The sequence below is a fragment of the Polyangium fumosum genome, from assembly GCF_005144585.1.
Taxonomy (GTDB): Bacteria; Myxococcota_A; Polyangia; order Polyangiales; family Polyangiaceae; genus Polyangium; species Polyangium fumosum.
This window is the reverse complement of sequence record NZ_SSMQ01000044.1, coordinates 1-57671: the sequence shown is the minus strand read 5'-3', so window position 1 is coordinate 57671 and position 57671 is coordinate 1. Positions and strand designations below refer to the sequence as shown.

Here is a 57671-nt window from a genome sequence, read left to right as displayed (position 1 = left end):
CTGATGCGGCACGCGTGGCACGGCAACGTGCGCGAGCTCGAAAACGCGCTGCGCGCCGCGTCGCTCTTCGCGGAGGGCGACGTCATCGAGCTCGAGGATTTCACGACGAACGTCGAGTACATGCGCGGCGTGGCTGCCGAGATCACGAAGGGCTCGTCGCCGCCCTCGTCATCGGAGCAGCAGGACGCGCATGGGGGGAGCGGGGGCGCCACTCAGCTCGCCGAGCGAAGATCGCAAGGGGAGGGCGATTCGACGCCGGTCGAGGTGACGTACGCGCACGTCCGCTCGGGCGTCAGCCTGAGCGACATGAAGCGGAAGATCGAGCGTGAGTGCATCGCGCGCGCGCTCGAAGAGAGCGGCGGGAACATCACCCGCGCTGCGGTGCTTCTGGGGATGAAGCGGCCGCGGCTCTCGCAGCTCGTGAAGCAGTACGGACTTGGCAGTGCGTCGGAGGACGGATCATGAACGTTGGGAGACAATCGCTCGGGCTCGGAGGACTCTTCGCACTCGTCGCGATGGTGCTCACGGGGTGTCTGGCTGCGCCTGACGAGAGCGCCGCGCTCGACGAGGCCATCGAGGAGCTCGCGGCGAGCTCTTCCGACGCGGAGGAGCAGACCGATCGCGGGGCCCCCAGCGTGCCTGACGAGCCGCCTCCGCAGACCGACGACATGCCGGATCCGCTGCCGTGGAAAGAGCTCGTCCCGGTGACGCCCGGCGGCTGTGATCCCGAGGCGCGCAGCGGCCCGGATCCGCTGCCGTGGGTCCCCGGCGCCGGCACGCAGAGCTCGCCGGGCAGCGGGACGAAGCAAGACTAGTCGCGCCCGTCCGCGGGCGGACGATCGATCGGGGACGTCTCCGAGGCGGCGCGTTACGCTCTCGTCGTGCCGATAGGGATCGATCTCCGGACCCGGACCACGCTCGTCTGCGGCGCGCTCGCGCTCGTCATTGCCGTCTCGATCCTGCTCCGCGGCCGTGTCCGCACCGTGCACCTGCTCTTCGCGGCGTTCGCGGGCGACATCGGCCTTTGGTACCTGTCGCAATCGCTCTTCGGCTTCTTCCAGCAGACGATATGGGAGCGCTTCACCGCGATCCTCGCGGTGCTCCTGCCGCAGTTCGCGCTCCACCTCTTCGAGGCGATGATCCCGCACGAGGGGGATCGACCGAGCCGCTTGCCGCGCCTCGCGGGCGTGCTCGCGGTGCCCATGGTGCTGCTCGTTTTGAGCCCCAAGCAGGGCTTTTGGCTCGTGCGCGGCGCGGTGTTCTTCTACGTCTTCGCGTTCCTCACGGCGGGGCTCTGGGAGCTCGGGCAACGCGGCGCGCGCAGCGGTTCACGCGCGACGCAGCGGCGCGTGCGTTTCCTCGTGGTGATCGGCGCGCTCGCCGGCCTCGCGAGCGTCGCTGATTTTGCGTGGTTCCTCGGCGTGAACCCCGCGCCCGTCGGCGCGGCCCTCAGCGTGGTGTTCCTGTTCATCTTGGCGCAAGCGCTCCGCCACGAGCGGCTGCTCGACGTCTACGAGATGCTCGCGCGTCTGCTCGTCGCCACGGCCGTCGCCTTCCTGATCGCGGGGATCTTCTACGTCCTCATCACGTTCATCGGCGGCTTCAACACGATGTACCTGAACGCCGTGCTCGCGGCGATCGTGATCCTGGTCCTCTTCGATCCCCTGCGCGAGCGCGTGGCAGAGCAGATCCAGAAGCTCTTTTTTCGTGATCGTTTTGACCTCGAACGGTCCGTCGCCGACGCGCGCCGGCGGCTCGTGCACGTGCTCGAGCTCGACGAGCTCGGCTCGATCGTGATGACGGCGCTCGAGCAGTCGCGCCGCGTGACGAAGGCCGCACTTTACCTGCGTGACGCGGACGGCACGGGGTTCGACAAGCTCGCGGCGCTCGGGCCGGGCGCGCCGCCGCGGATCGAGGTGGCGACGGCGCGCGCGCTGCTCGATCGGCTCGAAGGGGGGCCGCTCTCGCTCGAAGAGCTCAAGCGCGAGGTACGCGAGCGCAAGGCGCGCGGCGCGAGGACGGACGCGTCCGAGGCGGTGCTCAGCGCGGCCGCGGTGCTCGGGAGCTTGCGGGACGGCGCGGTGCTCCTGCAGATCCGGGCCGAGGGCGACGAGATCGTGGGGCTGCTTGTCGTGGTCGACGAGCGCGTACGGGACGCCTTCTCGCCCGAGGAGATCACGCTGCTCGACGCGATCGCCACGCAGGTCGGCGTGGTCATCGAGAACTCGCGCGTCTACCAGCAGATGAAGGAGCGCGACCGGCTCGCCGTGCTCGGGCAGATGGCGGCGGGGCTCGCGCACGAGATCCGGAACCCGCTCGGCGCGATCAAGGGTTCGGCGCAGCTCCTCGCCGAGCCCGGGCCCGACGGGCGCGAGCCGGATCCGCAGTCACGCGAGTTCATTGGCATCATCCTCGAAGAGGTTGAGCGGCTCGATCGGGTCGTCGGATCGGTGCTCGATCTCGCGCGCGCGAACCAGGGCGCCGTGGTGCCGACGGACGTGAACGCCGTCGTGCGTCGGACGTTGCAGGTGCTCTCGACGGAGCGCGCGAGCCAGGATCTGACGGTGGAGGTGAACCTCGATGCGAGCTTGCCGCGGGTCGCGATCGATCCGGAGAAGCTCCGGCAGGTGCTCATGAACCTCTACCGGAACGCGTCGCAGGCCATGAAGGGGCGGGGGAAGATCACGGTGTCGACGCGCGTGCGGCTTGGCCGTGGGACCACGCGGTCGGGGACGGGGATGGCCGACGAGCCCTTCGTCGAGCTCACGGTCGCGGACAACGGGCCGGGCATCTCGCAGAAGGTCCTGGAGAACATCTTCCTGCCGTTCTTTTCCACGAAGGAGAAGGGCACGGGGCTCGGGCTCGCGATCAGCCAGCGCATCGCGCAGGGCGCGGGCGGGCGCATCGAGGTGCGATCGTACGAGGGCAAAGGGTCGACGTTCGCGGTGATCCTGCCGGCGGCGATGGACGCGCTCGGGGCGCCGTCGTCGACGCCCACGCCGCTCAGTCGTTCTGCATGAGGCCGCGGATCTTGCCCGTGGGCAGGAGCTTGACCCGCAGGGCGGAGGGTTCGCGGGGCAGGCCCGGCATGGTCATCATGTCGCCCGTGAGCGCGACGGCGAAGCCTGCGCCGGCGCTCAGGCGGATCTCGCGCACCGTGACCTGGAAGTTCGTTGGACGTCCAACGAGCGCAGGATCGTCGGAGAGCGAGAGCTGGGTCTTGGCCATGCAGATGGGGACGCCGCCGTGGCCGAGCTCCTCGATGCGGCGGGCGTCGCGCTCGGCGGCGGCGGTGAACGTGAGGCCATCGGCGCCGTAGATGGTGCGGGCGATCTTCGTGATCTTGTCGCGAAGCGGCTCGCCGAGGTCGTAGACGAAGCGGGGCGCAGGTGGGGCGTCGTCGGTCGCGTCGGCTGCGCTCGCGACAGCCTCGGCGAGATCGAGGGCGCCTTCGCCGCCTCGCAAGAAGCCTTCGCAGCGGACGGCGCGCACGCCGCGGCGCTGCATGGCTGCCTCGACCAAAGCGAGCTCCTCTTGCGTGTCGTTCGGGAAGACGTTGATCGATACGACGACGGGAAGGCCGAAGAACGCGGCCGAATCGAGGTGTTTGTCGAGGTGCGTGAGGCCGAGTTCGAGCGCCCGCGGGTCGGGCTCCGCCGCGCGCTTGACCGGAGCGCCGCCGTGCATCTTGAGGGCGCGCAGCGTGGCCACGAGGACGAGCACGCGTGGGAAGACGCCCATCGTCCGGCACTTGATGTCGAGGAACTTCTCGCCGCCGAGATCGAAGCCGAAACCCGCCTCCGTGATCACGTAGTCACCGGAGAGCAAGCCGAGGCGCGTCGCGAGGACCGAGGAGCAGCCGTGCGCGATGTTTGCGAAGGGGCCGGCGTGCACGAGGGCCGGGCCGCCCTCGTCGGTCTGCACGAGGTTCGGCTTGATCGCGTCGCGCAGGAGCGCGGTCATCGCGGCGGCGGCGCCGACGTCGGCGGCCGTGATCGGCGCGCCGCTCGTGCTCTGACCGATCACGATGCGGCCGAGGCGGTTCTCGAGATCTTCGGGCCCTTCGGCGAGCGCCACGATCGCCATGACCTCGCTCGCGGCCGTGATGTCGAAGCGATCCTGCCGCGGCACGCCGTCGACCTTGCGGCCGAGGCCGACGAGCACGTTGCGCAGCGCGCGGTCGTTCATGTCGAGCGCACGGCCCCACGTCACCTGGCGCGGGTCGATCGCGCCCTTGTCGCCGAACGTGGTGTTGAAGTGGCACGCGTTGTCGACCATCGCGGACAGGAGGTTGTGCGCAGTGGAGATCGCGTGGATGTCGCCCGTGAAGTGCAGGTTGATGTCGTCGGCGGGCATGAGCGTCGCGCGTCCGCCGCCGGTCCCGCCTCCCTTCACGCCGAAGACCGGGCCGAGAGATGGCTCGCGCAGGCAAAGCACGGCGCGCTTTGCGAGGCGACGCATGCCCATCGCGAGCGCGATCGACGACGTCGTCTTGCCTTCGCCCGCAGGCGTCGGGTTGATCGCGGAGACGAGCACGAGGCGGCCCGCGCCCGCGGCGGGGCGCGTGAGGGCGGCGAGATCGATCTTCGCCTTGTTGCGGCCGTACGGCTCGACGTGATCCTCGGAGATGCCGAGCTCGCGCGCGACGTCGAGGATCCCTTGGGGTCCGATGGGCAAAGCGCTCTGCGTAAGGGTCACGGGCCTCCTCGGTGCCTGCAAAGCAGGCGTCACGTGTAACGTCGTTGCATGAGCTCGTGGAGCGGGCGGCTCGCGCGCACGAGCGAGAGCGTGTGCTCGGCGTGGTCGTGGGCGTAGCCGTTGCCGATGAAGAGATCCACGTCGCGGCCGATCCCCTCGGCGCCGAGGGCGGCGGCCGTGAAGCTCGTGCTCATCGCGAAATAGTAGACCTTGCCGCGATCCCGGGCCGCGAGGATCGCCGCGAGCTCGACGCCGGGGACGTTCACGCACGAGAGCACGAGGTCCGCGCCGCGGCCCTCGGTCAAGGGCGCGACCGCGTCACGCACGGCGAGCGGATCACGCGCGTCGAGCGTCGCGACGTGGTCGCAGATCCCGAGCGCGCGCAAGTCGTCGGCGTACGTGGGGAAGGACTCGACGCCGATCACCTTGCCCTTCTCGCCCACGCGGCGGCGCGCCTCGGCCGTGCAGAGCAGGCCCGATTTGCCGCCCGCGCCGAGCACGACGACGGTGTCGCCGGGGCCGCAGAGGCGCGCGACCTGCGGGGCCGCGCCGGCCACGTCGAGCAAGGCGAGGACGAGCCGCTCGGGCATGTCCGTCGGGATGCGCGCGATCGGCGCCGTGAGGAAGACGGCGGCAGTGCCGACGACGTCGAGCTGCGCGGAGGCGGGGCGCACAGCGAGCACGCGATCGAGCCAGAGGGGTGTGAGCGAGAGCGAGACGAGCGTGGCGACGCGGTCGCCCGGGACGAAGCCGCGCGCCTTTGCGAGGTCACCGACGCGCTCGACGACGCCGAGCAGCATGCCGCCGGAGCCGGTGACCGGATTGTGCTGCTTGCCGCGACGCTTTACGGTCTCGAGGACGAGCGCCGCGACGCCGTCGGGATCTCCGCCGGAGGCTTCTTCCATCTGGCGGAAGCTCGCGGCGTCGACGTTGAGCGTCTGGACGTCGACGACGATTTCGGTCGCGTAGACCTTGGAAAAATCGTTGTCGAGCCGCTCGGCGGGCTGGGGAAGCGCACCTTTCGGCGCGATCACACGGTGGGTCCCGAGGGGGTCTCCGGCAGGCATCGTCACGAGCGCTCCCTTATCACGCCTTTCGCCGGGCGGAAGGCGGCGGGGGGATCCCGCGAGGAACGCTTGACCCTCACAGGTCGGAAACCCTAAAGTTTCAAGGACGAAGCGGGCGTATCCTGCGCCCTCCGCGAATCTTTCGGCCGAGCATGGAAAGCCAACTGCCCAAGGTGTCGCCGCCGCGGAGACTCGCGCTGCGCTTCATCTCCGGCAAATACCAGGGTGGAGAGTTCCTCCTGGAGGACAAGAAGGAGATCATCGTCGGGCGCTCGAGCGAGCTCGACATGGTCCTCGTGGAGGACATGGTCTCCCGCAAGCACGCGCGCATCGCGTGCGGCGATCCCATCACGATCGAGGACCTCGGCTCGACGAACGGCACCTTCGTCAACGGCGAGCGCATCAAGCGCGCGACGCTCAAGGAAGGGGATCGTGTCCTCATCGGCACGAACATCCTGAAGGTCGTCGTCGCCGAGGGGTCGTCGCCCGGGATCCGCCTTCCCAAGCGCAGCGAGCAGCCGCCCTCGGGCCGCTCGCCGACGCGCAGCATGTCCGGCGCGATCGACGAGATCCCGCTGCCCGATCTCTTGCAGCTCCTCGGTACGTCGAAGAAGACCGGGCTTCTCGTGATCCGCACCGACGACGAGGTCGGCAAGATCCACCTGCAGAAGGGCACGATCATCCACGCGTCGCTCGACGACAGCGCCGATCTGCCGCCGCTCAAGGCCGCGTACCGCATCCTCGCGTGGGGCAGCGGCACGTTCGACTTCGAGCCGCCCGACGAGGTCCTGCCGAAGGATCCGGTCGACGTGTCCGTGCAGGAGATCTTGATGGAAGGGCTCCGTCAGCTCGACGAGCTCAACGCGATCAAGCACAAGCTGCCCGGGAAAAACGCGCAGCTCTCGGTCGCGCTCCCGCTGAAGCCGCTCATCCGCGATCTCTCGCCGGTGGAACTCGACGTGCTGCAGGCCGTGTGGAACCACGCCGAGATGCACGTGGTCATGGACAAGAGCACCACGAGCGACCTCGACACGGGCCGCACGCTCCTCAAGCTGATCTCGTCGGGTTACGTGCGCGTCGAGTAACGCGGGGGATTCGCGAGCGCGGCGCGCACCGCGTCGGCCAGCGAGGAGACGTGATCGTCCTCGAAGCCGAGCGTTACGAGCGTCTCCGAAAGGCGCAGGACGTACTCCACGTTCGTCCCGCTCGGCCCGCGCGCTTCGAGCACGTCGGCCACCATCGTCTCGAACGGCGCAGGCCCGAGGTGCCACGGATTTCCGGGGCGTGCGATCCAGGTGATTGCCTCGATCGATGCGATCCCGTCGTTCGCCGCGGCGCCGTGAAGCTCCGCGCGGACCGTGACGCGGTCGTATCCGCCCTGCTCGCGTTCATCGAGCGCGGCGAGGATCGCGTCCGCCTCCGCAGGCGCGAGCGCGTACACGAGGCCGCCCACGTGCGCGCTGGGCGCGGGGACGAGTGTCGCCACGCGGCCGAGCCTCTCCGGCGTGCCGCGATGATCGGGCGAGCCTTGTTCGAGTCGTCGCGACAAACCCGCGACGCGCGCGGCCTTCGCCTCGACGTAAGGGAAGCCGGGCCGCCAGAGCAGCGAGCCGTAGCCGAAGATCCACACGCTCACGGCGATGGTTGTTTCCGAGCGAGCCCGACGAGGAAGACCTCGGAGCTCACGCTGCGCGTGCCTTCGGGCCGGATCACGCGCACCTCGTCGTAGAGCGAGCGCAGCCTCTCGCGCGCCTTCTGGAACTCTTCGCTCATGAACAGCTTGCCGACGAAGGCGCTCCCCGGCGCGCCGAGCGCCTCGGCCACGGAGAGCGCGCGATCGAAGAGCTCGTAGCTCCGCCACTGATCCGCGGCCTTGCTGCCCGTCGTCGCGGGCGCCATGTCGCTCAGCACCACGTCGTAGGGCGCAAAGAGCGCGAGGGCGTCGTTGGCGAGGGAGAGCGCGTCGCCTCGCACGACCGTGACGTTGGGGCCGAAGGCTTGCCGGATCTCCGAGAGATCCACGGCGAGCAGGTGCCCTTTGGATCCGATCTTCTGCGCGGCGTACATGGACCACGACCCGGGAGCGGCGCCCAAATCGAGCACCCGCTGCCCGGGTCGTAGGAGACGTACCCGGCGATCGATCTCCTCGAGCTTGAAGACACTCCGCGCCGGAAACCCTTGCGCCTTCGCCGCTTTGGTGAAGGTGTCGGGCTTCCGGTACGGGTTCTTGCCCTTCGCGCTCACGAGGAGAGGGCCGCTCAGGCCTTCTTGCCGCCGTTCTTCTTCTTCACGGCGCCACGAATGAGGACGATGCCCTCCTTCGAGCCCGGGACCGCGCCCTCGATGAGGACGAGGTCCTCCTCGGGGATGAGCTTCGCGATGCGCAGGTTGAGCGCGCTCACGGTCTCGGCGCCGTAGTGACCGGGCATCTTGAGGCCGGGCAGGGTGCGGCCGGGGGTCATGTTCGTACCGATCGAGCCGCCGTGACGGCGATACTCGTGCGTACCGTGCGTCTGGACGGCGCCGGCGAAGTTCCAGCGGCGGACGACGCCGGTGAAGCCGCGGCCGCGCGACGTGCCCTGCGCGTCGACCTTCTGGCCGACCTCGAACACCTGATCGACGCCGATCTTCTGACCGACCTCGAACTTCGCCGCGTCCTCGGCCGACACGCGCAGCTCGCGCACGATGCGCTTCGGCGTCTGCTGCGTCTTGCGGTACGTGCCGAGCAAGGGCTTCTTCGTGTGCTTCTCTTTGCGCTCGCCGAGGCCGACGATGAGGGCGCTGTAGCCGTCCTTCTCGATCGTCCGCTTGCCGATCACGATGCCGCCCGCCTGCACCACGGTGCAGCGGAGGACCTCGCCCTTTTCGTCGAAGATCTGGGTCATCCCGACCTTCTTGCCGAGGATGCCAAGGTTCTTGTTCATTTCGATGGCCTCTATCGCGCTTCTTCTGGGGTTCGTTTGGCTGTGTTCGCGGCTGCCCGCGAGCCCCTCGTCGCATCTTTTGCCTGCTTGGCGAAGGCCGGTTCGAAGCGCAGAAACCGGGGTGAACGAGCACCAGGCGAGTCGGGGGGCGGGGAGTTTACCCAGGAAGATCCAAAGGGAAAGGTTTTTTGTTTGCAAACCCCGCCGGGGAGAACATGGAGCACCGGGTGAGCGAGCAAGCACCGGCCAAGGTGAAGGATCCGGTGTGCGGAATGATGGTGACGCCCGGGGCGGCCAAGGGCGGCCAGCACGAGCACGCAGGCACGACGTACTGGTTTTGTAACCCGCGGTGCCGGGAGAGGTTCGCGGCGGACCCGGAGAAATACCTCGCGCCGAAGGTCGAGGCGCCTCCGGCGCCCGCGGCGAAGGTCGCGGAAGCGGCCCCGGCGCCGGTCGCCGGGCTCCCCGTGGCCACGATCTACACCTGCCCGATGGATCCCGAGGTCCGGCAGGACAAACCAGGATCCTGCCCGATTTGCGGCATGGCGCTCGAACCGATGGCGATCCTGACCGCCGAGGAGCCGCCGAACCCCGAGCTCGAGAGCATGACGCGGCGTCTCTGGATCTCGGCCGCGCTCTCGCTACCGCTGCTCTTGCTCGTGATGGCGCCGATGCTGATGCCGGGGTGGCGGTGGGCACACGTGCTGCCGCAGCAACGGTGGATCGAGCTCGCGCTCGCGACGCCCGTGGTCCTGTGGGGAGGGTGGCCGTTCTTTGAGCGCGGCTTTACGTCGCTCGTGACCCGGCGCTTCAACATGTTCACGCTGATCGCGATCGGGACGGGGACAGCCTACGTCTACAGCGTCGCGGCCACGATCGCGCCTTCGATGTTCCCCGCGTCGTTCCGCGTGCATGGCGGCGAGGTGCCCGTTTACTTCGAGGCCGCGGCGGTGATCGTGACGCTCGTCCTCGTCGGTCAGGTGCTCGAGCTCCGCGCGCGGAGCCGCACCTCGGGCGCGATCCGCGCGCTGCTCGGGCTCGCGCCGAAGACCGCGCGGCGGCTGCGGGACGGCGTCGAGGAAGACGTGCCGATCGAGAGCGTCGCCGTGGGGGATCGGCTCCGCGTGCGGCCGGGTGAGCGTGTTCCTGTCGACGGCGCCGTGCTCGAAGGCCGGAGCTCCGTGGATGAGTCGATGGTCACGGGCGAGCCGATCCCGGTGGAGAAAGACGTCGGTGATCGCGTGACGGGCGGGACCGTGAACGGCGCAGGCGGCTTCGTGATGCGCGCCGAGCGCGTGGGGCAGGGGACGCTGCTCGCGCAGATCGTGCGGATGGTCGGCGAGGCGCAGCGCACGCGCGCGCCGATCCAGCGTCTCGCCGACGTCGTGAGCGCGTGGTTCGTCCCGGCCGTCGTGCTCACGGCCGTGCTCACGTTCGTGGTATGGGCGCTCGTCGGCCCGGAGCCGCGCCTCGCGTACGCGCTGCTCAACGCGGTCGCGGTGCTCATCATCGCTTGCCCCTGCGCGCTCGGCCTCGCGACGCCAATGTCGATCATGGTGGGCACGGGGCGCGGCGCGTCGGCGGGCGTGCTCGTCAAGAACGCAGAGGCGCTCGAAGCGCTGGAGCGCGTGGACACGCTCGTCGTGGACAAGACGGGCACGCTCACCGAGGGCAAACCCGCCGTGGCCTCGATCGGGCCGCTCGACGGCGCGGACGAAAGGGCCGTGCTCCGCGTCGCGGCGAGCCTCGAGCGCGGCAGCGAGCACCCGCTCGCCTCGGCGATCCTCGCGGCCGCGAAGGAACGAGGCGTCGCGCTCGCCGCCGTCACGAGCTTCCGATCCCTCACGGGTCGCGGCGTGACGGGCGTCGTCGAGGGCGAGCCGGCCGCGCTCGGAAATGCCCGCCTGCTCGAAGAGCTCTCGATCGAGAGCGCCGAGGCCCTCTCGCGCGCCGAGGCGCTCCGCGCACGTGGACAAACCGTGGTGTTCGTCACGCGCGGCGGGCGAGTCCTTGGCCTCGTGGGCGTGGCCGATCCGATTAAGAGCTCGGCCAAAGAGGCGCTCTCTGCGCTGCGTGAAGAGGGCCTCTCGATCGTCATGCTCACGGGCGACAGCCGCACGACGGCCGAGGCCGTCGCGCGTGAGCTCGGCATCCCCGAGATCGAAGCCGAGGTCCTGCCCGATCAAAAGAGCGCCGTCGTCGAGCGCCTCACGAAGAGCGGCAAGGTCGTGGCCATGGCCGGCGACGGCGTCAACGACGCGCCGGCCCTCGCGCGCGCCGCCGTGGGCATCGCGATGGGCACGGGCACCGACGTCGCGATGGAGAGCGCAGGCATCACACTCGTGCGCGGCGATCTGCGCGGCATCGTGCGGGCGCGGCGCCTCTCGCGGGCGACGATGCGGAACATCCGCCAGAACCTCTTCTTCGCCTTCGTCTACAACGGCCTCGGCGTCCCGCTCGCGGCCGGTGTGCTCTATCCGTTCTTCGGCCTCCTCTTGAGCCCGATGATCGCGAGTGCCGCCATGAGCCTGAGCAGCGTCTCCGTCATCACGAACGCGCTCCGTTTGCGCGCTGCGCGACTCTGACGCAAAGCGTCGGTCGCTCGGTTTCCACGGTGGAAGGCCTGGGGCGGGCCGAGCCGGGAAAGCTCCCTCCGTCCTGGAAAGAGTGCGAGCTTGCATCGAGGGTTGCGCTGCGCGAACCCCCTCCCGTACGGCAACCGGGGTGCTACGCTCTGCGAGGGGCGACGCGCCTGCCGCCGGGAGGTTCGATGGCAAGCGAGCGCAATCGCAACGGAGCCGCGAGCCCGAGGGATACGACGAGGACGCGCGTGTCCCCGCGGGAGGTCGCGCCACGCACGCGCGGCATGCCCGCGGCGCACCTCGCGGACGGATGGACGGGCGGACCTGGAAAAGGCGCGCGTCTGTTCTCGGCGGTCACCCCCGGCGCAGGCGCGACGAAGGCTGCCTCCCGGGACGGAGCCTTGCCGCTCGTGCTCGTCGCGCTCGTCGTGCTCGCGGTCGTGCAGAATGTCGTCGTCCGCGTGGCCGTGCCGCTCGTGCTGGTGACGGCGGCGATCGTGCTTTTCGTGCGCGGATCGCGGCGGCGTTCGAGCGACAAGGCCGCGCCCCGTGGCATCTGCGTCGACGGACACGGGCTCTTCTTTCAGCCGGAGAGCGGGCCACCGCAGAACGTCGTGCCCCTCGGCGAGCCCTTCGGCATGACGCTCGTGACCAGCGCCAAGCGGGATCGGATGGTCGCCGTGTGGAGCTCGCCGGAAGGCCTCTTTTACGTAGGATCGACGTTCGAAGGCACGGCGCGCCGCGCGCTCGGAGGGCTCTTCGATCGCGCGTTCACCGCAGTTGGCGACGACGCCGCGCTCGAAGCCCTCGGCCCCGACGGCGCGCCGCTCGAGCTCTTGCCCTCCGACTTCGCGGCGCTCGTGTTCGCCGTCGAAGAGCTCGATCCCTCGTGCATCGAGCGCCTCGTCCTCTCGGACGCGCGGGGCGCGCCGCTCACGCTCGACGGTCGGGAGCTTGTGGTGGGTGAGCGTCGCTTCGACCTCAACGCGCCCCTCGAATGGCGCCCCTTCGTCTTCCAGGAGGCCTTCGGCCAGGCCGTCGCCGTGTATCAGGGCACGTCGATCCGGCAGGGCGGGAGCGAGGCCGTGCTCGTGGCGCTGTTGCCCTCGATCCTGCCTTACGAGTTCGGCGAGGAGAGCGATCTCGATCGCAGCCTCCTGCGGGATTTGCGCTTGATGCAAGCCCCGCCCGAGGATCCGCCGCCCCGCGACGCGCGGGTCGCCATCGATCGGCTCTTCGTCTTGCCCGTGCGCTCCGCGCTCGACAGGGCGCCGCGCGCCTCGCAGCAGCCGTCTCGGGCGCGCGCGTAATCGAAGCGCAATTTTGCCGCCAAACCATTGTCCTCGCCGCCGCTTGACGCGGCCCGTCGCTCGCGGCTACACCCGGCCGACGCTAGGAACGCGCCGACGAGGACGTCGGCGCATCGCTGCCCGGAGGCACCATGGCCGTCGACATCCAGAAGCTCTTCAACGAAGAAGTCCCCGAGAAGATCGCCAAGAACCCCGCGGGGGCAAAGGCGATCGGCGGCAAGTACCAGTTCATCGTCAGCGGCGACGGCGGCGGCGAGTGGTTCTTCGACCTGACGGCCCCGAAGGCCGAGGCGGGGAACCCCGGCGGCGCCGACGTCACGATCAAGATCGCGGCGGCCGACTTCCCCAAGCTCATGGAGAACCCGCAGGCGAACGGCATGCAGCTCTACTTCGCCGGCAAGCTGAAGTTCGAGGGCAACCAGATGCTCGCGATGAAGCTGAACAAGCTCTTCGAGCTCTGATCGATCCCGATCCCGAAAAAAGGCCGGCGCGTGCTCGGATTCGTCCGAGGGCCGCCGGCCTTCGTTCATCCGCCGTCATTTCTTTTTGTATACAAAGGAAACGCGCATGCGCCCCCTCGTCGGCAAACGGATCCTGGACCTCTCGCGGCTCTTGCCCGGCCCCTTCGCGACGCTCGTGCTCGCCGATCTCGGCGCGACCGTCGACAAGATCGAGGACCTCGCCGGCGGGGATTACCTCCGGCACATGCCGCCCGCGGTCGCCGGAGAGTCCGCGGCGTTCCAGCTCTTGAACCGCGGAAAGCGCAGCGCCCTGCTCGACCTGAAGCGGCCCGAGGGGCGCGCGGTGTTCGAGCGGCTCGTCGGCTCGTACGACGTGCTCTTCGAGCAGTTCCGCCCCGGCGTCCTCGATCGCCTCGGCCTCGGGCATGACGTGCTGCGCCGAAAATTCCCGAAGCTCGTCATCTGCGCGCTCACGGGCTACGGCCAAGAGGGGCCGCTCAAGCACCGCGCGGGCCACGACATCGACTACCTCGCGCGCGGCGGTCTGCTCGGCTCGCAAGGCCCCGAGGACGGCCCGCCGCAGCCGCCCGGCTTTCAGCTCGCCGACGTGAGCGGAGGCATGTGGTCGGTCATCGCGATCCTCGCCGCGCTCGCCGAGCGGGATCGAACGGGCGAGGGGCGCGTGCTCGACATCTCGATGACCGACGGCATCCTCGGCTTCGCCACGGCCACGCTCGGCGCCGCGCTCGCGGGCGAGACGCGCCCGCGTGGCGGCGACACGCTCGTCGGCGGCATCGCGCCCTACGGCACGTACGTCTCGAAGGACGGCCACCCCTTCGCGCTCGGCGCGCTGGAGCCGAAGTTCTGGATCTCGTTCTGCACCGCGGCCGGGATCGAGCCGCGCATGGAGGCGCTCCTGCCGGGGCCGCACCAGGCCGAGATCAAGGCGACGGTGCGCGACGCCTTCGCCCAGAAGACGCGCGACGAGTGGATCGCGATCGGGGCGAGCCACGACTGCTGCCTCGAACCGGTGGTGCTTCCGAACGAGCTCCGCGACGATCCGCTCATGAAGGCACGCGAGCTCTTCTTCGACATCCCGAGCCCGCGCGGAGACATCCCGCAGGTCCGGCTGCCCGTCACGCCGCGCGACGTCGCCTTCGCACCGCCCCCGCGCTCGGGCGAGCACACGCGCGTGATCTTCCGCGAGGCCGGCTTCTCCGACGCGGAGATCGACGACCTCGTCCGCGCCGGCGTCCTCCGGCAGGGCGAGAGCGGCTAGCTCCGATCAGATCTTCTTGAGCTCGTCGACGAACTCCCAGTCGGCGACGAGCCCCTTGCGCAAGAGCACCGACAGGAGCGCGGCCGCGATGGCCTCCCAGCGCAGGTTTGGTCCCAGGATCTCCTTCGCATCCGCGCCGTGACAGACCGCGCGCAGCGCCGCCACGAGATCACGCGCCGTGAGCCCGGCGCGGTCGTCCTCGGCCCCCAGCGTCGACGGCGGAAGCTCTTCCTCCGGCGGCCCGCCGGTCGGCTGCGCGAGCGTCGGCACGCGTTGCTTCTGCTTGCGCGGCGCGGGCAGTGAGATCGTCGTGCCGTCGAGCAGCGTGAGCGCGATCATGCGCGGCGCGCGGCCCCGCGGCTCCGGGATCGTGTCCACGGGCTGCGAACTCGGCGGCAGGGCGCCCTCGTCCAGCGTCGGCGGCTGCGGATCGTCCGTGATTTCGAGCACCCGACGCAGCCGCTCCGACGGCGGCGGCAACGGCCGCGCCTCCACGATCGACACGCGCGTCTTCGCGGCGACCTCTTCGAGCTGCGGTGACTGCGCGCCCGGATCCGGCAGCGTCGGCGGCGGCGGCACGTCGGGCGCCGAGGGCATCTTGCCCCGCGCGGGAGCGGGCGCGAGCGCCTCGGTGAGCGCGACGGCGTCCTGCGTGGTCGGCGGCGGTGGTGTCTTCGGCGCGCTGCGCGCCGCGATCGGCTGCGGCTTCGGCGGAGACTGCTCGGGATCCGATCCTGGGAGCTCCAACGAACTCACCGTGATCTCCGCGACCTCGACCGCCGGTCCTTCCACCGGCGCCACGAACGGCGCAGCGGGCGTCTCCGCGATGGCGAGGCTCGTCTCCGGCGCGGCCTCGGGCCTCGTGCCGTCGGGCGTCGTGTCGCGCTCGGCGAGCGGCGGGAGCTCGTTGGACGGCAGGTGCGCGGGCGGCTGGGCGGACGCGCTGACCTGCACGTCGTAGTAGACGCGGATCGCGTTCCGGATGTCGCTCGGCGGCGCGATCATCGCCTTCACCGGCAGCCCCGAGTGCTCGCCGCACGCGCGCAGGCCTTCCTCGTTCGAGGGATCGTCCATCGCGACGTAGAGCGTCTGGCCCTGCCCGCGGACGTGGCGGACGTAGATCGGCACCACGCAGAAACGCTCGGCCACGTGGTGCGGCACGAGGTTCAAGAGCTGCCGCGAGAACTCGATGTGCAGCAGCGAGACCCAGGGGACGCTCAGTTGATGCGAGAGGATCTGTGTGAGCTGGGTCTCGTTGATGTGACCTCGCTCCACCAGCAACGTGCCGAGGCGTCGCCCGTCGGTTTTCTGGAGCGCGAGGACCTCGTCGAGGTCTTGCTGCGAGAGCAGCCCTGCATCGACGAGGAGCTGACCGAGACGGAGGCGCGGCGTTGGCATCGGCCCGCAGGTTATCCTATCGCAGCGCGGACCTACCAGTTGTTGGGGGGCCGCGTTCGCTTGACAGAACCGGCCCAATCTCGGCCCCGACCGTGGTACCTTGCGGCGCGTGTCGGATGTCCTTTGCCCTCAGTGCGCCACCGCGTGCGATCCGGCACACCGCTTTTGCCATGTGTGTGGCTTTCCGATCTCGGAGCTGCAGACACGCGCCGACGATCCGTTGCTCGGGACGACGTTGCCCGGCGGCTACGTCATCCTCGAGCTCATCGGCGTGGGGGGCATGGGCCGGGTCTATCGCGCCGAGCAGAAGGCGCTCGGCCGCACGGTCGCCGTCAAGATCATCCACCCGCACCTGCTCGGCGACGAGAGCGCGTCGGTCCGTTTCATCACCGAGGCGCGCGCGGCGAGCCGGCTGAATCACCCGAACATCGTCAGCGTCTTCGACTTCGGGAAGAGCGGAAACCAGCTCTACCTCGTGATGGAGTTCCTGCGCGGCCGTGATCTCGCGCGGGTCGATTACGAAGAGGGGCCGCTCCCGTTCCGTCGCATCGTCGAGATCATGTGCCAGGTGCTCGCGGGGCTCGCCGAAGCGCACCACCTCGGGATCATCCACCGCGATCTGAAGCCCGAGAACGTGGTGCTCGAGCCGATGCGCACGGGCGGCGACTTCGTGAAGGTCGTCGACTTCGGCCTCGCCAAGATGCGCGAGGTGCCGAGCACGCACATCACGAGCCCCGGCATCGTCTGCGGCACCCCCGACTACATGTCGCCCGAGCAGGGGCGCGGGGATCCGATCGACGGCCGCAGCGACCTCTACACGTGCGGCGTGCTGCTCTTCCAGCTCCTCACGGGCCGGCTGCCGTTCGAGTCCGAGTCGCCGACGCAGGTCGTGCTGATGCACCTCACGGTGCCCCCGCCGAACCCGCTCGACGTCGCGCCGGCGCGCAACATCCCGCTGGCGCTCGTCGACGTGACGCTGCGCGCGATGGAGAAGGAAGTTAGCCGCCGCTACCAGACGGCCGACGAGTTCACGATCGCGCTCCGCTCCGCCGCGGTGATGCTCGATCGCGGAGCGCCGCCGCCCTCGGTCGACGAGCCCGGCGTGGCCTGCGGTTCGTGCGGTACGATCGCGCCGCGCAACCAGAAGTTCTGCGGCGAGTGCGGCGCGCGGATCTCGCGGGAGGCACCCCTGAGCCAACCCCGGCGCATCGCCCCCGTCTCTGCGGGACCGCCGCCGCGTGTGCGTCTGTCGAGTCTGCCCGAGCTGCCGCTGCCGTTCGTCGGCCGCGAGCGAGATCTCGAGTGGCTCGACAGCTTCCGCTTCGACGTCGATCGCACGCTCGCGACGGCGCGCATCGTCGGCGAAGGCGGCACGGGCAAGACGCGCCTGCTCCAGGAGTTCATCCACCTCGCCTCCGTGGCCGGCGACTTCGTCGTGCTCACGCGCCCCGATCCGTGGGGCGCTGACGTCGGTTATTACGTGCTGCGCGAGTCGATCGTGGCGCTCGCGTCGCTGCCGCCTGGCGGCGGAGAGCCCCACGAGTGGCGCGGTGCGACCCCCGAGGCGCGCGCCGGGCTCATGGCCATCTTCGGCAAGCAGGACCGCACCGCGCCGCAGCCGAGCGTGAACATGTGGTCGAAGCCCCCGGCGGGGATCGTGTTGCCGGACGATCGGCGCTTCACCGCAGCCGAGGCCCTCCGCTGGGCCATCATGCGCGCGCACGAGAGCAACGAGGGGCGCCTCGTCCTGCTCGCGATCGACGACCTGCACGCCGTCGACGGCGCCAGCCGCAACGCCTTCGCCGACGTCGTCGTCGAGCCGCCGATCCACCCGCTGCTCGTCGTCTCGACGCACCTGCCCGGCTTCGATCCGGGCTGGGCCGGCGCCACGCGTGTGCTCGAAGGTCTCCCGCTCGACCTCGTCTCGCAGATGGTGAGCCAGCCGCTCGCCGCGACCCTCGGCCAGGGCGGCGGGCGATCGATCTCGCCGCTCTACCTCGATCAAGTCCTGCGCTTCTCCTCCGAAGGCGGAACGAACCCGCCCGCGCGCCTCGGCGACCTCGTGGCCCAGCGCATCGAGCGCCTCCCGCCCGAGGCGCGCCGCGTCCTCCAGGCCGTCTCCGTCCTCGGCGACGACGCGCAGATGGAGGACATCGAGCGGCTCCTGCCCTCGGATCGCAACACCGGCACGCTGCTCGCCGTCCTCCGCGCTTCGGGCACGATCGAGCAGGAGCTCGGCGGCTTCCGCGCGGCGCACCCGCTCCTGCGCGAGATCGCGCTCGCCACGACGCCCGTCGCCGTCCGTCGTGACCTTCACGCGCGCGCGCTCGAAGGTCGTGACGGCGAGCCGCTCCCGCTCCCGCTCGAGGTCCGCGCGCTCCACGCCTATCACGCGCAGGACACGTTCGAGGCGCTCATGCTCCTCGAGCAGGTCGCCGATCGCGCCGGCGAGCGCGGCGATCGCGCGGGCGCCATCCTCGCGCTCCGCCGTGGCCTCGACCTCGCGCGCCGCGAGCTCTTCCGCGGCGAGCTCGACGAGCCCGAGAAGGCTGTGATCATCTTCAGCCGCAAGCTCGGCGAGGCGCTCGCTCGCGCCTCCGCGCTCACCGACGCCGACGGTGTCCTGCGCGAGGCCCTCGATCTCGCTGCAGGAGGCATCGAGCGCGCGCGCCTGCTCGCGGCGCTCGCCTTCGTCGCGCACGAACGGGGGCGCGCGAAGGAGGCGCTCACCTTCCAGCACCAGGCGCTCGACCTCGCGCGGTCCTACGGCTCGAGTGATCTCATGGCCTCCCTCGAGCGCATGCGCGCCGACTGGAACGCGGGGTGAACGAGCGACGCGTGGTCCCCGAGGGCCCCGCGCCCGGAAGCTCCGCCCCGCGCGGCGCGTCTCTTCCCTTCGTCGCGCGCTGGGACCTCGACAAGACCTACCTGCGCACGGACTTCGACACGGTGCGCGATCTCGTCCGCACCGCGATCGAGCGGCCCGATCAAAAGCGCACCGTCCCCGGCGCCGCGGCGCTGCTCCGCGAGCTCGGCCGCGCGGGCGTGGAGATCCACATCCTCTCCGGCAGCCCCGAGCAGCTCCGCTCGCGCATCGAGCAGAAGCTCCGCCTCGACGGCGCGCGCTGGGCTTCGCTCACGCTCAAGCCGAACCTGCAAAACATCCTGCGCCTGCGCTTCCGCGCGCTGCGTGGCCAGCTCGGCTACAAGCTGCCTGCGCTCCTTCGTCGTCGTTGCGAGCTCGGCTCCATGCGCGATGCCAACGGCGAGCTCGTGCGCGAGGTCTTGCTCGGCGATGACGCCGAGGCCGACGCCTTCGTCTACTCGATCTACGCCGACGTGTGCGAAGGCAAGGTCAAGCCCGACGAGCTCGTCGACATCATGCGCGCGGGCGGCGCGTACGAGGACACGATCCTCGACGCGGTCCGCTTCGCCGGGTACGTCGAGAAGGGCCCCGTCGTCGAGCGCATCTTGATCCACCTCGATCGGCAGTCGTCCCCCTCGGACTTCCGCCTCTATGGCCCGCGCGTCGTCCCGTTCTACAACTACCTGCAGGCGGCCTTCGTTCTGCACGAGGACGGCCGCATCCCGGATCGCGCGGTCCTGCGCGTCGCCCAAGACCTCGTCGCGTCCCACAACTTCGACGGCGCCGCGCTCGGCCGGAGCTACCTCGATCTCTCGCGCCGTGGCCACGTCTCGGGGCGCGGCATCCCGGCGATCGCCGAGGCGTACCGCGAGCTCACGCAGGGCCGCGCCGCGTCCGCGAGCGAGCTCGGCGCCATGGTGCAGAGCCTCGAGCACATGCTCCCCGACCTGCGCCCGCCCGTCTCACGCGCGGAGAAGGCGCTCGACTACCGCGCGATGGTTGCCGCGCACAACCCGAGGACGCGACGTTAGATCGCGCCCTCGGTCACGCGCTCCAGCTTCAAACCCAGGCGTTGTTCAGGATCTCGCCCACGCCGCCTGCGCCGGGGACGATGTACTGCACCTCGTTGAGCCCGCGCTCTTCCTCGTGGGCACCGGGCTCCGATCGCAGCACCGCCGGCGGCGACAGCCCTCGATCGAGCCGGTAGGCGTACACCACGAGATCCGGGTGCGCCGCGTGCACGCGCCGGATGTACTCGGGCGTCACGATCAGGTGCATCGCGATGAGCTTCGCCGGCGTCCCTTCCAGCGAGTTCTTGTAATACGAGACCGCGCTGACCATCGACGAGCCCGTCGCGCCCATCGGATCGGGGAACAGCACGTACCGCTCGCCCACGTCACGGCCGATTTTCGCGTCGTGCCACGTCGCGCCGATGACCTCGCCCTGGGCGTTCGTTTGCCGGCTCATGAACAGGTGATCTTGCCGTACGAGGTTCGGGTCGAGCACCTCGTTCATCAGGTCGAAGACCACCTGCGAGGGCATCGTCCCGGCCCGCGCGATGCCCACGGTCACGGCCTTGGCGGTCCTGGAGAGCGCGGTGCCTCGGTAGACGGCCTCGGGGTGGGAGACGGCCATGCGGGTAGGGACGTCCACGCGGGCGCGGGGGAACTCCGTCGCCAGCACGATGCGGGCGAGCCCTTCGTAGAGCATGCGGACCAGGCGTCCCATGTCCGGCTGGCCCGTGTCCGGCGAGCAAGCGCGGGTCAAAAGGGTCCAGGCGAACGGGTCGTCGATCAGATGGACCCCGGGCCCGTAGCGGTGGGGGATCTCGGGGGCCCGGTACCGGCTCTCGGCGTAGGCGGTGTCGACCATTATTTTTCTGTTACACTACCTGGCCCCCTGCGGGGTATTCCTACGCGCGCCGGTGATCCCGGCGGAAGGGTTCGGCACGGAGGACGTGGCTGGAAGTCTCTTTCCAGGCGTTCGGACGTGTGCGACACCCGCGAGACGGAGGATAGGTTCGGTGGACAGCGACCTGGCCGAATCGGTTGCGGCGCTCAAAGACATCTTCGCCAAGCGGGGGATCCCGGTGAGCTTCGGCAAGGCGGATCCAGCGGCGATCGATGAGCTACGCAAGACGTTCCGGATCCCTGCGCGGTATCGCGCCTTCGTCACGGCCGCCGATCCGACGGACGTCGAGACCGTGACTCCTGTCGAGCGCGTGCGGCTCTTCCCGTCGCACAAGCTCGCGGATGAGCAGACGCTCGGGGGCAAGCCCGCGGCCGAGATCCCGAACTGGCGCAAGAACTGGGTCGTCATCGGCCGCAGCGCGCTGCTCGGTGATCCCTACTTCCTCGACACGAGCAAGCTCGACGCCGAGGGCGACTGCCCCATCTTCACGTGCATGCTCGGCACCGACACGATCAAGCCCGTGCTCTGCGCGTCGAGCTTCCAGCAGTTCTTGCGGATCCTCGCGACGAGCATGGAGGTCGCGACCGGCTTCGGGAGCGGCGTGCTCGACGACGAGGACGAGGCGATCTTCCGCGAGGCGCTCGCGCCGAAGATCAAGACGATCGATTCGGCGGCGCTGCGCGCGGGTCACTGGACGTAGAACATCACGCAGGACGTTGTCCTGGGTGCCCACGAGGGGTCGTTCTTCCGGGAACGTCCCCTCCGTCCGGTGAAAAAGCCGCGGGCGTAGGCCCCGATCGGGCCTATGTGCCGAAAAAGGAACGTGGTACGGCACGAGCTTCCGCTGCGATGCCTTTGCGTCGCAGCGCGCCCGCTGTCGCATGATTCCGATTCACATCGACGGAACCGAGACGTTCGCTGCGAGCCTCGGCCGCCTCGTGGCGCGGGGCGCCGACGATCTCGGCGCCGTCGAGCAAGACGTCCGCGCGATCGTGTCGGCTGTCCGCGCGGAGGGCGACGAAGCGGTCTTCCGCTACGTCGAGCGCTTCGAACGTCGCCGCCCCGATCCCCTCGTGATCCGTGCGTTCGACGGCGCCGCCGCGCTCGCGCGCCTCGATCCGGATCTCCGCGCCGCGCTCGAGTTCGCGGCCGATCGGATCCGCCGCTACCACGAGCACCAGCGCGAGACCGGCTTCCGGTACGAGGAGGATGGCGTCGTGCTCGGCATGCGCGTGCGTCCGCTCGCGCGCGTCGGCGTGTATGCGCCCGGCGGCAAGGCTCGGTATCCGTCGAGCGTGCTCATGTCGGCGATCCCCGCGCGTGTGGCTGGCGTGCGTGACATCGTCCTCGCCACGCCCGCGCCTGACGATCGCCTCCTCGCGGCGGCGCATCTCGCGGGCGTCACGAGCATCCTCGACGCGGGCGGCGCGCAGGCCATCGCTGCGCTCGCGTACGGCACGGCGAGCTTGCCGCGCGTCGACAAGATCGTTGGACCTGGAAACATCTACGTCGCTTGCGCGAAGAAGCTCGTCTACGGCGACGTCGACATCGACGGCATCGCGGGGCCGAGCGAGATCGTCGCGCTCGCCGACGACACGGCCGATCCTTCCATCGTCGCCGCCGATCTCCTCTCGCAGGCCGAGCACGACGAGGCTGCGTGGTGTGTCCTCGTCACGACGTCCCGCGCGCTCGCGGAGGCCGTCGTCGCCGAGCTCGGGCCTCAGCTCGCGGCCCTCTCGCGCGACTCCATCGCGGGCGAAGCGATGCGCACGCGTGGCGTCGCGCTCGTCGTCCCGACCCTCGCGCGCCTCGCGGAGATCGCCTCGCTCGTCGCGGGCGAGCACGTCGCGTATCACGTCGCCGATCCCGAGGCGCTCTTCGACGCCGTCGAGGGCGGAGGCGCGGCGCTGCTCGGCGGCATGACGCCCGTCGCGGCGGGCGACTACCTCGCGGGCCCCTCGCACGTCCTTCCGACGGGCGGGGCTGCGCGTTTCGGCTCTCCGCTCGGCGTCTACGACTTCGTCGTGCGGGCGAGCATCATTCAGTACGCGACGCCCGCGCTGCTCCGTCATGGGCCCCACATCGCGAACTTCGCGCGTGCCGAGGGCCTCGACGCGCATGCGCGTGCGGTCGAGTTGCGGATGTCGCGTCACACGCGCCTCGGGGGGCGGGGGGAGGGCGAGAGTTAGCGATCGTCGTGTCAGAGCTTTAACGGGGATCCGGGCGAGGCCCCGTGCTTCAACAAGCAAGTGCTTGAAAACGTCCGGAAATTCGTTGTGGCATCAAACGTGCTTTCAGTCCCGCAGACCGGGTACGTACCCGCTCGCGTGGGCTTCTGCGGGCTTCGGATCGGCAGTGCAAGGAGGACCTTCGATGAGATGGATGAGGTTACGGGTCGCCTTCGTGGCCACCCTCGGGCTCCTCGCTGGTGGGGCGCTCGGGTGCGCCGAGGAGCGAGACCCCATCAACCGCGTGCAGGCGAACGCGCTGGCGAAGTCGTTCTTCGTCGGTGACGACTTGCACAGCGACGCGGACAACCCCGAGTTCTGGACCCAGGGCACGGTGGTCGACGTCGGCTACGGCGCGGCGCAGGACGGCTTGTTCACGTCCACGTACGCGCAGCCCGTCGCGCGCTTGAAGTGGCAGATCACGGAGGACCTCCTGATCGGGCGCTTGAGCTACGAGCGCATCCAGGATTCCGACGGCAAGAAGGGCGTCGGTCCCTCGACGGATCAGGGCGTGATCGTGGTCGCGTACCCCATCCAGTCGCACTTCGACATTCGTTACGAGTACAACCCGACGACGGGCGAAGAGCTCAACGTCCTCGTCGAGAACGGCTCGGACAGGCCCTGGTACGACCGCGAGTACTTCCGCGTCGACTGGAGCCGGAACCTGAACACCGACTCGTACGACTTCGACACGCTGTCGATGCTCGGCGTCTACGGCGGCGTCGATTACGAGCCGATGGACTACTACGTCAGCGATCCGAACGATGCTGACGCGCCGCACTTCGATCCCGAGACGGGCTACTTCGACGTCACGAACAAGGCGTTCGCGAAGCCCAAGATGATCGACCTCAGCCACCTCGGCTGGGGCATCGACAAGTTCCCGGCCTGCTACCTCGACAACGACTTCTTCGGCGGTTCGGCGCCCTCCGGCACCTGCAACCCCGTCGAGCTCACGGTTCGCCAGTCCTTCCGCCGCGTGGTCGATCGCGACTACGAGCCGGTCAACTGGGACGGCAAGCGCTTCACCGCGTACGGCGCGTTCACCGTCGATCGTTCGGGCTACGCCCGCAACTACGGCATGAGCGACGACAAGTGGTACCGCTTCGCCGCGCGCTACAACATCTGGGAGCGCAGCCACTACTACGCCGATCCCGAGAAGATGACGGGCGAGGTGAAGTGCTTCGTCCCCGAAAAGACGCTCTCGGGCGACGACCCGCACCGCGACGCGGACGCCAATGGCACCGAGGACGAGTGCGAAGAGGTCACGCAGCGGACGGGCGTGGCGGGCTCGCGTTGCGACGAGTTCAAGCAGCGCTGCACCCTGCCGTACCGCCTGCGCAAGGAGGTCCCGCAGCCCTGGTACTACACGAAGGAGTCCGACGCGGATTACTTCGAGCCCACGGACTGGGCGACGCACGAGTGGGACGTCGCGATGCGCGCGGCGGTCATGTCCTCGCGCAACGCCGAGTGCAAGGCGACGGGCGGTGATCCCGGGGCGTGCGACGGCCAGTTCCCGATGTACCGCGGCCAGATGGACGACAACTGGGATCTGATCCAGCTCGCCCACGAAGTCGACGCCTGCCGCGCCGGCAAGACGAACGACGGCCGCAACTGCGAGGCGATCGCGGATCAGCTCGGCAACGAGCGCGGCATCGATCCGGGCGTGATCGCGGTCGCGAAGATGCCGCAGATGATCATGCTCTGCCACAGCCCGGTCCTCGAGACCGACGATGCGGCCTGCGGCCCGGCGGGGCGCACGGTGCGCATGGGCGACCTGCGCTACCACCAGATCAACGTCATCCCGACGCCGCAGACGCCCTCGCCGTGGGGCATCATGGTCGACTCCGACGACCCGCTCACGGGCGAAAAGATCGCTGCGAGCGCGAACGTCTGGTCGCACGTCACCGACCTCTTCAGCCAGGGCCTCGTCGATCAGATGCGGTACCTGAACGGCGAGCTCTCGACCGACCAGGTCACCGAGGGCACGTACGTCAAGGACTGGGCGGTCGCCAGCGAGGCGGCGGGCGGCACGGGCGTGCTCCCGCAGATGACGCAGGCGGACCTCTCGCGTCGCGTGCTCGGCGCGGCGGGCGTCATGCCCGACAAGATGAAGGCCGTCGAGAGCGGCGAGGGCGCGATCGTCACGAAGCCCGAGTTCGCCGAGGCGCTCGATAAGGTCAAGCAGATGGTCCGGGACGTGCGCGCCGACGCGCTCGCGCCCTCGGCCAACCGCCCGGTGTACGAGGCGCGTCGCAGGCGCGCGGCGGGCTCGCCGATGGAGGCGGAGCTCACGACGAAGGCGATGCAGCAGCTCGCCGGCACGGACAAGCTGCCGCTGAACGATGCCGTGATGAACTTCGCCTCGCCTCTGCGCGGCAATCATCCGCAGGTGCAGCGTGACATCGCGCGCATGAAGGAGATCGCCCTCGCTGAGCGCGGCATGTGCATCATGCAGGCGACCTTCCCCTCGCCGGTCGGCCTCACCTCGCTCGACAAGGCGATCCAGGCGAAGTTCAAGGACGCCGTCAACCCCCGCACGGGCGCGCCGTACGGCACGTTCGCGGACCCGATGGCGAACACGAAGCAGGACCAGCTCGATCGCGCCGAGGCGATCCGCCACTGGATCGCGCAGAAGGCGCACTACTCGGTCATGGCGCACGAGATGGGTCACTCCATCGGCCTCCGCCACAACTTCGTGAGCTCGTCGGACGCCTGGGGCTTCCGCCCGCAGTACTGGCAGCTCCGCACGAAGAACGGCAAGGTCACGGCGGCGTGCAACGACCTCAAGAGCGAGGCCGACAGCGAGAACTGCGTCGGGGCGCGTTACTTCGACCAGGTCACGGCGAACGAGCGTGATCAGCTCCTCACCATGTTCATGCACCAGTCGATCATGGAGTACGGCGGTGAGGTCACGCAGGACTTCATCGGCCTCTCCGCGTACGACTTCGCCGCGGCGCGAATGTTCTACGGCCAGACGGTCGCGGTGCATGCCGACACGGACATGAACGCCGACAAACCGCTCGGCCGCGCCACCCTCGACAAGATGGACGGCTTCGGCGGCATCATCGGCTACCAGTACACGTCGAACGGCAGCGCGAACATCCACTACTCCCAGCTCCAGCGGACGTGGAAGATGCTCGACGCGAATAGCTGCACCTCGCTCACCGAGGAGCAGGTTCAGCGCTTGAAGCCGGCCGACTGGGACGAGGCGCGCCTCGGCAAGTGGGACCCGCTGCTCGACGGCCTGATCGTCAAGGTCAACGGCGAGTACTCCAAGTGCAAGACGCGCAAGGTCGACTACATGCCGTGGCAGTCGATGCGCGACAACGGCGTGGACTTCAGCCGTCGCTTCAGCTCCGTCGATCCGGCGAAGCGCACGCGTGTTCCGTACGGCTTCGCCACGGACCGCTGGGCCGACCTCGGCAACGTCGCCGTCTACCGTCACGACAACGGCGCCGACGTCTACGAGCTCTTCAACTTCTTCATCACGCAGCAGGAAGTTGGGCACATCTTCGACAACTACCGCCGCAACCGGCAGAGCTTCAGCGTCCGCGGCGCGGCGAACCGTACGCTCGAGCGGTACAACACGAAGATGCGCGACGCGGCCAAGGGCCTCGGCCTGCTCGTGAACATCTACCGTGACTTCGCGCTCGAGTCCGGCTTCGACTTCAACTCGGAGTGGCCCTCGATCGCGAAGCAGTTCTACCAGGACAACATCCTGGCCTCGGGCCTCGCGTTCGATCACTTCGCGCGCCAGGTCGCTCGCCCGCAGTACGGCAACCACCACAAGGTCGCGAACGACCTCGTCCTCCGCTCGACGGACGACATCTACTCGCAGCCGGGTCCCACGGTCCTCGCCGTGCCGAACGGCGCGACGGGTTATCGCTCGGACAACAGCCCCGCGGGTCCCGCGGCGATCGGCATCGGCGGCAGGCCGCTCGAGAACGCCCTCGCGGACGACAAGGGCAATGACTACGACTCCGAGTACACGCAGAACGCCGGGTCGTATTACGACAAGGCGTACGCTGCGATGCTGATGACCGAGTCGGTCGACAACTTCATCAGCGCCTCGCGCCAGGACTTCCTCGACGCTCGTTACCGCGCGGTCTCGCTCGCGGACGTGTTCCCCGAGGGCTATCGCCGGTGGCTGGGCAACAACCTGACCGGCGACGACATGCTCAAGGGCGCGTGGGTCAAGGCGAACAACAACACGCCCATCACCGACGCGCAGAAGTTCCCGACGACGCCGCTCGGCTGGACGAGCTGGTGGCCGGCGGAGGGCCCGCAGGTCTGCTTCCCCGGCGAGGGGTCGACGGTCTGCTCTGCGGTCGGCTGGGATCCGCAGGTCTTCGAGGGCGAGGCGGTCAATGTCGACACGCTCATGCCCATCGACGGCCAGATCGGCTGGGAGCAGCAGAAGTTCCTCATCGCCTGGACGATGAACTACCTGCCCGAGAACCAGCAGCAGTGGTGGATCAACATGCTCCGCCTGTGGGAGCAGGGCGTGGACGGCGATCCCGAGTTCGGCAACCGCATCGAGTTCCACGATCCGATGGGCAAGGTGTACGTCGCCAAGACCTTCGGCACCGAGGTTCTCTACGCGGGCACGAAGTACGAGAAGACCGTCCAGAAGGGCATCTCGGCGCGCGTCCTCCAGTACGCGAACGATCTGCTCCAGCAGGGGTACGTGGTCGACGAGGTCGACGCCAACAACGACGGCACGGTCGACTGGTACAAGGCGCGCATCAACAGTGACACGACGTCGCCGAACTACGGCGCGCCGCTCGTCAAGTTCGACTCGACGATCCAGTCGTCGGCCGACCGTTGCACGTCCAACGACAACACCGGCTGCACCTGCACGGCGAACCGCGCTTGCGTCAAGCTCTCGCGGTACGTCTCGGTGCCGTACTTCATTCGTCAGGCCCTCGCGGCGTACGGCCTCGCGGACCCGACGATGAAGGGCATCTACGACTGATCCGAGCGACCTCCCCCCACCCCTCTCCCCGCGGGAGAGGGGCCGGGGGTGAGCGGGCTTGATCAAAAAAGGCCACGGGATTCGCTCCCGTGGCCTTTTTCTTGGCCGCTCGGCAGGTTCGTCCGAGCGCGCGTTTGTCTGGGCGCTCAGCCCTTCCGCAGGTACCCAGCGTTGATCAGCTTGATGACGGCCTGCGTCGTGTCGAGATCCGTCGCCTGGCTCTTGTTCAGCACGAGGGCGAGGTGCCCGTGGTTGTACGCGAGCTGGAAGACCTCGATCTCCGTCGGCGAGAGGTCACGCAGCGCGGGCCCGAGCGGGTGCGGCACGAGGAGACGCGTGTCGAGATCCGGCAGCTTGTGCCGGAGCGCGTTGAGCTCGTCGATCTGCCGCAGGCCCTCCATCAGGAGCTCCTGCACGGACAGGTTGATCGTTACCGGGAGCGTGCGGTCCTCGGGCGGGTCGAAGTCGAACGTCCCGCGCGTCCACGCGAGGATGCGGATCGCGGACTTCAGCGGCGGCACGTCGTCCTCGTTGATCTCCGCGTACGTGACGATGCCTCGGTGCAGGAAGATCTTTCCGACGTCGTCGTCCGACGTGATCACGAGGACGCCGCTCTTCTTCGACGTGCCGAGGAGCTGCAGGAGGTCGGGCAGCGGGATCTCCTCGATCGCGCCGGACATCGAGCGCGCGGGGCCGCGGGGCGCCACGGAGGGGCGCGGCGGCTCCATCTTGCGACGCGAGGCGGCGGCGGTCTCGGCCGAGACCACCTTGAGGATGCTCGTGCCGATGAGCACGCGGTCGCCTTCCTTGAGCGCGCTTTTCTGGATCTTCTCGCCGTTCACGAACGTACCGTTCGTCGACCCGAGATCCTCGATGGTGAGATCCGTGTTGGAGAGCAGGAAGCGCGCGTGCCTGCGCGAGACCATCTCCTCGACGAGGACGATGCCCGCGTCGCTCGCGCGTCCGACGACGAGCTCCTGCGCGTCCTGCAGCGGGATCTCGCCACCCTGGTACTTCCCCGAGATGAAGCGCAGAACGAGCCGCGACGGAGACGTCATGTGTGGAGCTTGTTCCATGTGCGTGGAAATCGAGCACGAGCTACTGCCACGCTCGGTCCGACATTGTGCATCGTGAGACCCTTGGGGTCATCCATCAAAACGACGCGGGCGTAGGGCCAGGGCGCTGCGTTTCCGCTGCGATCGTGACGCCGCGGAAGCTCGCGTGTACGACGCGAAGCCCATTTCACGTGTGGTGGGATCGCCACGATCCGCCGAGACGGGACGTCGTGGAGCTTCCCCCCTCTCCATGGATGGCGAGGGGAGGGGGAGGCCGGTTTCAGCAGGTCAGCGGCTCCGACGCCTCCGCAGCGCGAGCGCCGCGCCGGCGAGGCCGAGGGCCCAGGCGAGGGGGTCCGTCGACGACGGCGCCTTGCTGGTCGCGCACGCGCCGCCCGTGATCACGAAGCCGCTCGGAGGCGCTTCTCCGCCGCTGCCAGCGGCTCCGCCTTGTCCGCCGCTTCCGCCGGAGCCACCTGCGCCACCTGCGCCGCCCATTCCGCCCGCGCCGCCGGCACCACCTGCGCCGCCGCTTCCGCCGGAGCCTCCTGCGCCGCCCATGCCGCCGGAGCCCGAGCTGACCGTATCGTCGCTCGGATCGTTCGGGTCACCTTCACCCGGATCCACGGCGCCGTCCTTGTCCTTGTCCTCCTCGCCGTCGCGGATACCGCCGTTGTCCGTGTCGGGGTTGAGCGGATCCGTCGTCGTCGCGCCCATGTCCGCGTCGGGCACGCAGTTGCCGGCGGCGGGGTCCGTCCCGGGGCTGCTGCAGTCGTAGCCCATCTCCGTGCCGTCGAAGATCCCGTCGCCGTCGCTGTCCGGATCGTTCGCGTTGTTGAGCCCGTCGCCGTCGGTATCGTCGCCCGGCAGCGGCTCTTGCCCATCGGGCACGCCGTCGTTGTCGGTGTCGGGGTCGTTCGGATCCGTACCGATGACCACCTCGACGTCGTCGGGCAGCCCGTCGCCATCGGTGTCGTTGCAACCTTCATCGACGCTCCCGTCGCAGTCGTTGTCCTTCCCGTCGCACGTCTCCATGCCCGAGCTCACGCAGACGCACTCTTTCTGCGTCGTGTCGCAGACGGGTTTGTCGCCGGGGCACTGGCTGTCCTCGATGCAGCCCACGCACGTGTTCGGATCACCTGTCGTGTCGCAGATCGGCGTCGCGCCGCCGCAATCGGCGTTCGTCGTGCACTCCTCGATCACGACGACCGTCGGCGGGTTGCCCGGCGACACGCCGTTCCCGTCGGTCGGGAAGGACGTGGACGGCGCGCCTTGCTTGCCCTCGCCGCTGATCGTCGCCTGGTTCGAGATGCTCGCGGGCGCGTTCGGCTCGATCTTCACGCGGAAGCGCACGAGCGCCGTCTCGCCGGGGGCCATCTCGCCGCCCATGCTCGCGTTCGCGCCCGCGCCGAGCCGCACCGTGACCGTGCGCGTCGCGGCCGTGTACTCGCCTTGATCATCGCCCGCTTGTTCCGTCTTCGGGCCGGCGTTCGCGCCTTGCACGATTTGAAGCGAGCCGGGGACGAACGAGACGCCGAGGGGCAACGTGTCGTCGAGGCGCGTGTGGATCGAGGTGTCGTCGCCGCTGTTCGTGACGGCGATCGAGTATTCGAGCTCGTCGCCGACGACGAGCTTGCCGGCGTTCGCGTCCGACGCGGTCTTCGTCGAGGTCGAGAAATCGGGCAAGAGCGTGGCGATCGACGAGACGAACCCGCCGATCCAGAAAACATCGTTTGCGCCCGAAGCATTGCCGACCTGCACGTTCGCGGTCTTCTGGCCGGGCGTGATCTTCGTGGAGATGTCGACCACGTCGAGATCGATCCCGCTCATGCTGCCGGGGCCGCCCGTCAGCTTCGGCAGATCGCCGTCCGTCGAGACGGCCGCGCCGAGCCACGATCGCGAGGCGTTGAAGAAGTTCCCCGCGGGGTTCTGCGCGTCGATGATGTCGTTCGCGGCGGTGAGCGCGCCCTCGCCGAAGCGCAGGTAGTCGTTCTGGCCAGCGGAGCTCGCCACGTCGCCCTCGTAGGCGATGACCGCGAGCTTGCCGTCGATCGCTGCGCCCGGCACGGTGAAGCCCGAGAGCGCGAGCGTCTGCGGCGTGACGCCGATCCGATCGAAGCCGTCGTGCAGCGCGAGGTGGCGCCCTTTCTCTGAGGGCAGCTCGTAAAACACGACGAGCCACCACCCGGCGAAGAGCCGGTCTTGCACGAGGTCGACGAAGCTGATCGAGTCGACGCCGGAGAGCCGGTACGCGCCTGGGCCTTGGGCCGCCACGAGCGCGGTTACGTCCACGGTCGACTGGTAAAAATACTCGGTCACGCCGCCCGAGACGTTCGTGCTCACGAAGCTCTCGTCCGCGGTGAGCGGCTGCGAGAACACGCCGGGGCGCTCGAGCGTCACGCTCGTGTCGGCCATGCCATTGTTGTCCCAGCGCGCGCCCCAGTAGAGGCGTGCGTAGGTCACCGTCGCGCCGGCCGGCAGGGTGAGCGCGGCGGTCGAGCGCTGGTCGGCGACGGTGATGCTCTCGGAGGCGGAGGCCGTGCCGGGGGCGCGCGCGTCCGCGCGCCAGTGGATATCGGGAGCGCCGTCGCCGCTTCCGTCGCAGACCACGTCGCCGACGAGGGGCGCGATCCCGACGTTGCCGCACTCGTGCCCGAGGGTATTGCCGATCAGCCGAAAATCGCCGTGGCCGTCGAACTGTTTTCGGAGTTTGGGGGCGGCGAGGGCCGTCCCGGCGGGGAAGGCGGCGAGGGCCGCGGCGCCGAGCAACGCGGCAAGACCGGCCCGGCCGGCGAAGCTACGCCGGGGCGGAAGAAGAGAGCGCATGGACATGGCAAGGACCTCGCATTCCATCATGCCAGAGGACGCCTGCCGAGCGCATTCTTTTTGGGCGAGATATCAGAATGCGTTATGGCCGGTCAGCGCGTTGCCCAGGATGAGCGTGTGCACCTCGTCCGTGCCCTCGTACGTGTAGACGCTCTCGAGGTTCAGCGCGTGCCGAATGACGGGGTAGTCGAGCAGGATGCCGTTGCCGCCGAGCAGGCCGCGCGCCTTGCGGGCGGCGCGCAGCGCGAGGCCCACGTTGTTCTTCTTGCAGAAGGACACCTGAACGGGCGTGATGCTGCCGGCGTCCTTGAGGCGCCCGAAATGCAGCGCGAGGATTTGGCCTTTCGCGATGTCCATGGCCATCTCCACGATTTGCTCCTGCACGAGCTGTTTCGCCGCGACGGGCTTTCCGAACTGCACGCGCTCGCGCGTGTACGAGACCGCGGCGTCGTAACAGGCGCGCGCGGCGCCGAGCGCGCCCCAGGAGATGCCAAACCGCGCTTGCGTGAGGCATGAGAGCGGTCCTTTGAGCCCCGCCACGCCGGGCAGCATGTTTTCCTTGGGCACGCGCGCCTCGTTCAGCACGATCTCCCCCGTCGGGCTCGCGCGCAGGCTCATCTTCCCGTGGATGGTGGGCGTCTCGAAGCCCTTCGTGCCGCGCTCGACGATGAACCCGCGGATGGACGCGGCGTCGCCGTCGTCGACCTTCGCCCATACCACGGCGAGATCGCAGATCGGCGCGCTCGTGATCCACATCTTCGTCCCCGTGAGCACGTAGGAATCGCCGTCGAGCCGCGCGCGTGTCTTCATCGAGCCGGGATCACTGCCGGCGTCCGGCTCGGTGAGGCCGAAGCAGCCGATGAGCTCGGCGGCGGCCATTTTCGGCAGGTATTTATTTTTCTGCTCTTCGGAGCCGAAGCGCCAGATCGGGTACATCGCGAGCGAGCCCTGCACGCTCACGAAGCTCCGGAGCCCGCTGTCGCCGTACTCGAGCTCGCCGAGCGCGAGCCCGTAGGAGACGGCATTCATGCCGGCGCACCCGTATCCCTTGAGGGAGGCGCCGAGCAGGCCCATCGAGGCGATCTCGGGGATGAGATCGGTCGCGAACTGCTCCTTCGCGAAGAGCTCGGCGGCGCGCGGCAGATACCGCTCGCGCACGAACCTGCGCACGGTGTCGCGGATCATGCGCTCCTCGTCCGTGAGGAGGCCGTCGATGGCGGTGAGGGCGTCGAGCGAGAGCGGCTCTTGGGCAGTCATGGTCGGAGGCGTGTGTAGCCCGGATGGCGAGCGCGGGGAAGGGGGCGTCGCGGCGCGTGGCTCCCGATCGCGACAATCCACGTGTTATGGAAACGGCATGCGCCCCCCCGATGGCACCTTTTTCCTTCCCGGCCCGGCCGGCCGCATCGAGGCCGTGCTCCGGCGCCACCCGAGCCCTCGGGCGGCGGCCGTGGTTTGCCATCCTCACCCGCACTCCGGCGGCACCCTCTACAACAAGGTCGTTTCCCGGGCCACGCGCGCCCTCCACGCCGCGGGGGCCACGGTCCTGCGCTTTCATTTTCGCGGCGTCGAGGCGAGCGAGGGCCATTACGACGGCGGCGCGGGCGAGGTGGACGATGCCCGCGCGGCGATCGATTTCCTCGCCCCCGAGCATCCCCACCTCCTCGTTGCCGGTTACTCCTTCGGCGCCTGGGTCGGCCTGCGCGCCGGCGCGGCGGACCCTCGCGTGAAGGCTTTGATCGGCGTCGGGATTCCCATCAACGTCTACGATTTCTCCTACCTCCGCGAGACGCAGAAGCCCCTGCTCCTGGTTCAGGGTGAACACGACGAATGGGGCAACCTCGACGTGGTCCGCGCATTCGCGCGCGAGCTGCCCGGCCCGGTCACGCTGGAGGTGATCCCCGGGGTAAACCATTCCCTCGCGGAGCACCCGGAGACGATGATGGCGAAGATTTCCGATTTCGTCGCGCGTCGCTCAGGCTGATTCGAGCGATCGCCCTTGCGCGAGCGCCTCGGCGACGGCGCGCCTCCGCAGCTTGCCGCTCGTCGTCTTCGGCAAGGTCCCGGGGGCCAGGAACATCACCCGATCGACCCCGATTCCGCGCACGAGGAGCGCGGCGCGCACCCGCTCGCCGAGCGCGTCGTGGGCGCCTCGATCGAGCTTCGTCTCCGCAATCACGTACACGAGCTCGGTCTCGTCCGCCTCCGCCCGCGCGCCGACCGCCACGACGCACCCGCTCCGCACGTCCTCCACCTCGGAGACGATCTCCTCGATCACCGAAGGAAGCAGGTTGTGCCCGCCCTTGATGATGAGGTCCTTTTTCCGCCCCGTGACGAAAAGCTCGCCTGCGTCGAGATATCCGAGGTCCCCGGTGCGCAGATACCCGTCCCGGAACACCCCCGCGGTCGCCGTCGGATCGTCGAGGTATTCGTGCATCAGGGTCGGCGCGCGGACCTCGATTTCACCTACCTGCCGCTCGGGCAGGACCTCACCCTCGTCGCCCGTGATACGCACGTCCGTTTGCGGAATCGATCGTCCCACGCAGGTGAGCTCGAGCGCGTGCGGGCCCGGCTCGGTCGGGACGGCGCGCCCCGTCCGCTCCAGCGTTTCGCGATCCACCACGGCGAAACGCGACGGCGCGAGCAGCTTCGGGAAGGTCACGGCGACGGTGGCCTCGGCGAGCCCGTACACCGGGAAAAACGCCTCGGCGCGGAAACCCACGGGCCGGAACGCCTGGGCGAAACGTTGCAAGAGCCCGGGGGAAATGGGCTCCGCGCCGATCATCGCGCATTCCCAGGCCCGAAGGTCGAGCCCCGCCTCCGCCGCGCGCCGCGCGAGCCGCAGGATGAGCGCATAGGCCGAGGGCGGCGCCGCGCAGATCGTCGCCCGCAGCGAGGACATCGCCTCCAGCCAGGCGAGGGGCCGCGCCCGGAAATCCTGCGGCGCCAGCATGTTCGCGACAAACCCATTGTAAAAAGGAAAAAGCAGCCCGCCGATGAGGCCCATGTCGTGGTGCAGCGGCAGCCACGAGACGGCCACCGATTCCGCGTGGCTCGGCAGCGCCTCGCTCATGCACGCCATGTGCAGCATCAGCCGCTCGTGCCCGAGGACGACGCCGCGCGGGTGCCCCGTGCTCCCGCTCGTGAGCTGGATCAAGGCAGGGCCGGGGGCCGCGTCGGGATCGGGCGAGAACCCGTGCGGCGCCATCGAAAGCTCCTCCGCGCAAAGGACCCGGACCGCCCCCGGCGCGCCTGCGAACGCCGCGAGCGCGCGCGACGTGACGAGCGCCCGCGCAGAGAGTTTGTCCGCTGTTTTGCGGAGCTGCTCCAGGAACCCCTCGATATCGGTCAACCGGAACGGGAGCCCGATGGGAATGGGCACCGCGCCGAGCGACCAGATGCCGAAAAGCGTCGTGACCGCGGCCTTGACCTCGGGCACGAGCACGAGCACGCGGTCGCCGGGGCGCAGGCCGGCTTCCCGGAGCCCGGCCGCGACGCGTACCGCTTCCTCCCAGAATCGGAGCCAGGTCCACGCCTCGAACCCTGGATCCTCCTTGAATCGAATCGCGACGTCTCCGCTCATCGATTCCGCGCGGCGGCGGAGCAGCCCGGCGATCGTCCTCGTGCTCATTGCTCCCCCTTTTCGCGCGCGGGCGGGGCGATGGGGAACGAGGCGACCTCGACCCGCGGCCGGCCCCGCGTCGCCAGGATCATGTATTCGAGCGCCGTGCGCCGCGCGAACGAGAGCTTGGCGACGGTCATGTATTGCTGCAAGAGCCGCGAAAACCCCGGGGAGATCGCCTCGATGCGGCGGCGGTTCTTGCGGACGTTGTCGATCCAGCGCTCCAGCGTGAGCGCGTAGGAACTCGTGAGGTCCTCGACGTGGCAGATGTCGAGCCCCGCGCGCTCGATGAAGCCAAGCTCCTCGCTGAGGTGGACGAGGCGGCAATACCCGAGCGCTTCGACGAAGATGTAATCCGTCGCCGTGCTCTCGCGATCACCGCGGTGCTCGGCTGGATAATAACAATCCGAGATGAGCAGGCGCCCCGTGGGGCGGAGGATCCGCGCCACCGCGTGGTGGATCTCCTCGCGGTTGTGCATGTGGACGATGCTGCCGCTGAAGAGCACCACGTCGAACGAGGCGGGCTCGAGGGCGAGATCCTCCACATGCCGGACGTCGATGTGCACGCGCTCCGCGACGCCGGCGAGGCGCGCGCGGCGCATCGCCTCCTCGCGTTGCCGCTCGCTGAGGGTAATCCCGAAGAACTCGCCTTTCGTATGCTCGGCGAGATACAAGAGATTGCTGCCCCAACCGCAGCCGACGTCGAGCACACGCTCGCCGGGCTGGATGTCGAGCTTGGCCTGGATGCGGGCGAATTTGCGCGCCTGGGCGGTCTCCAGATCCTCGTCGGGGCGCACAAAGACGCCGGTCGCGTAGGCGAGGCGGCTATCGAGGACCATCGAGAAGATCTCGACGTCGTGCTGGTAATGCTCGGCCACGACGCGGCGCTCGTGCTCGCGTTGCTCCGCGGGCGAACGTTCCATGGCCTCGCGCTCGGGGCGGGTGTGCGCGGCGGAGATCATCGTGCACCTCCGTTCGCCTGGGCGGAGACCTTGCCGGCGACGAGCGCGGCCACGTCGCCGACGGAGCGGATGTGCGGCTGCTCGGGCGTGGTGAAATCGGGCAGCGTGATGTCGAAGGCCTCTTCGAGCGCGACATTCAGCTTGATGAGCCCGAGGGAATCGATGCCGAGCCGCGCCTCGTCGAGCCGCGCGTCGAGCGAGACGTGCTCCACGGGCAGGCGCAGGGTCTCGGCGATGATCCGGCGCACGTCATTGGCGATCCCTTCGGGAATGGAAAGATGGGTGTCCACGAGAAGCTCCTTGGTGCTGAAAGCTACGGGGACAGCGCCCTGGCAAAACAGAGGCCACGCTCGCACCCTGGAGAGAAGCGCCGAATGCATCGGAGGCATGTGCAGGCAATGCCCGATTCGCGCCAATTTTGCTCGTGCAGCATGGGCACGATGATGTGGCGCAGGCGAAACATTGCCGGGATGGCGGATGGTGCGGAGACGGCGTCGACCCGAACACGGGCTTTCATGGTTCGACCGGCGAGGGTAGGGTGGGCGCCGCATGCGACCTCTCCTCTCCGTGGTGACCTTCGGCTTCTGCTTGACCCTCTTCGGCTGCGCCGCGCGCTGTCCCGCGCCGAGCCCCGCTGCCGCGCCGCCGGGGGCCATCGTCATCGGCCAGTCGTTCGACATGGACTCGGCCGTGCTCGGCGAGAAACGTCGAATCACGGTCTATCTGCCGCCGGGCTACACGGAGAGCAGCCAGCGATACCCTGTGGTTTATCTGCTCGACGGCGGCGCGTCCGAGGATTTTCACCATATCACCGGCATCGTCCAGGTCTCCGTGGCGAACGAGATCATGGAGCCGGTGATCGTGATCGGAATCGAGAACACCGAGCGTCGCCGCGACCTGACGGGCCCCACGGAGAACGAGAAGGACAAGGCGATCGCGCCGCGTGTCGGCGGTTCAGCCCGGTTTCGCGCCTTCCTGACGAGCGAGCTCGTCCCGCGGATCGAGCGTGACTATCGGAGCAGCGGGGAGCGGGGCCTCATGGGCGAATCGCTCGCGGGGCTTTTTGTCCTGGAGACGTTGTTCGAGGATCCGGGCGCGTTCGGAACGTACATCGCGGTGAGCCCGAGCCTGTGGTGGAATGATGGTTTCGTCCGGAGGCAGGCCGAGCCGCGCCTGAAGAGCCCGGCCGTGCAGGGAAAAACGCTGTACCTGACGGTCGGCGGCGTCGAGGACAACACAAAGGAAACCGAGCAACTCGCCGAAATTTTGCGCCAGCATGCGCCTTCGGGTTTGGTATGGCATTATGCGCCGCTTCCAGCGGAGGCGCACAATACCGTGTACCATCTTGGCGCAGTGAATGCTCTGCGTCTTCTCTATGCGCGGACGCGTGAGCCCGGGGGCGGAGGCTAGGCCGAACCCCGTCACCGGCCACGCCCTGCCCGCGGCACCAAGGAGCGCTGCCCCGGGCCCGAGCCCGCCCCCCTTCCGCTCCCGGGGCCCGCATGTCACCGAGATCGCGCGCTGACACGCGTGTGGTGTCCGCTGCGGCCGTGAGACGGCCCCCTCCGGGCGGCCCCCCATTCCTTATATGCGCCTGGCCTCCCCAGCACCCCGTCCTCGGAGGTGTCCACGGCAATGGCGCACTGCATCATGTCGGTTTCCTGCTGCCGGCGCACCCGGGTGAGGGGCCGCTTGAGCGTGTATCGATTTCCAGATTGCCGCTTGACCTTTCCCTTGACGCTGGGGTATACACGGAGCCGTCTATCGAGTGCACGTCTCCTGATTTGGGAGACGCCCACTCGTCGATTGTCCATAGTTCCACTGTCATAACGACCAAGCTGGTCGTTTCTTCCTGAGGTACGCACATGAATAAGCTCGGTCTCTTCGGTGCTGCTGCGGTCGCGACGGCTCTCTGCTTCTCTTCGGACGCGCGGGCCACCGGCGACGGCGATGTCTCGGGCGCGGCGCTGGACCTCGTGGTCGCGGGGACGAACACGGGCAATGGCGGCAGCTTTGTCACCAAGGCGGTCAAGGACGCTCTCGGCTGGTCGAGCAGCGAGTGGCTCTACTACTTCTCCTACTCGACCCTGAGCGCGGATCGCTGGTACGACGCCATCGTCGCGGGCACCAACCTCGTCGAGGTCGACAACATCAACGATGTCGACGCGGGCCAAATCCTCGCGATCGACGCCACGGGGTCGTACGGCGGCCATGCCGTCGTGATCATCGGCGAGCCGATCGACATCACACCGCCGTCCCACTTCTACACGCCGTATCGCACGGGGCAGAAGCAGTGGGCGCTTCCGATCGCCGACTCGACGGGCAGCGAGCACGGCCAGAATGCGTCGTTCCCCGACAGCCGCCGCGTCAACGGCGTCTTCACGGCGAACATCCCCGGCACGGCCTTCCTGCGGCTCTACTCGGACGAGGCGACGGGCGAGATCCTCTCGTACTCGTGGAGCGTGACGTCGACCAACGAGGCGAACGTCTTCGATCAGAGCGAGCGGCCGTTCGCCATCGGCGAGCTCACCGTCAGTCCCTGAATCAATCCCATCCACGCGCCGTAGCGCGTGGCTCGACGCTCCCAGGGCGCGCCTCAGACGCGCCCTCGTGGGAGCGTTTTTTATTTGTCCCCCTTCAGCCAAGCTCGACACGAACTCGGCAAGTGCGCCACGCGTACGGGCGGGACGTGAGCCGCACGACGTGCGCGAGGGGCGCGCGGACGCCGAGCATTGAGGCGAGCGCGTCCGGCGGGCGCTTTTGTTCCGACGGCGAATTAATTAACGCCCCCCCCACAACCACTATAGCCTTTGCGTTGACATAGGTGTATACACACGCTCCGCCTATCGAGTGCGCATCTCTCGACTTGCTGATGCCCACGCGCCGGTTGGCTATCGTTACTCTTTCCTGACGACCACCGCGGTCGTTCCTCCTGAGGTGTGAACATGAATAAGCTCGGTCTCTTCGGTGCTGCTGCGGTCGCGACGGCTCTCTGCTTCCCCTCGGACGCGAAGGCCGATCCTGCGCTCAACGCCGCCATCGCCTCCGAGGCGTTGGCCCTCCTGGGCACGAGCACGGGCAACGGCGGCAGCTTCGTCACCAAGGCGGTCAAGAACGCTCTCGCCTGGACGAACAGCCAGTGGCTGTACTGCTTCGAGGTCTCGACCCTGAGCGCTGCGCAGTGGTACGAGGACATCACCACGGGCCACAACTTCGTCGAGATCACGAACATCGCGGACATCGAGGCGGGCCACATCATCGCGATCGACGCCACCGGGTCGTACACCGGCCATGCCGCCGTGATCATCGGCGATCCGATCGACATCACGCCGCCGGCCGGGTACTACACACCGTACCGCACGGGGCAGAAGCAGTGGGCGCTGCCGATCGCCGACTCGACGGGCAGTGAGCACGGTCAGAATGCGTCGTATCCCGACAGCCGCCGCGTCAGCGGCGTCTTCACGGCGAACATCCCCGGCACGGCCTATCTGCGGCTCTACTCGGACGAGGCGACGGGCGAGGTCGTGTCCTACGGCTGGAGCGTGACGTCGACCAACGAAGCGAACGTCTACGACCAGAGCGAGCGGCCGTTCGCCATCGGCGAGCTCGACGTCAGCGCCTGCCCCTGATCAAGCACCGCTGTGGATCCTGGGGGGCCGTTCGCCCCTCGATCCGAACCAGGGCAAGCCCTGGACCTCGAGAACATCGAGCGGTTTGCGAGCCGCTCGATGTTTTCGTTTTTTTGTCCCGGTGCAAATTCACCGCATGATGCGCGGGCCCTCCCACAGCCTACACCGCTTGGGTTGGCATTGGCGTCGCCGGACTTGCATCGGCTCGTTCGATGAATTGCGCATCGCGCAGTTCATCGACCTCGAGTCCAGCGCTTGCGCTGGTCCTGGGTCCTGGGGCGGATAGCCCCGGGTGGGGTCTGGGGCAACGCCCCAGCGAGGCCCCTCGGCAAGCTCACGGATGGGTATAGACGACCGTCCCGCTCCGCAGCGAGAGCCCCGCGTGCCACGCCGCGGGCACCTCCGGGGTTGTCCAGCCGAACAGCCATGCGGCGTCCCTCGGCGCGAGGTTCACGCAGCCGTGGCTCCGGGGCGTCCCGAAATCGTCGTGCCAGTAGGCCGCGTGGAGCGCGTATCCCTCGTTGAAGTACTGCACGAACGGCACGTCGCGCAGGTCGAACTCGTCGCCCACCTCGTCGCCGTCCATCGTGACGCTCACGTGCTTCGTGTGGATGCGGAAGACGCCCTGGATGGTCGAATGCGTCTTTTTCGGGTCGCCGAGCCCGTCCGCGCCCGTGCTCACGAGCGTCGCGTAGACCGGCTTCGTCCCCTCGTAGGCCACGAGGCTCTGCTTCAGGATCGAAACGTCGATCCATTTCTGCCCCGCGAGCGCCCAGCCCGGCGGCCGCGTCATCGGGTCGATGCGCACCACCTGATCCTCGCGCACCCACGACCCGTCCCGCGCTTCGAGGTACACGGCGCCGCCCGAACGGATTGATTTCCCCGTGAGCGGAACCGCCTCACGGTGGCCGAGCTTCGTGGCGCCTCCGAGGCCGCCGTGCGCGGACGTATACCGCATGGCGTGCCGGCTCTTCACGAAGGCCACCGGCAAGGTCACCTCGTCGAGGGGCAAACCCTGGAACGGGGACGTCCGGACGACCCGCGTGCGATCGAGCGGAAGGACGGCGAGCTCCGTCGTCAGCCCATAACGACGGTCCTCGTGATCGAACGTCGATAGCAAGGCGAACCCCGACCGGGCCTTCGCGCGCCCGACGACGAGCGTGTTCGCGCCGCGCGACACGCCGGCGAGCGGCGGCGCCGCGAAGCCGTAGAGCAGGGCGCCCGGCGTGGGATCCGGCGGCGGGAGCGGGACGAACTGCGGATCGAGCGCCATCTGCGCGACCTTGCGCAGGTGGCTCCCGAGATCCGGCTCCACGACGCGCAGCTCGGCGTCCGTTGGCAGGCGCGCGTAGAGGTGCGGCGACGGATTGCGTGACATCACGTACGTGTAGGGCAAACCCTCGCGCGAGGGCCGCGTCGCGGCGGCTTCCACCACCGGGTGATGAATGTCGAGCGTCGCGTTCGTCCCGACACACACGTAGCCGCGGGGCTTGATGTGGTACCAGCCGCCTTCACAATTCGCGCGGCTCTTCGGTTTCTCGTCGCGCGTGACAATCGCGCCGGCCCGCAGGTACCCGATGCGGCGGCTCCGCCAGCGGGGCTCGGCGTAGATCCAGGTTTCTTTGGCGATGCTCGCGAGCTCGAAGACCTCGGCCTCGGGTTTTTTCGGCGGCTCTTTGGCCGGCTCGATCGGCTCTTCCGGCTCTTCGGGCACGGCGGGCGCCTCCGGCTCGGTGAGCGCGAGATTCGCGGGCGCGGCCGGATCCGGCGGTAAATCCGGCGTATCCACGGTCGCCTCGGCGGGCGGCGCGGGCGCAGGCGCTGCGGCCGGTTGCGGGGCAGGGGGCGGCGCGGGGGCCGGCGTCGGCATCGCAAGGGCGGGCAGCGGCGCCGGTTTGGGGAGAGAATCCGGCGCGGGGGAGGCCACTTCCTGGCTCATGCTCGGCTCGAGCAACGGACAACCCGTCGCGAGGCTCGCGATGGCCACGGTGGCGAAGAACGATGAGGCCCGCATGAACGGCCCGCTAACAGGCCTCGGACGCGCGGGCCAAGTTCCTGCCGGATGGACAGGCGCGCGGCCCGGGTGGTACCGTCCTGGCATGGCTTATCGAACGATCGGGACGTTGGGCCCTTCCTATGGCGTGTGCCTCGCGGCCGCTCTCGCGCTCGCGGTCGGATGCGGCGGAGGCGGAGGCGGCGACGGCGACGGCGGAAGCGGCGGAAGCGGCAACGGCGGCAGCGGCGCGGGCGCGGGCGGAAGTGGCAACGGCGGCGCGGGCGCGGGCAGCACCGGCTCCGGGTTCGGCGCTTGCGACAATGCGCCGACCTTCGAGGGCGAGGGCACCTATTACGCCGCGAACGGCTCCGGCGCTTGCAGCTTCGACGTCTCCGCGGATTCGCCGCTGCTCGTCGGCGCCATGAACGCCGAGGATTATGCGAATTCGGGCGTCTGCGGCGCCTGCGCGCACGTCAAAGGGCCGGACGGTGAGATCACCGTGCGTATCGTCGATCTCTGCCCCGAATGCGTGCATGGCGACATCGACCTCTCGCCCGACGCCTTTGCCTTGCTCGCGCCGCTCGAAAAGGGCCGCATCCCGATCTCGTGGCAGTTCGTCCCCTGCGACGGCGCCGGGACGATCCGTTACCATTTCAAGGAAGGCTCGAACCAGTGGTGGACCGCGGTGCAGATCCGCAACCACCGCAACGCCATCGCCAAATTCGAGTGGAAGAGCGACGACGGCGCATGGCACGAGGTCCAGAGGCTCGAGTACAACTATTTCGTCGAGGACAAGGGCATGGGCCCGGGGCCGTACACGATCCGCGTGACCGACGTGTACGGCAGCGTGCTCGAAGACAGCGGGATCCCCTTCATCGAGGCGGGTGATTCGCCCGGCCAGGGGCAGTTCCCCGCCTGCGGGATGTAAAACGACATGCAAGGGCCCGAGCTTCCGCCCTGGTGGGCACGGACGACCGTCTACCAGATTTACCCTCGCTCCTTTTTCGATACGAACGGCGACGGAATCGGGGATCTGCCGGGGATCGTGCGGAAGCTCGACTGGCTCCGGGATCTCGGCGTCGAGACGCTCTGGATCTGCCCCTTTTATGGCAGCCCCCAGCAGGACCTCGGCTACGACGTCTCCGATTACGACGCCGTCGCGCCCGAATACGGCACGCGGGACGACGTCCGGCGCTTGCTCGACGAGGCCCACGCGCGCGGAATGCGCGTCCTCGCGGACATGGTCCTGAACCATACGTCGATCGAGCACCCTTGGTTTCGCGCGTCCCGTTCCAGCCGGACGAACCCGAAACGAAATTGGTACATCTGGCGGCCCGGCAAGAAGCCCGGCGGGAAGGCGCCGCCGAACAACTGGCGCTCGCTCGTCGGGCCGCGCGGCTGGCACTGGGACGAACGCACGCAAGAATGGTACTGGGCGAGCTTCTTGCCGTTCCAGCCCGACCTCGATTATCGCAACCCCGAGGTCCAGGAGGCCATGCTCGGCGTCGTCCGGCGGTGGCTCGCGTTTGGCTTCGACGGCCTCCGGCTCGATATCTTTCACGCGATCTTCAAGGACGAACGATTCGAGGACAACCCCTTCTCGACCCGCCTCCTCCCGAGTGAGGACGACCCCGACGGGTTCTTGCAATCCTACCGGCGCACGCTCCACCACCCGGAGACGATCGCCTTCGCGCGCACGCTCCGGCGCGTGGCCAACGAGTTCCACGACTCCCCGCGTTTCCTGGTCGGCGAGGTCTTCGGGCAGCCGAGCGTGCTGCGCCGGTATTGCGGGGGAGGCGCTCCGCTCGCCGGAGCGGACCCCCCGAACGTCGACAGCGACGACGGCCTCCACAGCGTCTTTTTGTTCAAGGCCATGCGCGCCCCGTTCACGGCGGCCGGGTTTCGCGAGCTCGTGCTCGAATTCGAGCGCGAGATGCCGGCGCCGCTCGTGCCCACGTGGGTCTTCGGCAACCACGATCGCTCCCGGCGCGGCGAGCGGCTCGGCTACCACCCCGAGCGCGAAAAGCTCAGCGCCGCCGTGCAGCTCACGGCCCGCGGCATTCCGTTCGTCTATTACGGCGAGGAGATCGGCATGCGGGACCTCGCTTTGCCGCTCGCCACCGCGAAGGACCCGCTCGCGCGGATGTACCGGTTCCTCCCCGATGTCGTGGCGCGAAAGCTCCACGCGGCGGGCGTCCTCCTGAACCGCGACGCCTGCCGCACGCCGATGCAATGGTCCGCCGCGCCAAACGCGGGCTTCTCGGACCCAGGGGCCGCGCCCTGGCTGCCCGTGCACCCGGCGGCGGAGACCATCAATGTCGAGGCGGAGGAGCGTGATCCCGCCTCGATCCTGCATTGCTACAGGCGCTTGCTCCAGCTCCGCAAAGATCGCCCGGCGCTCCAGGCCGGCGCGCTCACGCTCTACCCCGAGCATGCGCTCCCGCCCGAGGTGCTCGCCTATCGTCGTTCGTTCGGCGATGACGTCGTCGACGTGCTCCTCCATTTCGACGACGCGACGAGGCGCGTAAGGCTCCCGGGAGATTGCCGCCTCGCGTTGGTCTCCACCTACCCCACGCCGCTCCCGATTCGCGAGGGCGAGGCCGTCTTGCGTCCTTATGAGGCGCTCGTGATCGGTCGATGAGATCCGCGCTGGGCGGAACGTCCGATTCATGCCCCGGACGCGAAACTCCTACCGCGGGGTCGTAGGCGCCGCTACTGTTCCCGGCTGCAAGGAGCACTTATGCGAACCTACAGCTTATTTTCTTTGGGCATTCTCCTGGCCGTGACAGCGACGGCTGCTTGCGGCAGTGGTGGGGGCGGCGGCGGCAGTGGCGGCAGCGGCGCCAGCGGCGGGAACGGCGGTAGCGGCGCCAGCGGCGGCGATGGCGGAGCCGGTGGCAATGGCGGAAATGGCGGTACCGGCGGCTCGGCCGACGGTGTGACGGGCACCTCGAAGGACCTCCACCGGCCGACCACCGGTGACGTCACCGTGCGCAGCAGATTTTGGACGAAGATCGAGGCCCTCGTCGACCAGGGCGGAACCCTGCAATCCTACCCGGGCACGATCGACGCAGACGGGAACATCTCGATCCCCGACGTCCCCATGGGGCCGTATCTCCTCGCCCTCGAGGGCCCGCCGTCCCAGTTCATGAACGCGCCGCCGGTCCGGACGTTCGTCGCGACCGACGCGCGTACGCTCGACATCGGATATCTTCACAGCGGCCGGCCCGATCCCGCGCCCATGTCGCAGCCGACGTACCTCACGTTCGACGCGACGCTCGGCGTGCCCATGCAGGTCGCCACCTACGACGACATGGGCAACATTCTGACCCAAGACGACGAGATCCAGATCTATTCGCAAAACGGCACGGTCCTCTCCTATATCTACCCCTCGTCGAGCCCCCCGGAGGACAACCCCCCCGCCAACGGAGCCACCCAGCTCTCCACCTGGAAAATCAATGCCGAGGACGTGTTCGTCCAGTTCAACGGCGACCGAACTCTCATCGACGCGAGCAAAGGGGACGAGGTCACGGTCGTCCACGGCGTGACGCAGCAGGTCGGCACCCCGACCGACGACGGCAACCCCTGGAACGGCTACACTTACACGGCCACGGCCGAATCCATGCAGGCCATGCCGTTCACCATGACGAACGGGGGCACGAGCGTGGTGAAGGGCACCTTCGCGCCGGCGCCGCAAAAGAGCTTCGACCTCGATTACAAGGGCTCGGCCTGGAACGCCCTCCTCCCGAACACCCCGCTCAGCACCCATTTCGTCGGCGTCAGCGTCGACCACGAGCCCGTCGGGACCGCGCCCGCGCTCGGCGCATTCGTCACGCTGCTCGGCATGAGCGTGGGCTACGGGACCGCGTATTCGAACCCGGATCCCGCTTGCCACGGAGTCGGATGCGATCCGGTCGCGTGCGCGAGCGCCTGTGACGCGGGGACGATGGTGCTCGCCGGCGACTATGCGCATACGTATTCCTACGGGGACCCCTTCACGGGCGGGCAGAATTTTGCCGCAGTGGTCATCACGTTCACGAAGAGCGTCCGATCGCTCCTGCCCGAAGCGACCTCGGAGTCGCTCCGCGGCAACTTCACCCTGTCCGCGCCCGTGGAGGAGCTCACGGGCAAGCCGCTCACGCCGCCCCTCGGCCTCCCGCAAGACATCAAGGTCGCCGGCAAGGATACGCCGTACGATCAGGTGACCACGGGCGTCGGGACGACGCCGGCCATCACGTGGACCGCGCCGTCCCTGGGCAGCCCCACGCGGTATCGCGTGAGCGTCGTCGATACGACCGACCTCACGGACGCAAACGGCACCCTCTCGACGCGGCGCACCGTCGCGAACGTGTACGTCAAAAGCCCGAACATGACCCTCCCCGAGGGGATCCTGCAGCCCGGGAAATTCTATTACATCCAGGTCTCGGCCACGGTAAGGGACAATGACGATTTCGCGGCCCCGTTCAAGTCCGAACCACGAAACACGAGCGCCATGATGTTCACGGGTCTCGTGACGCCCTGAGCCCACCCCATCCCGGCCCGCGGACGAACTTCGATCAGGATGGTTTGTCCGCGGGCTTTCCCCCGGAGAGCTCCTCCAGCAGCATGTTCACCAGCATGAAGCCGTCGAATCGGCGCTGGCCCTCCTCCTCGTGCGCCTCGGCCCAGCCGATGGCCAGCGTGAGCGGGAAGATCGTGGGCTCGCCGCCGAGCAGGCGGGCGGCCACGCGCGAGAGCGCGAGCGACATGCGAATCGAGAGCGGCATCCGCCGGATCACGGCCTCGCCGAGCTTCGTGCAGTTCTCCGCCGGCGACGTCACGAGATACTCGCGGCAGCCCGAGGGGCGCGAGGTATAGGCCGTACACGTGCCACGTTCGAGGAACGGACACGCGACGCCCTGGTGATGCCACGCGATGAGGAGCTTGCGCAGCTCGTCGTCGTTCGCCATCCCCGAGAACGAGGCCTCGTCGAGCCCGAACGATTCGAGCGCCGCCTCGGCGTCGACGACCCGCGTGAGCACCTCCTCCTGCCGCGTCTCGGGCATCGCCGACACGAGATCGTGGATCATGAACGCCTCGGGCGGCGAGACGGGCACGAGCTGGTAGCAGCAGGAATCGCAGCCCTTCTTGCACGAGATCGCCCCGAGCGTCGGCAGGTGTTTCTTGACGCCGAGCGCGACGATCTGGTCGTCGAGCGGCATCACCAGCCGCGAGAGATCCGCGAGCCGCATCGGCTCGGCCGGGATGGCGAGGTTCGCGCGCAGCGTGCCCTCGGGCGTGCCGAGCTCGAAGGTAAACCTGTTTTTCAAGGGTTCCGGCATGGCGAGGCCCCGAGCCTATCACGGACCGGCGCGGCCGCGCACGCGGCCTCGCGAGGGCGGCGCCCGGCCGCCCCCGCGCGATCCACGGCGTCCGTTCATTCCGCTTCGTCGCGCGCGCTCGTCTTCTGCGGCGCGGCGATATCGAGGTCCAGGACGGCGACCTGGCCCTCCTCGACCTGGACCCCCTCGGTCTTCGCGGACGTGACCACGTTCACGGCATAATGGCCTTCGGGGAGCCCCGAGAGTTTGTAGAGGCCGTCCTTGTCCGTCACGGGATACCGGATGTCGAGCCCCTCGGTACGGCCGCGGTTCGCCGCGACGAGGACCTGGACGCCCGCGAGGGGCGTGCCGTTCGCCGTGATGCGCCCACGAATTTCACCCTGACCCGCCGGGTGAACCGTGATGTCGCGCTCCGTGACGGCCCCTTCTTCCACGCGCACCGAGGTCGACGTGCGTTGATTGCCATAGAGGAGTTCGAGGCGCGTGTTGCCCGGCGGGATCGAATCGAACCGGAATTCGCCCTCCTCGTCGGCCATCACATTGACGAACCCGATCGCGCGTTGCATGAGCGTGAGCCGCGCGCCGGGCAGCGGGGTGCCGTCGCCCTTGCGCGCCACGCCGGCGATGCTGCCGCCGCCCGACATGACGAGGTCGAGGGGCTTCGACGGCTGGCAATTCGCGACCTCCACGACCAGCGTGCTCGGCGCGTGCTCGCCGTCGTAGCCGCGGAGGACGACCTTTCCCGAGGGGCCGTGCTCGATGCGGAAGCGGCCTTGCTCGTCGCTCTCGGCGCGCGCCGCGGCCTCCATCGAGACCTCGCTCACGCCGCCCGGGAATCGCGCCTCGGCGTCCACGAAGACGTCCACGAGCGGGCGACCGGCGCTGTCTTTCACCGTCCCTTCGAGGACGCAGCCGTCGCCGAGCTGGAGCTCGATATCGCGTGTGTCGCCGGGCTTTTCGATGTAGACAGGGGGCGAGAAGGCCGGGGCGTGGTCGACGGCGGTCGCGCGGATCACGACGGGCCAGGCTGGGAGCTGGTCGACCTCGAACGCGCCGTTGGTCCCTTCGAATCGTTTGGAAAAGAGCGGCATGGGCGCGGCGAAGCTATCGGGCGCGGCGGTGAGCACGTCGATCACGAAGCGCTGCATCGGCGCGCGATCGGCGTCGAGCACGCGGCCCTGGACGACGCCGCTCTTCGTCAGCACCATGCTGACGGTATCGCCGGTCTGCGCGGGTACGAACGAGGGCCCATATCCGCTCTTGTTCGCGACGAGCTGGTAGGAGCCGTCGGCGAGGTGCATCTCGAACCGGCCTTCGGCGTCGGTATCGAGCGACGCGACCGTGGTCGGGAGGTTGCCGGCGATGGCGAAGCTCGTGGCCGAGACCTGCACGCCGGCGAGGGGCTGCCCGTCGATCGAATAGACGCGGCCCGTGATCAGCTTCGCCTGCTCCTCGCCCGGCTCCTCGCTGCCGGAGGAGAAGAGACCACGATTGACGTATTTCGCGCGGGCGTCGGGCGCCGAGGCGTCTTGCGCGTCGGCGGCGTGGCTGGGCGTCGCGGAAGGCCAGAGAAGGAAGGCGCCGAGGGCGAGGACCGGCATGGTCCCGAGCGTGGCCCATCCGGCAGGGGAACGAAAGAAAGGCTTTTTCTGGTTCGTGGGCAGGTGCATCGTGAACCTCGACATCGCCTGTCGGGCAAAAGGATGATTTCAGGGTGATGGCCGGAGAGACACGGGCGCCGCCGTGGTGAGCGGCGGCGCCCGTGGTTCGCCGATTCAGGCCGGCGTGCCGGCCCTACCGCGATGCGATCTCAGTACTCCCAGGCTTCGATCGTGTTGACGTACGGGTAACCCGCGTACTTCACGACGCCGGCAAACCCGTCGTAATGCTCGCCCACGTGCATGTATTCGATCTGGAGCGAGAGGCCCCAGTCATTGAAGCCACGGCAATACACGTCGCTCGCGATCGTGGTCGGGAAGTTGATGTAGCTGTTGCCGAGGCAGCTCAGGTAGCCCTTCGTCTTGCGCTCGAGGAAGTCGCACTCCTCGCTGATGAGGTAGCCCTGGTTGTACCACTCGGACACGTAAAGGCACGCCTTCCCCGCGTCCTTGTAGAGGTAGGGATAGATCGTCCCCGCGAAGTCGTCGTTGACGTAGACCTCGAACGCGGCTCCCTCCGTGAGGGCCATGGCGGCGCTGGAGGGCACGATCATCGCGGCGGCGAACGCAAACGAAAGCAGCTTCTTCATGGTGTGTTTCTTTCCCCCGTATCGAAGCAGGTGTGTCGTTAGCTCGTACTACTTGGCTCGCCTTCGTGGAGCTGCGTGCTGCAGCTCCACGGGGCGCTCCGATCCGAAGCGAATTGCGTCAACGAGGAGCGCCTCATCGTCGGCAGCTCCTATGAATGAAATATTACCAAGCGACCTCGGACAAGCAAGCCGCGCTGGAGATTTTTATTACCACCTCTCCATTCGACGCGGCATTCGGAGTCGCGCACGTGGACGTACCCGCGAATGCGACGCCGCGCGACGCCGGACGGCCGTCGATCGTGTTCGCCGCTGGAGCGGAGCCTGCCACGATCGACAAGGAGACGGGTCCGAGCACGCAAAGGATGATGCGGCGGACGCGCCCCACGTTGCGCGAGAGGCTTGCCCTTTCGCGCGTGCCCGAACATCGCGCATTTGGTTTATTGGTTTTGCCCGGCCGAACGCCGTCCTCGGTGGAGGCCTTCGCATGCCGCGGGCGAATGGTATTGGGGTTTTCGGCGCGCGCGGAATCGCGCAGACAGGGGCGGGGACGACCGCCATCCCCAAGGGGAGAGGAAATGGGGGAGGGAATCGCGCTACGCGGCGGACTGGCCCGCGCTGCGCTCGGTGTGCGGCAGCGCGCTCTCGGGCCCCGACGTCGGCGCCGCGTGCACCTTTTCGGGGCCCTCGATCCCGAGCGTGGCGAGCGACGGAAGCACGAGGCCGCACAAGCGCATGGCCGAGGTGATGTCGTCGAGGAAGTCTTGCATCACGGCCGCCGGATCACGCTTTTTGAACCCCATCGCGACCGCGTATCGCGCCCCCTCGCTGTCCGGCCGGCCGAACGAGAGCAGCCCCTGCCGGAGCCATCGCTCGAAGAGCCGCTGTTTGTCCGCGTCGAATCGCCCCGTGAGCGACAGCTCCACGACGAGCCGCTCGCCGAGCGCCTGGTGTCCACGCTCCTCCTCGACGATCTTGCGGACCACCTTGCGGTACGGCTCGAAGCTGCATTCCTCGTACTCGCGGAGCTGCCAGAAGCCGCCGCGGTCGTAAAGGAACTGCGCCATCGCGAGCTCGTAAAAGCTCGCGGCGAGGGGCACGGGGCGCGCGGCGAGGCGCCCATTCACGACGGGCTCGATGCTCTCGCCCGTGAAATCATGGTACATGCGCGCCACGGCCTCGTAGTGCTCGAGCTCCTCGCGGATGTGCCAGGTGAAGAGCTTGAGCCAGCGCATCTCCGGGACGAATTGGAGGCCATGGCCGAAGAGGTGCACCGCTGCGAGCTCGCGGTAGGCCTGCCCCTGCATCATCTGGACGAGCGTCCGCCGCCAGCGGTCGTCGCCGCCGGTCTCCTGTGCTTTCGTCATTTCCCCCCCTTGTTATTTCATGCACTCCGCGAAGCTTCACCCCGGAGGGCCTTCGCAGCGAGGCCGTCTTCCACTTCGCCCACGACCATCGTCGCGAGGCGCTCGATCGAATCGCGCCCCTCTTCGGCCGTGGCCTCGGCCGGCGCGCCCGTATACGCGTCCGTGATACCCATGGCGAGAAAGCTCGTTTTGCCCTGACGGATGCCGTCCGAGAGGCTGATCGTGAGCGCCGGGAGCGCCGCCATGCGGGCTTCGTCGACGGTGTCCGGGGCAGCCGCGAGGAGGATGGACGTCTCGTACCGCCCCGCATGGCAGGCGCCGCTCTTGAACTCCGCGGAGAGCGTGCGCGCCCACCGGCGCGAGAGCGGCGAGGCGACGGAGGCGCTCCCCGCGGGCAAGCCCTCGAGGGAGGCCCTCACCGCGGCATCGTGCGCGGGCTCGAGGTGATTCGAAACCAGGCAAACATGGGAAAACCCCGCATGCAAGTAACCCTCGATCACGGCGCGCAGGAACGCAATGAGCGCGGCTTCCGTGACCGTGACGGCGCCGGCAAACCCCTCGGCGAAACGCGTGACTCCATAAGGCACGCTCGGCCCGACCAGCGCGACCGTCCCCTTCGCTTCGAGGAGCTGGGCCGCGCGCTCCGCCACGGCGTCGCCGATGATCGTGTCCGTCCCGAGAGGCAGGTGCGGGCCGTGTGGCTCGACGGAGCCGACCGGGACGAGCACGACAGGCGGCGTGGGCCCCGTGAGCAGGGATTGCAGCGTCTGGGTCGTGAGATCCGCGATGTGAGGGCGTCGGGCGCGCATGCGGTCGTGGTTCTCGATGGCCCTTACCGGATAGCACGAATGCTGGGACGTCGCGAGAGGACGAGGAATTTTACGGTCCTGGCCTCCTGCTTGCATTCTACGTTCGTCGCGGCGGAGGCCAGGAAGCCCTGGAAATCGGGAGGAGGCGAGGAGAAATTCACGTCACACCCGCCGTTCGCCCGAGCTCCGGGAAGACCTTCGCGACTTTTCCGAGCAGCCATTGCCCGTACGTTCCTCGAAATTCGTGCACGTCCTGGTGATCCCACCGCTCGCCCGCTCGGCCGTCCGCACGGCCCATGTCAATCGCCTGGATCTTCGCGTCCCAGCCAGGATCGAAGAAAAACGGCAAGCTGATCCGATTCCTCCCCGACCGATTGTGGACGCGGTGCGGCGTGGATCGATACTGGCCACCCGTCATTCGATCGAGCATGTCGCCGATGTTGCAAACGAACGATCCCGGGACGGGCGGCGCCTCGATCCAGAGGCCGCCCGATTTCACCTGCAATCCTCCAGCGTCGTCCTGCCGGAGGATCGTGAGCAACCCATAATCGGTATGCTCTCCGACGCCCCAGCCCTCGGACGCGTCATGTGGAGGCGGGTAATGGAAGGCCCGGAAGAGGATCGTGGGATCCGCGGTATAATGTTCGGCGAAATAGGACGCGGGGAGGCCGAGGCCGAGGGCCATTCCTTCGAGGATGACGTGCCCGAGGCGGGTCATTTCGGCCATCCACGCGAGCACGGCCTCGCGGAAGCCCGGGAGGTCCGGGAAGAGGTTGTTCCCATGCAGCGGGAGCCCGGCCCGGACGCGCGGGTGGTCGTCTCCGTGCTCGGCGCCGAAATAAATGCCCTCTTTGATGTCGGGCTTTCCGGAGGTGAGCTCCCCGCCGACGGGGAAATATCCCCGCCACGCGCGGCCCGCCTTCTCCATACGAATCTCCAGCTTTCGATCGAGATCCTGCGCGAAAAACGCCCGGCAGAGCGCGTCGATGCGCGCGGCGAGGGCCTCGTCGACGCCGTGGCCCACGACGTAAAAGAACCCCGAGCCGCGGCAAGCCTCGTCGATCGCGCGTGCCGCGGAGCGTTTGTCTGGGCCGCCGTGCACGAGCGGGGCGAGGTCCACGATCGGGACGGCGGAGAGGTCGGGGCGCATCAGGCCTCGGGGTGCTCGAGCCGGTGCCAGTCGAGGATCATCCGCGAGCCGAACTCGAGACGATCCACGTCCGCCAAGACCTCGGCCTCGATCGAGCGGCCGTTCCGGCGCACGCCGTTCGTGCTGCCCGTGTCGATGGCCCACACGTCCGCGCCGATGCGGACGAGGAGGAAATGCACGCGGGAGACGTTCCTGTCGATCTCGCCGATGGAGAGGCCACATCGCTCGTAGCGGCCGATGAGCAGGCCTTGTTCGAGGCGCTCCGCCGAGACGCGCCGCTTCGCCTTCGCCATGCCGGCCTGCAGGCGGATCGTGCCCCAGGCGATCTCGGGCTCTTCGTCGTCGCCGAGCAGGAGCGGTGAGGCTTGTGTGGTGACGCGCGAGGGCTCTTCGAGGCCTCGATACGGGCCGCCCCGCAAGCGCGGCGGGGGCAATGCGTCGACGCCCGCGCGTTTGTCGGCGGCGGCCGGGGCGCGGCGATCGACGAACGTGCGCGGCGGCATCGAGGTCCACGCGTCGCCCGCGCGCTCGGGCCACTTGACGGCCGGGGAGCACGGCAAAAACCAGAGCGCGTACGCGCCGATCGAGAGGTACGTGGGGCCGTCGGAGGCGAGCGCGCCGCTCTCCTGCCCGTCTTCGGCGCGGAAAGGCAGCTTCGTGTTGAGGTCCCAGACCTTGAGCTTCGGCGCGCCGCCCTCGGCGAGGACGAGGGCGGCCATGTGGCGCAGCGAGATGGCGGACGAAGGCACTTGCAAGCGGCACTTCGTGTGCCGGCCGATGGTGAGCGGCGATCCTGCCTCGCAGAGGACGGCGCCAGCGAGGCGGGCGCGCGCGTCGATGACCGCGACGGCGAACCCGGGCTTTCGCGCGGCGGCGGCGAGCTCGGCGAGCCGGTCGTAGGCGACGAGGAACGCGGCGCGGGGCGGGGGTGCAGGGAGGTTTTCGTTGGTCGTGGCGAGGGCGGCCATCGTGCCGCGGTTGTCGAAAAGGGGACCAAACGTGCCGGTCTCTTCCCCGGCCTCCTCGTCGTCGTTTGCGCGCATCGCTGGACGATCATTGGGGCATGGAAGCGGCGCGGAGGCAAGCCAGGGATCGAGTGGACGTTGAGTCGGAGAACTGCTTGCGGTAGCGTCGCGTCACCGTCGGGCCGGAGGGGGAAAGGTGCCCCGCGCCCGCGCGAACGTCTCTGCGGAGGAGCTAGCCATGAAGCGCCCGATAGCGCTCGTATATCCGTGGGTCGCCCTTTTATGGGCCATCGTTTTGCTCGCGTGTCCCCGCGCTGCCCAGGCCGCGACGACGGTCACGGGCGGCAACATCATCAACCAGACCTGGACCTTGGCCGGGAGCCCTTACATCGTGCAGGGCGACATCGTCGTCCCCGCGACCTCGACGCTTACGATCCAGGCCGGCGTCGAGGTGCAGTTCGCCACGTCGGACGGCCTGATGACGGGCAAGGATACCGGCGAGGTCGAGATGACGATCCGCGGCACGCTGGAGGTGCAGGGGACCGCGGCGAGCCCGGTGAACTTCCGCTCCACGTCGTCGGGCGCGAGTCAGTGGTACGGCGTCGTCGTCGACGCGGCGACGGCCGTCCTCACGACGACGGAGCTCGTCGTGCAGCACGCGCAGTACGGGTTTCACGTGGCCGACGTCGCGCCCATGCTCTCCGGGTTCACGGCGCACACGAACTCGTACGGCGTGTATTACACGGGGACGGGTGGCGGCTCGATCACGAACGCGGTGATCCGGAACAACTCGAATCGTGGCGTGTACGTGTATTCGTCGGGCGCGGGGAGCGTGTCGCTCGCGATCACGAATTCGACGCTGAACCAGAACGGGTCGTACGGCGTGTACACGTACACGTCGTCGCCGACGCTGACGGTGACGGTGACGAATTCGATCGTGACGAACACCCCGTACGGGATCTACCGGGAGGTGGGGGGCGGGACGTCATCGGTGACGGTGACGTACTCGGACGTGTGGGGGAACTCGACGAACTATTCGGGGACGAGCGCGGGTACGGGGTGCATTCTGGCGAATCCGCTGTACGTGTCGTCGTCGAACCTGCGGCTGACGTCGAATTCGCCAGCGCGGTTCGCGAGCGCGGCGGGGACCGACATCGGAGCATTGCCGTACACGAGTGATCCGACGAGCGGGTGGCACGGGGTGCTGTGGACGAACACGACGCTGAACCTCGCGGGCTCGCCGTACACGGTGGCGGGTGACCTGACGGTGGCGCCCGGGGTGACGTTGACGCTGGATCCTGGCGTGACGCTGCGTTTCTCGACGAGCGACGTGATGGGCTCGGGGCTCGACGTGAGCGAGACGGAGTTCGTCGTGCGGGGAACGCTGAACTCGAAGGGGACGGCGGCGCAGCCGGTGACGCTGTCGGGGACGACGACAGGCGCGTCGCAATGGTACGGGGTCGTGTTCCGGCAGGGAGCCGCGAACCCGGTGCTGTCGGGCGTGACGATCTCGGACGCGCAGTATGGCATTCACGTGTCGGAAGGGACGCCGACGCTCGAAGGGTTCACGGCGCACACGAACTCGTACGGCGTGTATTACACGGGGACGGGTGGCGGCTCGATCACGAACGCGGTGATCCGGAACAACTCGAATCGTGGCGTGTACGTGTATTCGTCGGGCGCGGGGAGCGTGTCGCTCGCGATCACGAATGCGACGCTGAACCAGAACGGGTCGTACGGCGTGTACACGTACACGTCGTCGCCGATGCTGACGGTGACGATCAAGAACGCGATCGTGACGAACACCCCGTACGGGATCTACCGGGAGGTGGGGGGCGGGACGTCGTCGGTGACGGTGACGTATTCGGACGTGTCGGGGAATTCGACGAACTATTCGGGGACGAGCGCGGGCGTCGGCTGCATCTCGTCGACCCCGCTCTATGTCGCGGCGCCCTCCAACCTGAAGCTCCAGGCGTCGAGCTTCTGCATCGATGCGGGCACGGCGACGGGCGCGCCGAACAAGGACATCGAGGGCACGATCCGGCCGCTGAACGGCGACGGGCTGAACGGCGCCGAGTACGACATGGGCGCCTACGAATACGCGCCGGTGTCGGTCTGCGGCGACGGGGCGCTCGGCGCGGGCGAGGCCTGTGACGACGGGGCGGTGAACGGGCAATACGGCAAATGCAAGGCCGACTGCTCGGGCCCCGGGCCTTATTGCGGTGACGGCATGACGAACGGTCCGGAGCAATGCGACGACGGGAACGCGTCGAACACCGACGCCTGCCTCGCGACGTGTATGGCGGCGGCCTGCGGCGACGGGTTCGTCCGGACGGGCGTCGAGCAGTGCGACGACGGGAACGCGTCGAACACCGACGGCTGCGTCATGGGTTGCAAGACCGCGGCCTGCGGCGACGGGTATGTGCAGGCCGGCGTCGAGCAATGCGATGACGGGAACATGGTGAACACCGACGTGTGCACGAACGCCTGCAAGCCCGCGGCCTGCGGCGACGGGTACGTGCAAGCCGGCGAGCAATGCGACGATGGGAACACGTCGAACAACGACGCCTGCTTGAACGCTTGCACGAACTCGAGCTGCGGCGACGGGTACGTGCAGACGGGCGTCGAGCAGTGCGACGACGGCAACATGGTGAACACCGATGCCTGCGTGATGGGCTGCAAGAACGCGGGCTGCGGCGACGGGTACGTGCAGGCCGGCGTCGAGGTGTGCGACGACGGCAACCAGAACGACAATGACACCTGCCTGAGCACGTGCAAGGCCCCGACGTGCGGCGACGGCGTCGTGCAAATGGGCGTCGAGCAGTGCGACGACGGCAACATGAACAACGAGGACGGCTGCCTGAACTCGTGCATGACCGCGAAATGCGGCGACGGGGTCGTGCAGGCCGGCGTCGAGCAATGCGACGACGGCAACGTGGTGAACACGGATGCTTGTCTGAACACCTGTGTGCAAGCCAAGTGCGGCGACGGCGTCGTCCGCGCGGGCTTCGAGCAATGCGACGACGGCAACCAGAGCAACAACGACACGTGCTTGAACACGTGCGTCAACGCGAAGTGCGGCGACGGTCAAACCCAGACCGGCGTCGAGCAATGCGACGACGGGAACGTTTCGAACACGGACGCATGCCTGAACACCTGCGTGCAGGCGAGCTGCGGCGACGGCTTCATGCAGGCCGGCGTCGAGCAATGCGACGACGGCAACGCGAGCAACACGGACGCGTGCCTCAATCAATGCGTGCAGGCGAGCTGCGGCGACGGGTTCGTCCAGGCAGGCGTCGAGCCTTGCGACGACGGCAACGGCAACAACACGGACGCGTGCCTCGTCGGCTGCAAGGCGTCGAGCTGCGGCGATGGGTTCGTGCAATCGGGCGTCGAGGCCTGCGACGATGGCAACACGGTCGATGACGACGGCTGCCGGAACAACTGCTCGCTGCCGGGCTGCGGCGACGGCGTCGTCGGGCCGGGCGAGGCCTGCGACGACGGCAACATGTCGAACACGGACGCGTGCCTCGGCACCTGCCTCGCGGCGAGCTGCGGCGACGGGTTCGTGCAATCGGGCGTCGAGGAGTGCGACGACGCAAACATGAACGACACGGACACCTGCGTTTCGGATTGCAAGAAGGCGATCTGTGGCGATGGGTTTGTCGAAGACGGCGTCGAGGCCTGCGACGACGGCAATGACGACGACACGGACGGCTGCAAGAACGACTGCTCGCTGGCGACGTGCGGCGACGGCGTGGTGCAGGCGGACGAGGCGTGCGACGACGGCAATGACGACGACACGGACGCATGCCTCTCGACGTGCGAGAATGCGAGCTGCGGGGACGGGGCCGTGCAATCGGGCGTCGAGGAATGCGACGACGGCAATCAAGCGGACGGCGACGGCTGCAGCGCGTCGTGCGCGGACGAGGGCCAGGGCGGCGCAGGCGGCGGCGGTGGTGCCGGCGGCGCCGGTGGCGCCGGTGGCGCGGGTGGTGCCGGCGGCGCGGGCGGCGACGCTGGCGCCG

General features: G+C 68.6%; 42 protein-coding genes (1 of these 42 running past the window's edge). 21 read left to right on the top strand and 21 right to left on the bottom strand.

Translation table 11 applies throughout. The annotated features are described in order from the left end of the window. From E8A74_RS55070 to E8A74_RS33250, 3 genes are all read left to right on the top strand, one after another. Window positions 1-465, top strand: partial view of a sigma-54-dependent transcriptional regulator gene (locus tag E8A74_RS55070; protein WP_136933141.1) — the end only. It extends 3132 nt beyond the left edge of the window; the window shows 465 of its 3597 coding nt (coding positions 3133-3597); its start codon lies beyond the left edge, outside the window; it ends in the stop codon at window positions 463-465. Then, a complete protein-coding gene (locus E8A74_RS33255) occupies window positions 462-815 on the top strand; it encodes a hypothetical protein (RefSeq protein WP_136933140.1) in 354 nt (117 codons plus the stop codon). The genes E8A74_RS55070 and E8A74_RS33255 overlap by 4 nt, the downstream gene beginning before the upstream one ends. Before the next feature lie 66 nt (window positions 816-881). Beyond that, window positions 882-3020 (top strand): ATP-binding protein, encoded by a 2139-nt coding sequence (locus tag E8A74_RS33250; protein WP_232379866.1) that lies wholly within the window; start codon window positions 882-884, stop codon window positions 3018-3020. Here the strand turns inward: E8A74_RS33250 and E8A74_RS33245 are convergent. Further along, on the bottom strand, window positions 3004-4698 hold the full coding sequence (locus E8A74_RS33245) for a formate--tetrahydrofolate ligase (protein ID WP_232379865.1): 1695 nt from the start codon (window positions 4696-4698) through the stop codon (window positions 3004-3006). The genes E8A74_RS33250 and E8A74_RS33245 overlap by 17 nt on opposite strands. Before the next feature lie 29 nt (window positions 4699-4727). Continuing rightward, on the bottom strand, window positions 4728-5765 hold the full coding sequence (gene kdd, locus E8A74_RS33240; RefSeq protein WP_136933179.1) for an L-erythro-3,5-diaminohexanoate dehydrogenase: 1038 nt from the start codon (window positions 5763-5765) through the stop codon (window positions 4728-4730). A 152-nt stretch (window positions 5766-5917) separates the two neighbouring features. On the opposite strand from kdd, the gene E8A74_RS33235 reads away from it, so the two are divergent. Beyond that, window positions 5918-6850 (top strand): DUF4388 domain-containing protein, encoded by a 933-nt coding sequence (locus E8A74_RS33235; protein WP_136933138.1) that lies wholly within the window; start codon window positions 5918-5920, stop codon window positions 6848-6850. Here the strand turns inward: E8A74_RS33235 and E8A74_RS33230 are convergent. The 3 genes from E8A74_RS33230 to rplC are packed head-to-tail and all read right to left on the bottom strand — an operon-like array spanning window position 6832 to window position 8689. Beyond that, a complete protein-coding gene (locus E8A74_RS33230) occupies window positions 6832-7401 on the bottom strand; it encodes a gamma-glutamylcyclotransferase (protein WP_170229562.1) in 570 nt (189 codons plus the stop codon). The genes E8A74_RS33235 and E8A74_RS33230 overlap by 19 nt on opposite strands. Next, window positions 7398-8009, bottom strand: coding sequence for an SAM-dependent methyltransferase (locus E8A74_RS33225; protein ID WP_136933136.1), 612 nt, complete (start codon window positions 8007-8009; stop codon window positions 7398-7400). Before E8A74_RS33225 ends, E8A74_RS33230 begins: the two co-directional genes overlap by 4 nt. A gap of 14 nt (window positions 8010-8023) precedes the next feature. Beyond that, window positions 8024-8689, bottom strand: coding sequence for a 50S ribosomal protein L3 (rplC, locus tag E8A74_RS33220; protein WP_136933135.1), 666 nt, complete (start codon window positions 8687-8689; stop codon window positions 8024-8026). Between the two features lie 215 nt (window positions 8690-8904). On the opposite strand from rplC, the gene E8A74_RS33215 reads away from it, so the two are divergent. From E8A74_RS33215 to E8A74_RS33200, 4 genes are all read left to right on the top strand, one after another. After that, the gene (locus tag E8A74_RS33215; RefSeq protein WP_136933134.1) at window positions 8905-11274 is read left to right on the top strand and encodes a heavy metal translocating P-type ATPase; all 2370 of its coding nucleotides are present in this window, start codon (window positions 8905-8907) and stop codon (window positions 11272-11274) included. A 245-nt stretch (window positions 11275-11519) separates the two neighbouring features. Further along, window positions 11520-12581: an IMP dehydrogenase gene (locus E8A74_RS33210; protein WP_136933133.1), complete on the top strand. Its 1062-nt coding sequence runs from the start codon at window positions 11520-11522 to the stop codon at window positions 12579-12581. 131 nt (window positions 12582-12712) lie between these two features. Continuing rightward, window positions 12713-13042, top strand: a complete 330-nt coding sequence (locus tag E8A74_RS33205) for an SCP2 sterol-binding domain-containing protein (RefSeq protein ID WP_136933132.1) — start codon at window positions 12713-12715, stop codon at window positions 13040-13042. Window positions 13043-13148: 106 nt separating this feature from the next. Next, complete coding sequence (locus tag E8A74_RS33200; protein ID WP_136933131.1) at window positions 13149-14321, top strand: CaiB/BaiF CoA transferase family protein; 1173 nt, start codon at window positions 13149-13151, stop codon at window positions 14319-14321. Between the two features lie 6 nt (window positions 14322-14327). On the opposite strand, the gene E8A74_RS33195 is transcribed toward E8A74_RS33200, so the two are convergent. After that, complete coding sequence (locus E8A74_RS33195; protein ID WP_136933130.1) at window positions 14328-15719, bottom strand: cyclic di-GMP-binding domain-containing protein, MshE-related; 1392 nt, start codon at window positions 15717-15719, stop codon at window positions 14328-14330. A 109-nt stretch (window positions 15720-15828) separates the two neighbouring features. On the opposite strand from E8A74_RS33195, the gene E8A74_RS33190 reads away from it, so the two are divergent. Both E8A74_RS33190 and E8A74_RS33185 read left to right on the top strand, forming a co-directional pair. After that, window positions 15829-18546, top strand: a complete 2718-nt coding sequence (locus E8A74_RS33190) for a protein kinase domain-containing protein (protein ID WP_136933129.1) — start codon at window positions 15829-15831, stop codon at window positions 18544-18546. Further along, the gene (locus E8A74_RS33185; RefSeq protein ID WP_232379864.1) at window positions 18543-19616 is read left to right on the top strand and encodes a hypothetical protein; all 1074 of its coding nucleotides are present in this window, start codon (window positions 18543-18545) and stop codon (window positions 19614-19616) included. The genes E8A74_RS33190 and E8A74_RS33185 overlap by 4 nt, the downstream gene beginning before the upstream one ends. A 28-nt stretch (window positions 19617-19644) precedes the next feature. Here the strand turns inward: E8A74_RS33185 and E8A74_RS33180 are convergent, their stop codons facing one another. After that, window positions 19645-20457: a uracil phosphoribosyltransferase gene (locus E8A74_RS33180; RefSeq protein WP_136933128.1), complete on the bottom strand. Its 813-nt coding sequence runs from the start codon at window positions 20455-20457 to the stop codon at window positions 19645-19647. A 151-nt stretch (window positions 20458-20608) separates the two neighbouring features. On the opposite strand from E8A74_RS33180, the gene E8A74_RS33175 reads away from it, so the two are divergent. The 3 genes from E8A74_RS33175 (at window position 20609) to E8A74_RS33165 (ending at window position 27699) form a co-directional block, all read left to right on the top strand. Next, complete coding sequence (locus E8A74_RS33175) at window positions 20609-21196, top strand: SMI1/KNR4 family protein (protein ID WP_232379863.1); 588 nt, start codon at window positions 20609-20611, stop codon at window positions 21194-21196. A 181-nt stretch (window positions 21197-21377) separates the two neighbouring features. Next, a complete protein-coding gene (gene hisD / locus E8A74_RS33170) occupies window positions 21378-22685 on the top strand; it encodes a histidinol dehydrogenase (RefSeq protein ID WP_136933127.1) in 1308 nt (435 codons plus the stop codon). Window positions 22686-22869: 184 nt separating this feature from the next. Further along, a complete protein-coding gene (locus tag E8A74_RS33165; RefSeq protein ID WP_136933126.1) occupies window positions 22870-27699 on the top strand; it encodes a zinc metalloprotease in 4830 nt (1609 codons plus the stop codon). Window positions 27700-27845: 146 nt separating this feature from the next. Here E8A74_RS33165 and E8A74_RS33160 read toward each other — a convergent pair whose 3' ends face one another. The 3 genes from E8A74_RS33160 to E8A74_RS33150 form a co-directional block, all read right to left on the bottom strand. Beyond that, a complete protein-coding gene (locus E8A74_RS33160) occupies window positions 27846-28757 on the bottom strand; it encodes a DUF4388 domain-containing protein (protein WP_136933125.1) in 912 nt (303 codons plus the stop codon). A gap of 285 nt (window positions 28758-29042) precedes the next feature. Further along, window positions 29043-31586, bottom strand: a complete 2544-nt coding sequence (locus tag E8A74_RS33155) for a DUF3344 domain-containing protein (RefSeq protein ID WP_170229561.1) — start codon at window positions 31584-31586, stop codon at window positions 29043-29045. A 66-nt stretch (window positions 31587-31652) separates the two neighbouring features. After that, window positions 31653-32837 (bottom strand): acyl-CoA dehydrogenase family protein, encoded by a 1185-nt coding sequence (locus E8A74_RS33150; protein ID WP_136933123.1) that lies wholly within the window; start codon window positions 32835-32837, stop codon window positions 31653-31655. A 97-nt stretch (window positions 32838-32934) separates the two neighbouring features. On the opposite strand from E8A74_RS33150, the gene E8A74_RS33145 reads away from it, so the two are divergent. Continuing rightward, on the top strand, window positions 32935-33561 hold the full coding sequence (locus E8A74_RS33145; RefSeq protein ID WP_136933122.1) for an alpha/beta hydrolase: 627 nt from the start codon (window positions 32935-32937) through the stop codon (window positions 33559-33561). Here the strand turns inward: E8A74_RS33145 and E8A74_RS33140 are convergent. The 3 genes from E8A74_RS33140 to E8A74_RS33130 are packed head-to-tail and all read right to left on the bottom strand — an operon-like array spanning window position 33553 to window position 36451. Continuing rightward, a complete protein-coding gene (locus tag E8A74_RS33140; protein WP_136933121.1) occupies window positions 33553-35208 on the bottom strand; it encodes an AMP-binding protein in 1656 nt (551 codons plus the stop codon). The two genes, E8A74_RS33145 and E8A74_RS33140, sit on opposite strands and share 9 nt — an antisense overlap. After that, window positions 35205-36161 (bottom strand): SAM-dependent methyltransferase, encoded by a 957-nt coding sequence (locus E8A74_RS33135; protein WP_136933120.1) that lies wholly within the window; start codon window positions 36159-36161, stop codon window positions 35205-35207. The genes E8A74_RS33140 and E8A74_RS33135 overlap by 4 nt, the downstream gene beginning before the upstream one ends. Continuing rightward, the gene (locus tag E8A74_RS33130; protein WP_232379862.1) at window positions 36158-36451 is read right to left on the bottom strand and encodes an acyl carrier protein; all 294 of its coding nucleotides are present in this window, start codon (window positions 36449-36451) and stop codon (window positions 36158-36160) included. The genes E8A74_RS33135 and E8A74_RS33130 overlap by 4 nt, the downstream gene beginning before the upstream one ends. Before the next feature lie 259 nt (window positions 36452-36710). Here E8A74_RS33130 and E8A74_RS33125 point away from each other — a divergent pair, with 259 nt between their 5' ends. The 3 genes from E8A74_RS33125 to E8A74_RS33115 all read left to right on the top strand — a co-directional run bounded on the left by E8A74_RS33125 (window position 36711) and on the right by E8A74_RS33115 (window position 39790). After that, window positions 36711-37571 (top strand): alpha/beta hydrolase, encoded by an 861-nt coding sequence (locus E8A74_RS33125; protein ID WP_136933118.1) that lies wholly within the window; start codon window positions 36711-36713, stop codon window positions 37569-37571. Window positions 37572-38026: 455 nt separating this feature from the next. Continuing rightward, window positions 38027-38704 carry a hypothetical protein gene (locus tag E8A74_RS33120; RefSeq protein ID WP_136933117.1) on the top strand — a complete coding sequence of 226 codons (678 nt, stop codon included), beginning with the start codon at window positions 38027-38029 and terminating at the stop codon, window positions 38702-38704. Between the two features lie 402 nt (window positions 38705-39106). Beyond that, window positions 39107-39790 (top strand): hypothetical protein, encoded by a 684-nt coding sequence (locus E8A74_RS33115; RefSeq protein WP_136933116.1) that lies wholly within the window; start codon window positions 39107-39109, stop codon window positions 39788-39790. A 334-nt stretch (window positions 39791-40124) separates the two neighbouring features. Here the strand turns inward: E8A74_RS33115 and E8A74_RS33110 are convergent, their stop codons facing one another. Beyond that, window positions 40125-41804 carry a L,D-transpeptidase gene (locus E8A74_RS33110; protein ID WP_136933115.1) on the bottom strand — a complete coding sequence of 560 codons (1680 nt, stop codon included), beginning with the start codon at window positions 41802-41804 and terminating at the stop codon, window positions 40125-40127. Between the two features lie 85 nt (window positions 41805-41889). On the opposite strand from E8A74_RS33110, the gene E8A74_RS54180 reads away from it, so the two are divergent. The 3 genes from E8A74_RS54180 (at window position 41890) to E8A74_RS33090 (ending at window position 46308) form a co-directional block, all read left to right on the top strand. Beyond that, window positions 41890-42714, top strand: a complete 825-nt coding sequence (locus E8A74_RS54180) for an expansin EXLX1 family cellulose-binding protein (RefSeq protein WP_211365500.1) — start codon at window positions 41890-41892, stop codon at window positions 42712-42714. A gap of 6 nt (window positions 42715-42720) precedes the next feature. Beyond that, the gene (locus tag E8A74_RS33095) at window positions 42721-44427 is read left to right on the top strand and encodes an alpha-amylase family glycosyl hydrolase (protein ID WP_136933112.1); all 1707 of its coding nucleotides are present in this window, start codon (window positions 42721-42723) and stop codon (window positions 44425-44427) included. 99 nt (window positions 44428-44526) lie between these two features. Further along, window positions 44527-46308 carry a hypothetical protein gene (locus E8A74_RS33090; protein ID WP_136933111.1) on the top strand — a complete coding sequence of 594 codons (1782 nt, stop codon included), beginning with the start codon at window positions 44527-44529 and terminating at the stop codon, window positions 46306-46308. Between the two features lie 34 nt (window positions 46309-46342). On the opposite strand, the gene E8A74_RS33085 is transcribed toward E8A74_RS33090, so the two are convergent. The 7 genes from E8A74_RS33085 to E8A74_RS33055 form a co-directional block, all read right to left on the bottom strand. Next, complete coding sequence (locus E8A74_RS33085) at window positions 46343-47107, bottom strand: YkgJ family cysteine cluster protein (RefSeq protein WP_136933110.1); 765 nt, start codon at window positions 47105-47107, stop codon at window positions 46343-46345. Window positions 47108-47202: 95 nt separating this feature from the next. Continuing rightward, window positions 47203-48777, bottom strand: a complete 1575-nt coding sequence (locus E8A74_RS33080) for a carboxypeptidase-like regulatory domain-containing protein (RefSeq protein ID WP_170229560.1) — start codon at window positions 48775-48777, stop codon at window positions 47203-47205. 140 nt (window positions 48778-48917) lie between these two features. Then, on the bottom strand, window positions 48918-49355 hold the full coding sequence (locus E8A74_RS33075; protein ID WP_136933108.1) for a hypothetical protein: 438 nt from the start codon (window positions 49353-49355) through the stop codon (window positions 48918-48920). Window positions 49356-49948: 593 nt separating this feature from the next. Further along, entirely contained in the window at window positions 49949-50719 is a 771-nt protein-coding gene (locus E8A74_RS33070) for a Phenylacetic acid catabolic protein (protein ID WP_136933107.1), read from the bottom strand. Between the two features lie 17 nt (window positions 50720-50736). Next, complete coding sequence (locus E8A74_RS33065; RefSeq protein ID WP_136933106.1) at window positions 50737-51528, bottom strand: creatininase family protein; 792 nt, start codon at window positions 51526-51528, stop codon at window positions 50737-50739. A gap of 157 nt (window positions 51529-51685) precedes the next feature. Beyond that, window positions 51686-52678, bottom strand: a complete 993-nt coding sequence (locus tag E8A74_RS33060; RefSeq protein WP_136933105.1) for an isopenicillin N synthase family dioxygenase — start codon at window positions 52676-52678, stop codon at window positions 51686-51688. Further along, window positions 52678-53721: an FHA domain-containing protein gene (locus E8A74_RS33055; RefSeq protein ID WP_136933104.1), complete on the bottom strand. Its 1044-nt coding sequence runs from the start codon at window positions 53719-53721 to the stop codon at window positions 52678-52680. The genes E8A74_RS33060 and E8A74_RS33055 overlap by 1 nt, the downstream gene beginning before the upstream one ends. A gap of 160 nt (window positions 53722-53881) precedes the next feature. Between E8A74_RS33055 and E8A74_RS54175 the strand changes: the two genes are divergently transcribed. Continuing rightward, on the top strand, window positions 53882-57671 hold a 3790-nt coding region (locus E8A74_RS54175), incomplete at its 3' end, for a DUF4215 domain-containing protein (protein WP_211365499.1).

Bases quoted from the DNA above. Each gene is read 5' to 3' on its own strand.
- E8A74_RS33255 (WP_136933140.1), top strand. From the start codon at position 462: ATGAACGTTGGGAGACAATCGCTCGGGCTCGGAGGACTCTTCGCACTC.
- kdd (WP_136933179.1), bottom strand. From the start codon at position 5,765: ATGCCTGCCGGAGACCCCCTCGGGACCCACCGTGTGATCGCGCCGAAA.
- E8A74_RS33235 (WP_136933138.1), top strand. From the start codon at position 5,918: ATGGAAAGCCAACTGCCCAAGGTGTCGCCGCCGCGGAGACTCGCGCTG.
- rplC (WP_136933135.1), bottom strand. From the start codon at position 8,689: ATGAACAAGAACCTTGGCATCCTCGGCAAGAAGGTCGGGATGACCCAG.
- E8A74_RS33215 (WP_136933134.1), top strand. From the start codon at position 8,905: ATGGAGCACCGGGTGAGCGAGCAAGCACCGGCCAAGGTGAAGGATCCG.
- E8A74_RS33205 (WP_136933132.1), top strand. From the start codon at position 12,713: ATGGCCGTCGACATCCAGAAGCTCTTCAACGAAGAAGTCCCCGAGAAG.
- E8A74_RS33200 (WP_136933131.1), top strand. From the start codon at position 13,149: ATGCGCCCCCTCGTCGGCAAACGGATCCTGGACCTCTCGCGGCTCTTG.
- E8A74_RS33195 (WP_136933130.1), bottom strand. From the start codon at position 15,719: ATGCCAACGCCGCGCCTCCGTCTCGGTCAGCTCCTCGTCGATGCAGGG.
- E8A74_RS33180 (WP_136933128.1), bottom strand. From the start codon at position 20,457: ATGGTCGACACCGCCTACGCCGAGAGCCGGTACCGGGCCCCCGAGATC.
- hisD (WP_136933127.1), top strand. From the start codon at position 21,378: ATGATTCCGATTCACATCGACGGAACCGAGACGTTCGCTGCGAGCCTC.
- E8A74_RS33165 (WP_136933126.1), top strand. From the start codon at position 22,870: ATGAGATGGATGAGGTTACGGGTCGCCTTCGTGGCCACCCTCGGGCTC.
- E8A74_RS33160 (WP_136933125.1), bottom strand. From the start codon at position 28,757: ATGACGTCTCCGTCGCGGCTCGTTCTGCGCTTCATCTCGGGGAAGTAC.
- E8A74_RS33155 (WP_170229561.1), bottom strand. From the start codon at position 31,586: ATGTCCATGCGCTCTCTTCTTCCGCCCCGGCGTAGCTTCGCCGGCCGG.
- E8A74_RS33150 (WP_136933123.1), bottom strand. From the start codon at position 32,837: ATGACTGCCCAAGAGCCGCTCTCGCTCGACGCCCTCACCGCCATCGAC.
- E8A74_RS33145 (WP_136933122.1), top strand. From the start codon at position 32,935: ATGCGCCCCCCCGATGGCACCTTTTTCCTTCCCGGCCCGGCCGGCCGC.
- E8A74_RS33140 (WP_136933121.1), bottom strand. From the start codon at position 35,208: ATGAGCACGAGGACGATCGCCGGGCTGCTCCGCCGCCGCGCGGAATCG.
- E8A74_RS33135 (WP_136933120.1), bottom strand. From the start codon at position 36,161: ATGATCTCCGCCGCGCACACCCGCCCCGAGCGCGAGGCCATGGAACGT.
- E8A74_RS33125 (WP_136933118.1), top strand. From the start codon at position 36,711: ATGCGACCTCTCCTCTCCGTGGTGACCTTCGGCTTCTGCTTGACCCTC.
- E8A74_RS33120 (WP_136933117.1), top strand. From the start codon at position 38,027: ATGAATAAGCTCGGTCTCTTCGGTGCTGCTGCGGTCGCGACGGCTCTC.
- E8A74_RS33115 (WP_136933116.1), top strand. From the start codon at position 39,107: ATGAATAAGCTCGGTCTCTTCGGTGCTGCTGCGGTCGCGACGGCTCTC.
- E8A74_RS33110 (WP_136933115.1), bottom strand. From the start codon at position 41,804: ATGCGGGCCTCATCGTTCTTCGCCACCGTGGCCATCGCGAGCCTCGCG.
- E8A74_RS54180 (WP_211365500.1), top strand. From the start codon at position 41,890: ATGGCTTATCGAACGATCGGGACGTTGGGCCCTTCCTATGGCGTGTGC.
- E8A74_RS33095 (WP_136933112.1), top strand. From the start codon at position 42,721: ATGCAAGGGCCCGAGCTTCCGCCCTGGTGGGCACGGACGACCGTCTAC.
- E8A74_RS33090 (WP_136933111.1), top strand. From the start codon at position 44,527: ATGCGAACCTACAGCTTATTTTCTTTGGGCATTCTCCTGGCCGTGACA.
- E8A74_RS33085 (WP_136933110.1), bottom strand. From the start codon at position 47,107: ATGCCGGAACCCTTGAAAAACAGGTTTACCTTCGAGCTCGGCACGCCC.
- E8A74_RS33080 (WP_170229560.1), bottom strand. From the start codon at position 48,777: ATGCACCTGCCCACGAACCAGAAAAAGCCTTTCTTTCGTTCCCCTGCC.
- E8A74_RS33075 (WP_136933108.1), bottom strand. From the start codon at position 49,355: ATGAAGAAGCTGCTTTCGTTTGCGTTCGCCGCCGCGATGATCGTGCCC.
- E8A74_RS33070 (WP_136933107.1), bottom strand. From the start codon at position 50,719: ATGACGAAAGCACAGGAGACCGGCGGCGACGACCGCTGGCGGCGGACG.
- E8A74_RS33065 (WP_136933106.1), bottom strand. From the start codon at position 51,528: ATGCGCGCCCGACGCCCTCACATCGCGGATCTCACGACCCAGACGCTG.
- E8A74_RS33060 (WP_136933105.1), bottom strand. From the start codon at position 52,678: ATGCGCCCCGACCTCTCCGCCGTCCCGATCGTGGACCTCGCCCCGCTC.
- E8A74_RS33055 (WP_136933104.1), bottom strand. From the start codon at position 53,721: ATGCGCGCAAACGACGACGAGGAGGCCGGGGAAGAGACCGGCACGTTT.